This is a genomic window from Candidatus Eisenbacteria bacterium, assembly GCA_016930695.1.
GTDB lineage: Bacteria > Orphanbacterota > Orphanbacteria > Orphanbacterales > Orphanbacteraceae > JAFGGD01.
This window is the reverse complement of sequence record JAFGGD010000026.1, coordinates 57,672-115,342: the sequence shown is the minus strand read 5'-3', so window position 1 is coordinate 115,342 and position 57,671 is coordinate 57,672. Positions and strand designations below refer to the sequence as shown.

Here is a 57,671-nt window from a genome sequence, read left to right as displayed (position 1 = left end):
GAGGAGCGCGTCGAGGCGCGCTTCCTCCACTCCGCGTTCGAGCATGCGCGCTTTGTACGCGGCGAGAACCTTCGCATCCTCGGCATGCGACCGCTCACCCAGAGGATCGGCGGCCAGGACGAAATCGCCGTATCGCATCGCGGGAGACGTTCCCGCCACGGCCGGATACCACAGATGGATCCGCACGGGCCGCGAGCGGAGATCCGGATGTACGGCGCCGCCAACCTCGGCGCGGGCGCCGAAGCTCCGGCCGGCGTCGTAGGTGAGCGCCGTCCGGTAGCCTACCGGCCAGGGACCATGCTCCACGGGGAAGGCGGGCGCTTCGAGCGTTGAATCCGTGCCGGCGTTCGCGAAGCCGATCAAGGCTCCGATGCAAAACACGCCGGCCGGGAAAAAGACGCGGACAAACCGTAGAACACACTTCATGGTTCGTGATCCCTCCAGTCCTTATCGGGAGAACGGCCTAACCTTCAGACGAATCCGGTTTCCGGAGGTATTAACAAGAATGAGGACGGGGGCGCCGGGCTCCCTTTCGCGGCCCGGCGCGAAGGACAACCGTCCGGCGGCGCCCCGGGCGAACATGGGCGGCGGAGCATGCGGAAGGAGGACGCGGAAAACCATCCGAACCGCGCCTCGGAAGGAGGGGCGGGGGTGGAGAGGGAAAGGCGGTTCGATTGCGATCCCGATCCCGATGGCGACCCCGATTTCGGGAACGATCGGGGGGACATCTGCGGATTGCAAAGGTTTGGGATACCTTACGACGCCCCGATATCAAGCCAATCCATTGCAGCCATTAACAATAAAAAAAACGAGCGGAATCGCAGCCCGAAAACCGTAAGAGAACGGTAGCCCGCTCGGGAGGCATCGAATGGCGGGGGCGGGGTATATTGGGGGCGCAGTCGGATGAGAGGAGCGTACGGGACGCCCGACGCTCCGGGACCGGAACGGCGGAGGGGCGCCGGAGGTCCGGGAGGCCGAACGGCCGAAACGGCGATCCGATCATTCCGGCGGGCGACTTTCGTGAAGGCGGACGAGAGCCTCTTTCCTTTTGGTGGGCAAAGGGTGAGGCCGGATTTCCGCCTTCACGTATTTTTTCCCCCCTTTTCGCCTTGCCATTCCTCTCCCGATCCTCTCTATTGGTTTCCGGACAACCGACAGGAGGTGGACATGAACCGATTCGCGAGAATCGCGGCCATCGCCACAGTCCTCCTTGTTCTGGCGCCGGCCGGCCGGCCGGGCGCCGGGAGCGCGTTCGCCAATGGGTTCCCGATCTGTCCCGGGGGTCTCTACACCTACCGGGTCTATTGGGACGGGAAGGCGATCGACGGGATTCTGTCGATCAGCGGTCTTCGGCGAACGACGGAGGTGGTGACCGCCCGCAAGGGGGGCGATCCGAGCGCCGTCCGGCGGGCGCCGGGCGTGACCGCCTACGAGCCGATCGTCCTCGAGCGCTGCCGCGGCGCGGATGCGGAGTTCGAGCGGTGGGCGAACAAGGTGTGGAACTTCGGGGCGGGCCTCGGCGCCGAAGTCTCTCTGGGGGACTTCCGAAAGGACATACGCATCGAACTGCTCGACGACGACGGCCGCGCCGTGATCGCGTACCGGGTGTACCGCTGCTGGCCCTCCGACTATGCCGCGGTAACGGCGATGGAGGGAAACGGCTTGGAGCCCGCGAAAGAGCGGCTCGTGCTTCAGCACGAAGGATGGGAGAGAGACGCCGACATCGTGGCGCCGGAACCGGTCCGGCAACGGTGACCGCCCCAAGGGAGGAGTGCGCGACATGTTCCGAAAGATCCTGATTTGCGGAATCCTGGCCGGTATCGTCCTCACGCTCGCCCCGGCGGACCGGAGCGACGCGACCGAGTTCGCGGTGAACGCCTACCGGCAGGATCCATACAAACAGTTCAAGTTTCGCGTGAAATGGGACGGCAAGTACGTGCCCGGCGTCCTTTTCGTGAGTGGTCTTACCCGCACCACCGAGGTGACCACCAACCGGAAGGGGGGCGATCCGAGCACCTTCCACCGCTCACCGGGGCAAACCGTCTATGAGCCGATCGTCCTGGAGCGCGGGCGAACCCACGACACCGCCTTCGAGACATGGGCGAACAAGGTGTGGAATTACGGATCCGGGCTGGGGAGCGAGGCCTCTCTCGGCGATTTTCGCAAGGACGTCGTGATCGAGCTGTACAACGAAGCGGGGCAGATGGCGATGGCTTTCAAGATCTATCGCTGCTGGCCTTCCGACTACAGCGCCCTCACCGGTCTCGACGCGAACAGCCCCGAGATCGCCATCGAGAGGATCGTGCTCCAGCACGAGGGGTGGGAACGGGACTACGCGATCGCCGAACCGACGGAGCCGACCTTCACCGAACCGTAGGGGAGCCGTCTTTTTCGGGGACACAATGCGAATGGAACGCTCTTTCGTGTTGTGTCCCCGATTCCTTTCGCGCCCCTTCCCCCCTCCTCATCCGCGCCCGTCCGTGGTATAATTAGGACAATCAAGACCCACCCCGGCCCCCGTCGCGGCTCCCGTTCCCACAGTACAGCGCGCCGGCCGGATCGTCCGTCTTCCGCTCCCCGGAAACGCCATGCCATCGACGGAGGAGAACATGCATCGCCGAATCGCCGCCGGCCTCCCTCTTCTTCCGCTTATCGCCCTTTTGCTTCTGGCGCCGGTCCTCGCCGGCGCGACGACCGTTCCGCCGCCCGAGCCCCGATTCGAGGTGCTCCGCGCCGGCCCGGAGGGGATGACCCTTCTGATCGAAATCCCTCCTCTCCGAATCGAGACGCTCAGGGACGGCGATCGCGAGACGAGTGTCGCCTCTTTCGCGGGCGCCTCTTTCGAGGGAGGACCGGGAGCCCCGGCCGTTCCGGCGCTCCGGCGCCTGATCGCCCTCCCCGTTGGCGCGTCGGCGACGGTCCGCGCCGAGCGCATGGACGAGGAGACGATCGAGAACGTCACACTCGCCGCGATCCCCGAGGAGGAGGGAGATCGGATCGTCGAGTTGCGAAAGAGCGGATGGGGCTCGCCCGGCGCGAACGCCGTTTTGGGCGGCGCCGCCTCCATCCACGGCTTTCCGGTCGCCCCCCTTCTTCTCCGCCCCGTCCTCTACGACGGGGAGGCGCGCACGCTCCGGATCGCCCGGCGGATGCGCGTGGAGATCGACTTCGCCCCCTCCGCAGCGGCGAAAACAACGTCTCCGGCGCCCCCCGTCCCCCCCTCCATCGATCGCCTCCTCCGGAGCGTGGTCCTCGGATACGGCACCGCCGCCGCCGAGCGCGAGGTCCGGGCCGGCGCCCATCTGGTGATCGCCCCCGACGACCCGGCGGTGCTGGATTCCCTGCAACCCTGGCTCGACTGGCGGGCGCGTAAGGGGGCCGGAGTGATCCTTTCCGTCGTCGGCGCCGGCGCGACCGCCGCGGCGGTGAAAGAGACGATCCAATCGGTCTACGACGATCCCTCCTCGACGCTCGAATACGTCACACTCGTCGGCGACGCCGGATACAGCGACTACGTGATCCCCACCTGGTACGAAAACCTGAGCGGGTATCACGGCGAAGGGGACCATCCCTACACGCAACTCGACGGCGACGACGTCCTGCCGGACGTGCACATCGGCCGCCTCTCCTTCGTGTCGATGAACGACCTCTCCATCATCGTGAACAAGATCCTCGACTACGAAACCGCGCCGTGGATCGACGATCCGGAGTGGTTCTCCCACGGGCTGGTCGTGGGCGACCCCACGTACTCCGGTTGGAGCGTGGTCGACGTGGGTCGCTGGCTCACCCGACACCTGGTGGAGATCGGCTACACGGAGATCGACACGGTCTGGTCGGGGAATTTCGTGAGTCAAATACGCAACTCGATCAACGGGGGCGCATCGGTCTTCGGCTACCGCGGCTTCGGCGGCATGAGCGGCTGGAGCAACGGCGTCACCTACACGCTCTCCAACGGCTGGAAGATGCCCTTCGTGGTCGCCCTCACCTGCCAGACCGGGTCCTTCGCCGACGGAACCTCCATCTCGGAAGGTTTCCTCCGCTTCGGAACGGCGAGCCCCTTCACGCCCCGCGGGGGGATCGGCGCGATCGGCACCGCCACGCCGGGGACGCACACGCGCTACAACAACTGCATGTTCACAGGGATCTGGCGCGGCTTCACCCGCGACGGCCAGCACACCATGGGCGCCTCTCTCTCCCGCGGTAAGCTGGAGCTGTTCCTGAACTACGATCCCGCGGAGCCGAACATTCCCGTCATCTGGTCGCACTGGAACAACCTGATGGGGGACCCCTCCGTGGACGTTTGGACCGCGCGCCCCGAATCGCTTTCCGTTGATGCGCCCGCCCGCGCCGGCGTCGGCGCGAACGCGGTGGCCGTAGTCGTCACCCGCGGCGGCGGCGGTCCCGTCGAGGGGGCGCAGGTGTGCGTTTGGAAGGGCGAGGAAACCCACGCCGTCGCGTGGACCGACGCGGAAGGTCGCGCGGAGCTTCCCGTCGCGTTCGCGACCACGGGCGAGGCGCTTCTCACCGTGAGCGGGCACAATCTCCTTCCGTCGCTCGGTTCGATCGCCGTGATCGACACCCTTCACATAGCAAGTGTTGAAGCGGTCGTGGGCGACGCAGGCGGAGACGCCGACAGCCGGCTCGATCCGGGCGAGACCCCCTCGCTCCTCGTTCGCCTCCACAATTACGGCGCCGCGTCCGCCGGCGGCGTGACCGCCATCCTCTCCACGGAGGATCCTTTCCTCTCCATCGACGACGCCGAGCGCGCCTACGGCGACATCCCCGGCGGCGGCGACGCCTGGGGCGCGGGGGGTTTCGACCTCTCCGTCGATCCGGGCTGTCCGAGCGGCCGCACGTTCCGTTTCGCCCTCGACGTGACTTCCGACGGCGGAGGCCCCTGGCGCTCGCTCTTCGAGCTGACGGTCGACGGGGCCGAGTTCATCGCCCAGTCGCACGCCTTCGACGACGGCGCCGACGGACGCCTCGACCCCGGGGAAACGGCGGAAATGATCGTCACCCTCCACAACCCGGGCGAGGAGGGGGCGACCGGCGTGAGCGCCTCTCTCCGCTCGCTCGCCGCGGGGATCTCCGTGATCGACGGCGATGCGCTATTCGGCGACATCCCTTCGGAAGGCGGCGGCGACAACGACGAGGACCGATTTTCGATCCACGCCGACCCGTCGCTCCACAACGGCGCGTCGGCGATGCTCGCCCTCGACCTCCTCTTCTCGGGCGGGCTCAGAGACACGGTCTTCTTCCCCGTGACCGTGGGAGAGAGGAACACGTCGGATCCGGTCGGACCGGACGGCTACGGCTATCTCGCCTATGACGACACGGACACCGGATACCCCGACGCGCCGATCGCCGGCTGGATCGAGATCGACCCCAGCTACGGCGGCGACGGCGAGCAGCTCTACATCAACGATTTCGACGACTATCAGGACGCCGTCAAGCTGGTCGACCTCCCCTTCACCTTCCGCTATTACGGCGAGGAGTACGACCAGGTCTCGGTCTGCTCGAACGGTTGGCTCAGCATGGGCTACACGCCGCAGTGGACCTACCGCAACTGGACCATCCCTTCCGCCATGGGGCCGGACGCGATGCTCGCCGTCTTCTGGGACGACCTGTACCGCTTCGTCGACTCCGGCATCTTCGTGAAACACGACGAGGCGAACCACCGGTGGATCGTGGAGTGGAGCCGGATGCGGAAAGACTACGGCGCCAGCCTGGAGACTTTCGAGGCGGTCCTTTACGACCCGGCCTGGCACGCCACCGAAACGGGCGACGGGCCGATCGAGTTCCGCTACCAGACGATCACCAACTACGATCCCATCGACAACCACGCCACCGTGGGGATCGAGAACCGGGATCAGACCGACGGCGTGCTGATCACCTACGCGAGGTGGTACCGGGAGGGGGCGGCGACGGTGACCGGAGGCCGGGCGATCCGCTTCGTGCCCAAGGACGCCGGAGCAATCTCCACAGGAGTGACCGGCGGGGCGCCCTCCTCGGCCGGCTTCGGCATCGCCGCCTGCCGGCCCAACCCCTTCAACCCGCGAACGGCCATCTCTTGGAGCATGGAAGCCGCGGGCCCGGCGGCCCTCGACGTCTATGACGTGAGCGGGCGCCTGGTGCGCACCCTCTTCCGGGGGGAAGCCGCCGAGGGAACATACGAGAGCGTCTGGGATGGACGGACCGGGACCGGCGCCGAGGCCGGCTCGGGGATCTACTTCCTCCGTCTCCGGGCGGGAGATCGAATCGACCGCGCCAGGATCACGCTCGTCCGTTAGACCGAGAGGCTCTTACCGGAAACACGTTACCGCACGGCCCCGGCACCGTCCGGGGCCGCTTTTCTTCCATCGAGCCCCTCTTTTCATGGAGGGGAAGAGAGCCCAACCCAAACCAACCACATCAATAACATGGCGTTATAGGATTTTTCCCCGGTCCCGATTTTTCTAATTGACCTTGTTATAATACTTGTCGTACTATTCCAATTATGATCATTGCGGGTTGGAGTGGACCAATCTGGAACAACTAAGGAGAGAGGCGCGTGAAGGTGCCCGGAAGAAACGAAATGGCCGCCCTAGGCTTGGTCGGCAGGGAACCGATGCACGGCTATCGGATCAATCAGATCGTCCAGCAGATGGGACTGGAGCATTGGGCGAACCTCTCCCCCTCGTCGATCTACAACACCCTCGGCCGCCTCGCCAAGAAGGGCGCCGTATCGGTCACCACCGAGCGGGAGGGAAAAGCCCCCGAGAGGACCGTGTATCACATCACCGACAGGGGACGCGACTTGCTCCAGGAGCACCTCCGCGCGAGCCTCGTCTATGTCGGCCCCGAGGACCGGCTCTTCTATGTCGCGGTCAGCTTCATGGAGAGCCTCCCCGAGGAAGAGATCGCCGCGCTCCTGGAGGAGAGAATCCGGCGGATAGAGACCCTGATCGAGGATGAGCAGAAGTGCACTTCGGATCCTGGTATGCCCCCCCACATCGTCTTGATGTGTGAAGCAGGCATGTTCCACTTTCGGGTGGAAATCGATGTGTGCCGCCGGCTGATCGATCTGATGCGCGGGAGACCCCGTTATTTCGAAGAGACGGGAGGACGTTCCGATGAATCGAGATAAGGGGAAAGGGCGGCGGGCCGTCCTCGTGATCCTCCTCGCCGCCGCCGCGGTCGCGGCCCTCCCCGCCGCGGCGCGCGCGGACGAAATCACCTTGGAGGAGGCGGTGAACGGGGCGCTCGCCCGGAACCACGCCCTCGCCGCCAAGGGGTACGCCCACCGAGCCGCGGTCTGGGCGCACCGCCAGGCGAAGGCGCAGCTCCTCCCCTCCCTTTCGGTCCGTTCCTCCTACACGAGGTTGGACGACGAAACGGTGAGAAGGGCGAACGCGATCGGCCGGGAGATCACCATGTTCTTCCCGGACAGCACGGGACAACTTCAGCCCTTTACGATCGAGATCCCGCAGACCGTCTTCCGCCACGGCTACGAAAGCTCGGTGGACGGCCAACTTCTCCTTTTCCAGCCGGCGGTCTGGAACGGCGTTTCCCTCGCCGGCGCGTCGAAGGACGCCGCCTATTGGGACCGGGAAGCGGCGCGCCTGGAAACCGTGCACGCCACGGTGACCGCCTATCTGGACCTTCTCCGGACCGACGCGCTTCTGGATCTCCGGGAACGCAATCTTCTGCAGGCACGCGAGAACCTCGCCCTCGCGGAGCGCCTCTTCCGGGTCGGCCGCTACGCCGAGGCGGATGTGCTTCGCTGGCGAGTCGAGGAGGCGCGCCAGAGCGGCCTCTTGGCGGAACAGCGAAGCGGCCGTCGCGTCGCGGCCCTCGCCCTCGAGGTCCGGCTCGGCGCGGATCCCATGGGAGCCGTCGACCCGGACACCACTCTGCCCGCGCTCCTCGCGGAGCGGATCGGGAGCTTCCGCGGCATGACCACGGAGGAATGGGAGCGTTTTCTCTCGCGCCCTCTCGCGGAGGTGATCGCGGGCGATCCGCGGCTCCGAATGCTGGAGCAGAGCCGCAGGCTCGCCGACATCCGGCACCGGCAGAGCGTGACCAACTTCCTCCCCAGCGTCACCGTGTCCGGCTCCTACGGCTGGCAGAACAACGAATCGCCTGAGCTGGACGGGGAGAAGGCCTGGTACGCAACGGCGGCGCTCAATCTGCCGATCTTCACCGGTTTCTCGAACCTCTCCGAGCACCGGATGACGAGAGCCCAAGCGCGGCAGGCCCGAGAGGAAACGGAGGAATCGAAGAGGGCTCTCCTCCTCTCCGCCGAGACGGCCCGAACATCGATTCGGAGCGCCGCGGAGAGACTCCGGGCGGCGGAGGCGGCTCTGGCGAGCGCCCGGAGGAACCGAGAAATCCAGCGGAACAGCTTCGCGCTGGGCCGCCTGACCAATCTGGAATGGATCGACGCCAACCTGGCCCTCCAGGAGGCGGAGGGGTCTTACACCACCGCCTACTACGACCTGGTTTCGGCCGTCGCGGACTACCACCACGCCGCGGGAGACCTCCTCGGTCTCCTGAACTCGTGAACCGCCCGTCCCTCCCATCGGGAGGTGGAGCGAAGAATACGATCCGTCCCGCGCCGGAGCCGGGTGCCCGGCGGCGGGCGAGCGAGGAGAACGGAATGAAGCGGTTTCTTCGAACCTCGGGGCGCGCGTTGCGCCTGCTGTTGCCGGTGGCGTTTCTCTTCGCCGGCTGTGAAAAGGGGAAGCAGGCGGAGGAGCCCGTCGCCGCGGTGCCGGTGGAGGTGCTTGCGGTCCGGTCCGACTCGCTGAGCGAAACGTCGGTCCTGACCGGCGTGCTCGAGGCGATCCGCGCCGTCGACGTGATCGGCGAGATGGGCGGCGAACTGATGACCCTCCGTAGGGACGTGGGGGACCGCGTCGCGCGCGACGAGATTCTCGCATCGGTGGACAAGGAGGTGGCCCGGGAGAACCTCCGCCACGCGGAAGCGGCGCTCCTCGCGACGGAAGCCCGCCACGAGATCGCCGCGAACGATTTCGAGCGGGACTCGACGCTCCTCGCCGGCGGCGACATCTCGCGGGCGGCCTTCGAGTCGAGCCGCATGGCGCGCACGACCGCGAGGGCGGACCGGATGGCGGCGCGGGCGACGCGGGAACTGGCGGCGCGGGATCTGCGCAAGACGGACGTGCACGCTCCCATCGCCGGCGAGATCTCCCGGCGCTACGCCGACACGGGCGCCTACGTCTCTCCGGGAACCCCTCTCTTCCGGATCGTCGACATCGATTCCCTCCGGCTTCGGCTCGGCGTCTCCCAGACCGACGTGGCCCGGCTCCGTCCCGACGCCGCGGTCCGCGTCACCGCCGAGGCGATGGGGATGCGCTCCTTCTCGGGACGAATCCGCTCCATCGCCCCCGAGGCGGACGAGGCGACGCGCACCTTCTCCGTGGAAGTGATTCTTCCCAACCCGCCGGACCGCCCGCTCCGCGACGGGGTGGTGGTTCGCGCCGAGCTGACCCTCGACCGCCGGGAGAGCGTGATCGCCGTCCCGCGGGAGACGGTCTTCCGCCGCTCCGGCGGCGCGTATCTTTTCGTCGAAAAAGACGGGGTCGCGCACGGGCGGGAAGTGCGCGCCGGTCCGATGATCGACGGGATGATCGTGATCGACGAGGGCCTCGCGCCGGGTGAACGGGTCATCGTCGTGGGGATGCAAAACCTCCGCGACGGCATGCCGGTCAGGATCGAGGCGGAACACGACGGGCGGATCATCCGCGAGGAGAGCGGGTCATGAAAGGCCTCCCCCGTTTCTCCGTCGGCCAACCGGTGCTGGTCAACCTGCTGATGATCGGCATCGTGGTGGGCGGGCTCTTCGCGCTTTTCGGCATGCCCCAAGAGCTGAACCCGAACATCAGCTTCAACTGGGTCTTCGTCACCATCCCCTACCCCGGCGCGTCGCCGCAGGAGGTGGAGGACCTGGTGCTGATCCCGGTCGAGAAAGAGTTGGACAAGATCGACAAGGTCTCGGAGATCCAGTCCTCCGCCGGCGAGGGGTGGGGCTTCTGCCTGGTCAAGTTCGACGACATGTCCGACGCGGAGTTCACCACCAAGATGCAGGAGGTGCGCCTGCAGGTGGACAACGCCGAGATCCCCGACGAAACGGAAGACGCGGTGATCGAGGACTTCGGTTCCGACGACTTCGTTCCCGTCGTCTCCGTGGGGGTCACCTCCGACGGAGACCCGGAGGTGGCGGCGCGCATCGCCGACGAACTCACCGACGAAATCGAACGCCTGAGCAGCGTGGCGAAGATCCAGGTTTCCGGCTTGGAAGAGCGCGAGATCTGGGTCGAAGTGGACCCGGTCCGCCTGAACGCGCGGAACCTGACGCTCGGGCGGGTCGTCACCACCCTGGCGCGCCGGAACATCAACTTCCCCGGCGGCAACGTCACCATCGGGCGGTCCGAGTTTCAGGTGCGGACGCTCAGCCGGTTCCTCACGCCGGAAGAGATCGAGAACGTGGTGCTCCGGACCGGGCCGGACGGGAGCGTGGTGCGTCTCTCCGACGTGGCCCGCGTGCGGGAGACACGCGCGGAGGCCACCGTCCTTTCACGGCTGAACGGCAAACCGGCGATCACCCTTTCCATCTCCAAGGAAGCGGGCGGCTCCACTTTCGGCGTCGTGGAGGACGTGAAAAGCCTGGTGGAGCGCCACCGCGCCCGCAGTCCCGAGGGGGTCGACTTCACCATCACCATCGACAGCACGGAATATATCGGCCGGATCCTGGGCGTGCTCCGCAACAACGCGCTCATCGGTATCGTGTTCATCTTCGCCATCCTCTTCCTCTTCCTGGGCGCGTCGAACGCGGGGCTGGCCGCGCTCGGCATCCCCCTCTCCTTCATGATCACCTTCATCCTGATGCACATGACCGGCAACACGATCAACGGATCGAGCGTCTTCGCGCTGATCGTGGTGCTCGGAATCATCGTCGACGACGCCATCATCGTTCTCGAGAACGTCCACTCCCACCGGCAGAAGGACAAGTCGCTCCGGGAGGCGGTGATCGACGGCACTTCGGAGGTCGTCGCGCCGGTCACCACGGGAATCCTGACCACGGTGGCCGCCTTTCTTCCCCTCATGCTCCTTCCGGGGATCATGGGAAAGTTCATGCGCGTCGTTCCCCTCGTGGTGAGCCTCGCCCTTCTCGCATCCCTCTTCGAGGCGCTGGTGATTCTCCCCTCCCACATCCACGACTGGACGGGCGGGTCGACGCGCCATCGCAAGAAGGAGTTCGGTTTCTATCTGTGGATGCGCGAGCACTACAGCCGCGCGCTGGAGCGCTTGCTCCGCCGGCGGTACCTCGTGGTCGTCGCCATGGTCGCGCTTCTCGTCCTGTCGGCGGCGCTCGTTCCTCTCGTGGGCGTGGAGATGTTCGGCAGCGAAAACCTCGGCCATTTCACGGTGTTGATGAAGATGCCCGAGGGGACGTCGCTGGACGAGACGGACCGGATCGTTCGCAAAGTGGAGGCGGCCGCCCTTCGCCTGCCGGCGCACGAAATCCGCTACGTGGAGGCGAGCAGCGGCCTCTACCAGGGGAACGATGAGTGGGTGGTCCGGAAGAACGTGGGACAGGTGGTGGTCAGCCTGGTCCGGGACGAAGACGAGCGGCGCGACATCGACGTGATCATTGACGTGCTCAGGGATTCCGTCGCCGGGATCAGCGGCATCACCTCGCTGGAGTTTCAGAAGCCCTCCAGCGGCCCGCCGGCGTCGAAGCCGATCAGCATTCGCGTGAGCGGTAAATATCTGCGGGAGCTACAGGCCGCCGTGGAGGACATGAAGGCGGTGCTCGCCGGCATCGAGGGGGTGCACGACATCCAGGACGACTTCCCCCGCGGGAAACAGGAGATCCGCATCCGGATCGACGAGGAGCGGGCCGCCCTCTACGGCTTCTCGCCGCAGGAGATCGCGCTGGAGCTGAACACGGCGATCGCCGGGCTGACCGCCACCACCTTCCGCGAGGGAGACGAGGACATCGACGTGGTGGTGAAGCTGGGCGAGGAGTGGAACAACTCCCTCGAGGAGATCCGTTCCCTCCGGATGAGCACCATGAACGGCGCCACCGTGCCCATCGCCGATCTTGCCGAGATCTCGCTCCACGAAGCGACCACCGAGATCAAGAGGCGCAACCTGGCGCGCACGGTGATCGTCGGCGCCGACATCGACAAGAGCCTCACCACCGTGGACCGCGTGGTGGGTGAGGCGGCGTCTCATTTCGAGGAGATCTCCCGCCGCTACGAGGACGTGGACCTCGAGGTGGGCGGCGAGTTCGAGGAGTTCAGCGAGGCCTTCAGCAACATCCTGCAGCTCTTCGCCGTCGGCGTGGTGCTGATCTATCTGATCCTGGGAACCCAGTTCCGCTCCTACGTCCAGCCTTTGGTGATCCTCTGCACCGTCCCCTTCGCCTTCATCGGCGCCATGGTGGGGCTGATCGTTTCGGGGGACAAGTTCGGAATCGTCACGCTCTTCGGCGTGGTGGCGCTCGCCGGCATCGTGGTGAACGACGCCATCGTTCTTATTTCGTTTATCAATAATTACCGGCGCGCGGGAGGCGACAGGATCCAATCGATCCTCGAGGGAGGGATGCAGCGCCTCCGGCCGATCATCCTCACGTCGGTCACGACCATCGGCGGGCTGCTCCCCACCGTGATCGGCATTGGAGGATCCTCGGCGGTGTGGAGGCCCCTGGCGAACACGATCGTCTGGGGGCTTCTCTTCTCGACGGTGCTCACCCTCTTCGTCATCCCCTGCATCCTCGCCATCTTGGACGACATCAAGCTGAGGATGGGGATGGGGCTTGTCCGGGAGGACTGACGAAAAGCGCGGGCGGGACCGGCGGGCGGCTTTTCACCGCGGGGATGGGCATTGGGCGGAAAAATGGGAATCCCTTCACGACGTTTCGGGCTCCTTCTCGGCGCGATCCTCTTGATCGGCGCGGCGGTTCGCGTCCCCGGCGTCTTCTGGCCCCGCGGCGCCGGGCCGGAGGGGAAGCCCGCGAGCTATCATCCGGACGAGCAACGCTTCATCCGCGCCGCCGCGACGCTGCAATCCACTCCCGCCTGGGGCTACGTCCCCGGAATGAAGTGCCATCTCTTCGTGGTAAAAAAAACGGTTCAGGCGTTGACGGGGCGCACACCGGATCTGATCCTTTCCATACGGATCGTGAGCATCCTCTACGGCCTGCTCACCATCCTCCTCCTGGCGTTTCTCGTCCGGGAGGCCGCCGGCCGCGATCCACCGGCGCTCTTCGCCGCCGCGCTCCTCTCCCTCGCCCCGCTCCACGGAACGTACTCCCACATCGGGACGGCCGATGTCGCCTCTCTGTTCTGGTTCCTTCTCGCTCTATTCCTGGCGCGGCGGTACGCGGCGGACCGTTCCGCCGACACATGGACGCTCCTGGCCGCCGCGACGGGCGCCTGTCTTTCCATCAAGTTCGCCGTCCCGGTCCTCCTTCCCATCGTTTCGCTCCTTCTCACCGACCCCAAACGGGGGCGGCGCGCGCTTCAGGGGGCGTTAGCCGGAGCGGGCGCCTTCGCCCTTCTCACCCTCTTCATCTACCGCCCGCATGATTTCCTTCGCTTCCTGAACATGCTCGCCGTCGACAACGTGAACGTCCAGGAAGCGAAGTCGGCGTGGACACACCTGGCGCGCTATGGGAACACGATCTTTCCCGCCCTGGGCGTTCCCGGAGCGCTTCTCGCCCTCGGCGGGACTGCGCTCCTCCTGTTCGAAACGCCGGGACGGGCCCGCGCGCGGCTGCGGGGAACGGACTTCCCGGGAGCGGCGCGGGCGATTCTCGTCGATCCGAACGTACTCTGGCTCGCCCCCTTCTTGCTCCACCTCCTCCTCGCGCTCCGGATCGGCGTTCATGCCCCGCGGCATATCCTTCCCCTGCTCGTTCCTCTCTGCGCGGCGGGAGGCGTCGCCGCGGATCGTCTGACGAGACGGGAAGGCGCGCGGCGGCGGATCGCCTCGGTGTTCCTCGCGATCGCCGGCGTTTATCTCGCCGGAAACGCCGTCGCCTGGGAAGTCTGGTATCTCGAGGATATTCGCGCCGACGCGGCGCGCTGGCTGGAGGAGAACCGCCGGCCCGGCGAGACCGCCACCGCCTTCGTCGGCTTCTCACGGTTACGGGGCGCGGTTTCGGTCGCGGGAGGCGAGGAGACCACTTCCCGTCCCTCCTCGGATTGGTTCGTCACCTGCGACCTGGAATACGATCGCTACTTCCGCTACGACGACGCGTCCCGGATCTTTCACGCCTGGGGCGGACAGTCGCGTCTCGACTTCTACAGGGAGCTTTTCGACGGGCGAACGGAGTATCGCGAGGCGAAAGAGTTCCACGCGCGGAATTGGTCGCCGGAGCAGGCGCTCGTGTCGCGCGGCATCTTCGAGCACCTCGGTAAAACCGTGCCGCGCCGGTGCGTGATCTATAGGCGGGAGGACCCCGCAGGCGGTTGAGAAGTCAAGATCTCTCCGTTCACTCCCAACACCCGACCGGCTCGAGGCCGATCCATCCACACCCCGGGCGGTTCGCGCAGGGGGAGTTCTCGTGGAGGTGGACGTCCCCGCCGGCGTGGTCGCAGAAGAGGGGATCCTCCGAGAAATTGCCGTCCGTCGCCGCCTGCGCGGCGATAACGCCCACCCAGTCGCCGCCCGCGTTTCCGTACACGTCACAGCAGGAGAGAGAGGGCGCGGTCGTCGCTTCGGCGGTGACGGGATCACCGGCGCCGTTGAAGGCGAGGATCGTGTTGGCGATCGACGGGGCAGCGCTTCCGGAAAGATGGATCGCGGTTCCGGAGGGCGCGGTGTTATCGGTGAAGGTGCTTCGCGTGACCGCGAGCGAGTCTTCGGCGGAGATCCCGCCGCCGCGATCGTCCGCGTCATTGAAATAGAAGACGCAGGAATCGACCCGGGCGATTCCCGAGGCATGGTGGATCCCGGCGCCGGTTTCGGCTTCATTCCCGGTGAAATAGGTTTCCACCAGATGCACGTTCGCGTCTTCGACGCACATCCCGGCCCCACGCTCCGCGGCGGCGTTCCATTGGAAGAGGCCGTGGTCGATTCGGGCCGGAGTGAGTCGAATCGTCATCCCCGCGCCGTTCGCGCCCGCCTCGTTGGCGACGAACACGTTGCCGTACATCGCGAGGGTATCGCAATCATCTACGTAGAGTCCGCCGCCGGTTCCGGCGCGGTTCCCCTGAAAGGTGCAGTCCGTCAACCGCTGCCGTCCTCCGGTCATGTAAAGCCCGCCCCCTTCCAGGACGAGCGGGTTCTCCGTCTGGTTGTCGGTGAAGGCGCAGCGCTCAAGGAGAGCCGCGGCTCGGTCGATGAGCACGCCGCCTCCTCGGTGCGCCTCGTTCCGTTCGAACCGGCAGTTCACGAAATGTAGGCTCTCTCCATCGGCATAAACCGCGCCCCCCATGAAGGCCCGGTTATCGGAAAGGGTGCAGTTAAGAAACACGGGGAAGGCGTCCCGGGAGAAGACGGCGCCGCCCCAGCCGGGGGTGTCGTTGCACCGGAGCACGCACTCCTCGAACCGCGGCGCCGCGCCGTTCCGTAGGCCGAGGGCGCCGCCGTTGCCCGAGGCGCAGCTCTCGATCACGCAGTGCCGGAAGAAAGGAGAGGCTCCGTCGCAGACGATCGCGCCGCCCTCCTCGCCCGGCATGTTCCCGTTGCGCACGGTGATCGCCTCCACGACCGAGGTGGTCTCCTCGCCCGAGTGAAAGAGGAACGCCCGGCGCGGTTCGGTGGACGATCCTTGGCAATCGATCACGCACGCCGATGCGCTCCCGTCCTGCGAACGAAGGAGAAGCGCCTTTCCCCCGAAATCGATGTCCCGATTGCCGCCGCCGGTGAATATTCCCGCGGCGAGGAGGATCGTATCCCCCTCGGCGGAGGAGTCGATCGCCGCCTGAATGGTCGGGAAGCCGCCGAGACCGTCCGGGCGGACCTCGTGCACACGCGGCTCCCCCTCGTCGAAGACCGCCGAGTTGGAAACGCCGGACCAGTTCCCCGTCTCGTCGGCGGCGCGCAGGGCGAAGTGGATCGTCGCGGCGCCGTACAGGCCGACCACGGCGAGCGTCTCCGGCGAGAAAGCGGGCTTCGGCGACGGCTCGCCGGCGATCTGCGTGCGCGTCGACCACGCCTCCTCGAGAATACGGACCGTCGAGCGGCGGAGATCGTAGGTCGACGCCGTCCCCTCCCAGCCGTCGTCGCCCGGCGCGGTCCAGGCGAGCACGGCGCTGCTCTCGGTGACACTCACCACGGAGAGATCGGTCACGTCGGCGGGGGGCGTGGTGTCTTGGGAGTGAACGCCGCCGCCGTCATCGCCGCAACCGGCGAAACAGAGAACGAGGAAAAGAACGGCCCAAGCACCGATGAGAAAGAAAGAGGGGACATATCGCATGGATAAACTCCCCGCAGACCGGACGTCCGCGTTGCCTGTCGCGCCTTCCACCGAGTCGTCCCCTCCACTTTACACCGGCCGCGCGTCCCTCGCCAGCGATCCCCCCCACAGGAAGAGAAAAGGCCCGAGGAAAACTCCCCGGGCCCATGAATCCATCGTGTCGCGCGATTCCCTAACGGAGAAGGGTCATCTTTCGCACGGCGGTGAAATCACCGGAACGCATCCGCACGAAGTAAACCCCCGAGGAGACGGGCCGTCCGGAGCCGTCCTCTCCGTTCCAGACAACGGAGAAGGACCCGGCGGGGCGTCGCCCCGACGCGAGCGTGGAGACGCGACGGCCGCTCACGTCGTAGACCGCGAGATCGACGGCGCCCGGAGCGGGGAGATCGAAGCGGATCTCTGTGGCGGGATTGAACGGATTGGGCGCGTTGGCGTGAAGCCGGAAGACGGCGGGTGCGCCCTCGCGATCCGCCACATCGGTGATGACGTCGCAGCCGTGACCGAGCCCGCCGATCCGCTCGCCGCATGGGCTCGCCGTCTCGAGGCACGGGGAGAGACCGTCCAGTAAATAGACGCCGGAGGTGGTCGGCGCCGACTGGCAGGAGGCGGCTCCACAGAACCAGGGGTCGGCGTCGAAGGTATTCATGTCGTAAGAGGCGGAGCCACCCCCCTCCACGCCAGCCATGGCGAGATCGACGCAGACGAAATCCGCCGACGCGCCCGTGTCGAGGGACGCCTCGGCGCCGAAGGGGGCGCAGTCGTCCCACAGGATGGTCCTCTCGAAGAGGGCGTCCGAGGCCGGGTTCAGTGAAACCGCGCCGCCGGCGTTCCCCGCCGCGTTTCCGGAGAAGGTGACTCGAAGGAACGTCGCGCTCCCGTTTTCGATCCGGATCGCGCCGCCGAGATCATCCGCGCGGTTGCCGGTGATCACGCAATTGTCGAACTCCGCCGATGTGTTCGCGCCGATAAAGGCCGCGCCGCCGCCGCCGTCCGATTCGTTCCCCCGGATCGAGGCGCTGATGAAGGAGGGAGCGCCACCCATCACGTAGATCGCGCCGCCCCTGCCGGCGCCGCCGCCGACCGCTTCGTTCCCGTCGAGACGGCAGTTCCAGATCGTCGGGCTCGCCCCTTCGACGAGCACCGCTCCGCCGAGGCTGTCGCTCCCGCCGGTGACGGTGAAGCCGTAGACGAGCGCGTCCGGCGATTCGCCGCCGTGGAAATGGAAACCTCGGCCGCTCCCCTCGCAATCGATCACGGTGTGAATCGCGCCGTTTTCGGATACGAGGGTGATGTCCTTGCCGCCGAAGTCGAGGTCTTTGTTCCCCGCGCCGGTGTAGTCACCGTCGGCGACGAGGACCGTGTCGCCCGGAAGCGCCGCATCGATCGCCGCCTGGATGGTGCCGTAGGGAACGGGCACGCCGAGCACCGCGCCGGAGGCCGTCCGCAGAGGCTCGGAGGAGACGAGCGAGTAGGCCTGCGCCGAGTCGAGCGTCCCCTTGTGGCTCACCGTTACCTCGTAGGTTCCGGCGACCGGCGCGTTCACGTAGACCTGCTCCGCGTTGTCCCGGTCGTTGTCGCCGGTCGTCGCCGCGGACGAGGGGGAGGACGGATCGAGCGTCCAGGGGTAGTGGGTCGATCCGCCGAGGCGGCGCACCCGAAGATCCAAATCGTTCACGAGCATGGGATCGGTCGGATCGAGGGCGTCGGCGACCGGCTCGGCCGCCGGATCGGTCCATACGAGAGTGAGCCGGAGGGGCGTCGTCCCGTCGGCCGTGAGGTAGTAGACGTCGCTCTCGGCGTCCGCGAGGGCGTCCTCCAGAATACGCCCCGGATCGGTCGAATCGGCGCGGATCGCCTCGACCGCCCCTTCCGTGTTCAGAAGTCCCCAGCCGAACATGTAGTCCGGACCGGGCGCCGGGCCGGCTTCATTCGCGGTCTGAAACACCAAGGCCTTGACCGTCGAGGCGAGGGGGGTCGCGCCGAGGCACGACTCGTGGTATCGGAAAATCAGGTTGATCGAGCCGGAGGCGTTCGGCGTGGCCATGCTGGTGCCGCTGTAGGAGGCGTAACTGGAGTTGCTCGCGTCGGTGCAGGAGTAGAGTCCGACCCCGTTGGCGCAGATGTCCGGTTTGATCCGGCCGTCGTCGGTGGGGCCCCAGCCGCTGAACGAGGACATCACCACGTCGCTCGTGTCGGTCCAGCCGCCTGGAATATCCTCCACGGCGCCCACGGTCATTATGTTCTTGGCGTTCCCCATCCAGCTCACGCAGTCGTAGCCGGTGGATCCGCCGTCCCAGTCGCGGTCCTCGTTGCTCCAGATCCAGTCGTCCGTGTCCGGGTCCCAGACGTAATGGCCCCCGCCGGAGCCGGGGCCGTAGTCGTTCCGATCGTTGCCGGCGGACTTGCAGATCAGATAGCGGGGAGCGGCGAAGGCGATCTCGTCCCATGCCTGCGCGACCTCGCCGTAGAAACCGAAGCGGTAATCCTCGGTGGAGTCGATCGTGACGTCGCCGTACCAGTACCAGTCGCCGCTACCGGAGCTGTAGTACCAGCCGGTGATGTAACCGTAGGAGTGATTGGAGACGTTCAAGCCCGAAGCCGCGGCGGTCGCCATCTCGCCCCCGTCGTCGTTCCAGTCGTAGGCGGAGAGATTCGCCTGATAGGACATTCCCTTCGCGTCTGAAACGACGCCGGCGGCGATCATGGTCCCCGCCACGTGGGTGGAGTGGTAACTGGTCGACGAGGCGCCGTCCGCTTGGGTCGCCCGCCCGCCGAACTCTTGATGGGAGGTCCGCACGGCGCCGCCGTCCCAGACCGCCAGGTCCGCCGCCGCCGTGCCCGAGCCGGTGAGAGACAGGCCGGCGCCGCCACCGGGGTGCACCTCGTCGGTGTTCACCGTCTCCGCCGCGTCCACGTTGTGGGTCTGAAGGTAGGCGGGGTGGCCGCGATCGTCGAGAAAGTAGAGGGCGATGTTCGGTTCCGCGTTCAGCGCGGCCTGGGCTCCGGCGGACGCGGTCAGCATTTCGACGTATCGGACGGGCCGGTGCGACGCGAGGAAATCGCGATAATCGCCGGCGATCCTCGCCAGGGCGGCCGGATCCATCTCGGGGATCGGGTCCGCCGCGCGGGAGGCGAGGGGCGCGAGCGCCAAGGCACCGAGCAGAAGGGCCGCGATCGCGAAAAGAGTGTGCGGTCTGTCGTTCATCGAATCGGCTCCTTGTGGGTGCGGCCGCGCCGTGGAGGAGAATTCGCTCGGGGGCTTCGAGTCCCCGTTTCCGCGACAGGGGAGAATACGCGCGGTCCCCGTTCCGCCCGCGGGAGGTTCGGGGTCTTCCTCTTCGGCAACGCCCTTTGATTTCTTTCTAGGGTATGTTGAATTATAACCCGGCCACCGAAAGATTTCAACCACTTATTTCACAACAGCTTACAAGTTCCCCGCCCGTCACGGCTTGGACCGCCGGGGACCGGGCCTTCTTTCCTTCAACAGGCGACGCCTCCGGCCCGTCTATGGTCTTGTGGGGCGAGAGGCGAGCCACTCGCCGAGTGATGGATCGATTCCCACCTGATCCGATCCCGTGATGCGCCCCTCCCGCGGCGACCCGACGACCACACATACGCAGGGAAGGGAGAGAACCATGCGTAAATCGGCGATGATTGTTCTCCTTTTAACGGCGGCGATCGCGGTTTCGACGATCCCCGCCTCCGCCGGGGCGATCCACGACGCCGTTCGCGGCGGAGACGCGGCGCGCGTCGGCGAACTGCTCCGGGCCGATCCGAGCCTCGCCGGCGCCCTCGACGAATCGGATCGTTTTCAGGCCCGGCCCCTCCATATCGCCGCGCGGGCGGGAAACGTGGAGATCGCCCGCATGCTCCTGGACGCCGGGGCGGCGGTCGACGCCTTCGACTCCGACGAATCGACCCCTCTCGACGAGGCGGGCTTGCACCGACACATGGAGATGGTGGATCTGCTTCTCGCACGGGGGGCGGAGGTGAACCGCCGGGACAAGAACGGCGGGGACCCTCTCAGCTTCGCCGCGAGCGGCGGCGACCCGGCGATCGTCGCCCGGCTCATCGACGCGGGCGCCGATCTCTTCCACCGCGATAGGGGCGGGATCACTCTGTTGCATTACGCCGCCGCCCGCGGTTTGCACGATCTCGTGGATCTGCTGATGGAGAGAGGCGAAGACCCCGACGTCGCGGGGGACATCGGGCAGACGCCCCTTCATTGGACCGCTTTCGGCCGGGACACGACCATGGTGGAGCGCCTGGTCGCGGCCGGCGCGGATCCGAACGCCTCCACGTCGGAAGACAACACCCCTCTTCTCGACGCGGTCATGCGTGACAACGCCCCCATCGTCCGCGCCCTCCTCCGGAACGGCGCGGACCCGAACATGGCGAACAGCTGGGGGGGCACGCCGCTCCACGGCGCGGCGCGGAACGGCCGCCCCGAGCTGGTCGAAGTACTGCTGGCGAACGGGGCCGATCCCGATCATCGGACCGGCCGGGGCGACACCCCTCTCTCCGCCGCGTCGAATGAAGGCCACATCGAGATCGTCGCCACCCTCCTCGAAGCGGGCGCGAACACCGAAACGGCCGACACGACCTACGGATACACTCCGCTCCACCTCGCGGCGCTGTACGGGTACGGCGACATAGCCGAGGCGCTTCTCTCCGCGGGCGCTCCGGTGAACCCGGAGGACCGGGAAGGGCGCACGCCGCTTCTTCTCGCCTCCGCACGAGGCAACGCCGGGGCGGCGGAGATTCTCCGGAAGGCGGGGGGACGGCCGCGCGACGCCGAGACGGAGCGGCACAGTCTCGCCTCCTGCCCCGATCTGGGGAAGAAGGAAGCGATGATCTGGCACCTCGGCCACAGCGGTTGGGTGATCAAGACCGAGAACAACCTGCTCGTCTTCGATTACTGGCCCATGGGCCGAATCGCGGACGATCCCGGCCTCTGCAACGGCCACATCGATCCGGACGAAATCGCCGGCGAGCGTGTCACCGTCTTCGCGAGCCACGAGCACCGCGACCACTACGACCCGATGATCTTCGATTGGCGCGAGCGTGTGCCGAACATCACCTACGTTCTCGGCTGCCGGCCGGACAGCGTCCCCCCCTGCGTCTTCATGGACGGCCGGGAGACACGGACCGTGAACGGCATGAAGGTGACCACCATCACCTCCAACGACACGGGAGTCGGGTTCTGGATTGAAGTGGACGGCCTCACCATCCTCCACCCCGGCGATCACGCCAACCGGCTGCGCGATTTCTCCGGCCCCTATAAGGCGGAGATCGACTGGCTCGCCGAAAAGGGCGTGCGGCCGGATATCTGTTTCGCCCCGATCCGCGGCTGCGGTTTCGGCGACCAGGTGGCGGTAAAGATGGGCGTGCACTATCTGCTGGAAACCCTCGAACCGGTCGTCTTCCTGCCGATGCACGGCGGAACCGCCTTCCGGGAATACGAATCGTTCATCGAGGAGTGCCGAAGCGATTTTCCCAAGACCAAGATGGAATACCCCACAGGCCGAGGGGATCGCTTCCACTACAAGAAGGGGAGTATCAGTTAGCATTGAAACGAATCGAACCGCGTGCGGGCCGGGCTCCCCTCGGGTCCGGCCCCTTTCGTAATCTCCGAAGAGGCCTCTCGATTGTGCGGCGGATCCATACGGGCGCGCGACGAGCCGAAAGCGGCTGACACCGCTTCCTCCTTCTGGTATAATGAATTACGTCATCGACACGAAGGGAGCAGAGCTCGGGGAGCGTCGGAACGCCCCCCTTTCCCGCAGCGTCGATCGGCCGAAAAACTCCCCAGAACGCGAACGGAAGCCCGAAGCGGGCCCGAGGATCGTCGTCCGGCGCGGCGCTTTTTCGGCGTCGGGGGACGGACCGCCGAACGGAGTCTTTCATGCCACGATTCCTCTCGTTCCCTCGAACGGCGGCGATTCTCCTCCCGCTCGTCCTCCTCTTCGATCCCGCCTCCGCCCGCGACTGGATCGTCCTCCCGGACGGATCCGGGGACGCGCCGACCATCCAGGCCGCCGTCGATTCCACCGCCGCCGGGGACACCGTTTCCCTGAGCGCCGGCGTCTTCACCGGCGCGGGAAATCGCGACGTGTTCATCATGGGACCGAGCGTGACGATCCGTTCAAGCGGGGGCGACCCCTCCGCCTGCGTGATCGACTGCGGCGGCGAGGGTCGCGCGTTCCGCATCGAATCGTACAACGGAACCTTCCGGATCGAGGGATTGACGGTCCGAAACGGCGTCGCGGCACACGGCGGCGCAATCCGTTTGGGCGCGTGGCCCTATCCGGAGAAGAACGGGGCGAACGAGCACCCGTCGCTCCTCATCCGCGACTGCCTTTTCTCGGGAAATACGACTTACGGCATGGGGGGCGCGATTTACGTCGGGGATGAATCCGTATTGGACGTGGAGGATTCGGAGTTCCACGACAACGGATCCTACGACAGCGGCCCGTACAGCGCCGGCGGAGCGATCTGTTTCCGCGTCCTCGGCCCATCGAGCACCGTCACCCTGAGGCGCTGCGTTCTCGCCGACAATTTCTGCGACGGCCCCGGCGGATCCCTTTATATCGTAAACGCCCATGTGCTCCTCGAGGAGTGCGACATCCTCGACAATCGGAGCGGACTGAGCGCGGTGACGCAGTGGCCCGCGGGCGCCGGCGTCATGGTGAGACGCTATACCGAGGAGAGCCCGGACATGGAGGTCCGCGTCGAGAACTGCGACATCTTGCGAAACAAAGCCGCCATGTACCCCCCCGACTACGCTTCCGACGGCGGCGGCTTGATGGTCAAGGGGCACGACGCCGAACACTTGGTCGACCTCCGCGTGACGGACACCCGTTTCGAGGAGAACTTCAGCGCCCAAGGGGCCGGACTCTACGTGGGACGCTATTGCAACGGTCTCGTCGAACGCTGCCGCTTTCGGGACAACCTCGCCTACATGAACGGCGGCGGCTCGTACAAAGGAGGCGCCTTGGCGGATTGCCTCGGCGAATCGGTCCGCTTCGAGTTCTGCGAATTCGTGGGCAACGGCGCCGGTTTTCATGATACGGGAGTGCCGAACCGCTGGGTCGGAAACGGCGGCGCGTTCATGACGCGCCTCCTGCCGCGCGGGGAGTTCGTGAACTGCTCCTTCTCCGGAAACCGCACGAACGACAACGGCGGCTTCGGCAACGCGATCTACCACTGGGCGGAAACGGGGAGCTTCACCGACTCCAGCCAGCGCTGCCTCCTGATGAACTGCGTTTTCTACGGCGAGGAACCCGGCGACGTGCAAGTCCGCGCCGACTCCGACGGCTTCACCACCGTCGCCGGTTGCGCCTGGGAACCGGGCGAATTCAGCTGCCAAGGAGTCGTGCCGGTCGACACGGTCCTCCTCTCCGGATCGCCCTTCCTCTCGGCGGACAGCCTCAGGCTCCACGATGAATCCCCCTGCATCGACCGGGGGATCTACCTCGGAATCACGGAAGACATCGAAGGCGCGTACGTTCCCCAAGGCACCTCCACGGAGGTCGGCGCCTACGAACATCCCGATTCGACGTTCACCGGCATGGCGGGCGACACCGCCGCCCCCCCGCCGCCGGAGTCGCGACTGCTCATCCGCCCCAATCCCTTCAACCCATCCACTTCGATCGCCTTCGACCTCGCCGAGCCGGGACCGGCGCGCCTCACGGTCCACGACATCGCCGGCCGGACCGTGGCGGTCCTCGCCGACCGCGTGCTTCCCGCGGGACCGCGGGAGATCGCTTGGGACGGCCGCGCCTCCTCCGGCCGCCCCCTTCCGTCCGGGATCTACCTCATCCTCCTCGAGAGCGGAGAAGAGACAGCCGTTCGAAAAGCGCTCCTTCTCCGCTGAGCGCGGGGAATCGCTCCCGCGTCAAGCAGCGGCCCCGGCGCGCCGATCTTATAAGGAAGGGCGCGCCCGCTGGACTTCGCGCGCCGTGGGGGATACAATTCGAAAGACGCCCCCGCCGCGGAGATTCCGTTCGGCGGCGGCGCGCTCGCTCTTCCCGGAAGAGGCGGCCGGCGGACCCGGTGTCCGCGCCGTCCGCTCGGACCCGGCCGCCCCCTGCACGGCCGCCGGCGCCCGCCCCGGGAGATCCCCCCGGGAGAACGGTATGGGACGCGTCACCCTGTGGGTCTCCCTCCTCTGGGGCCTCGCCTTCGGGGTCTGGGAGACGAACTACTTCACCCGCACGAACCAGCTCTTCCCCGTCGGCGCCGGTCACGCGGCGGTCGCGATTCTCATCGGAATCGGATACGCCCTTCTGGCGCTCTCCGTCTCCGGAGTCGCCTGCCTGGCCTACCGCCGTTGGAAGAAGCGCTTGCCGGCCCTCCCCTACCTACCCGGCGTCTGGGCTCTTCTTCTCGTTCTCGCCCTCTCCCAATACCGGGAGAGAATGGACACGCGCACCGACAACCTGCAAAGGGACGGCGTCACTCTCCTGATCGCCGCGGCGGTTCTCGCGCTCTTTTTCGTTTTTCGCAGCGTCCTCTCGAAACGGCCGCGATTCGCCCTCTCTCTATTCGCCGGAGTCGCCCTCCTCGGCATCGTCGCCGGAGGGGCGCGGCTCGGCGTCGCGGCTCCCCCGCGCACCGCCCCCCCGCCGGAGGGAACCGGCGGCGTGGAACAGGCGGGGGGGATCGACGAAACGGGCCTCCGCGTGCTCATCGTCGGCCTGGACGGTGGAACCTGGGAGATCCTCGACCCCATGATCGAGCGTGGCGAACTGCCGGCCCTCGCCGCTCTCTGTGACCGCGGCGTCTCGGCGAACTTGAAGGTAGTGCTCCCCTCCTTCTCGCCGCCGCTCTGGACGAGCATCGCCACGGGAAAATCGGCGGACAAGCACGGCGTTCACGACCACTACCGCACCGCCCTCCCCCTCGGTCTGCCGCCGGTCCCCCATCAGATCCGCCGCTGTCCCACATGGACGAAACCGGTCCGTATGGCCGTCGCTTTTTATGAAAAGCGCATCGGCTTTCCCACCGTCTTGAACCAGACGGGCGACGTGCTCGTCCGCCCCGTTTGGGACATTCTCGACCAGTACGGATTCCCGACCATCATGCTCGACTGGTACGTCACCTATCCGGTTCCGCCGTCCGACGGAATCCACGTCTCCGACCAACTCCACAAGCACAAGCTCACCCGCTCGCCGGTCCCCGGTCTCGCGTGGCCGGAGGAGATCGTTCCCTCGTTGCTCGAGAAAGTAATCGCCCCGGACGAACTCGACGAGAACCTCCTCTTCGACATGCTGGACGCGAAAGACCTCGACGCGGAAGGCCGCGCGAAGCTGCGCGAGGACTTCCCCAAGTGGTTCCGCGTCGCGCGGTCGGAGATGGCCCGCGATCTGAGCAACGTGGAGGTGGCCCGCGCCGTCTTTCCCATGCGGCCGGACTGGAGGCTCGGCGCCGTCTTCTTCCGCGCCATGGACAACTCCCACCACCTCGCCTGGCGAATGAAGGATCTCCCCGCCGGAGATCTGGACCGGTACCCGGAGCGCCGATTCCGGACCGTGGTGGAGAACAACTACCGGCACTGCGACCGACTCCTCCAATCGGTGCTGGACATCGCGCGGCCCGATTCGAACACGGTGGTGATCGTCCTCAGCGACCACGGCTGGGAAAACGCCCAGTACGGCCACTCGCGCGCGCCGGACGGATTCCTCGTCATGGCGGGCGGTCCGACGGCGCCCACGCCGGAACGCCGGTCGATCCACGTGTATGAAATCGCGCCGACCGTGCTCGCCCTCCTCGGCATGCCCGTCGGCGCCGACATGGACGGCGGCGTGGCCCGGGAGTTCGTGGAGGACTCTTTCTGGGCGCGCCATCCGATCCGCGAAATCCCCACCTACGAGACGGGACGGAAACGGGCCGACGGCTCGCCCAACCGCGAGCTGGACGACGAGAGCATGGAGCTCCTGCGCGCCCTCGGCTACGTGAACTGATCCCGGCCGGGCGTGTCGCGCGCCGCGCCTTCTATTTTATTCCTGAATATTCAGATGCGGAGCGGACGGTTTCGGCGGAGCTTCTCATCGAAGAAGAACGGCTTTGCCGGTCCGGACCCCGGTTTCGGTCTCCACGCGAAGAAAGTAGACCCCCGGCGCGAGTTCGCGGCCCGCCTCGGTTCGGGGGCTCCACTCGATCCGGCGCGGGCCGGGGGCGAGGCGCTCGTCGAGGACTTCCGCCGCCAGCCTGCCGGCGGCGTCGTAGAGCCTAATGCGGACGTTGGAGGCGCGATCCAACTCGAAGAGGATCGTCGATCCGGCGGAAGCGCGTACCGGATGGGGGCTGAGTCGGATCGTCCGGACGGGCGCGGTCGACGCGCCGGGAACGGTCGCCGGCGCGCCGTTCGGGCCGCCCGGCGTGGCGGCGGCGAGCGGCGCCCAGAGTCCCTCATCCCCCGATCGTCCCCAGGCGGCGCCCGGCTCCATCGACTCGTAGACGACCGAATCGATCGTCACGCCGCCCTCCTCGATCGACGCCGACAAACGCACCTTCCCTCCCGAGGCGGACAGAAGGAAAGGGGCGCTCCAATCGTTCGCCTCGGCCGCGGCCGCGCGCCTTTCGCATCGGACCACCAGATAGCCGCCCGGCTCGAGGGACGCTTCCGGGAGGACCAGCACATCGGCCGTGTCCGGTTCGGCGGAGATTCGGAGACCGCCCAGACGGGCCGGGGCGGCGCCGTCGTTCCGGATCTCGATCCAGCCGCCCGCGGGTTCGTCCGAGGCCCCCGTTCCCTCCGCGCCGCCGGCGGCGATCTCGTTCAGGAAAAGCGGCGGCGGGGCGTATTCGACGACGCACCCGAAACGGGAGGCGGGCGCGCCGGGCGGGTCGACGGAGAGGGCGCCGTCGTCGTCCCACGCCTCCACATGCCAGGCGATCCTTGTTCCCTCCGGCATGCCGTTCAGGAAAAGGCCGTACCGGTCGCCTCCCTCTTTCTCCATCGGAAGGCGAACCGTCTCTCCCCCCGCGCCGACGTGGAGAAAGACGGAATCCACGCGGCCGTCCAGGTCGCGCGCCCTCACGACGATCCGGAACGGTTCGTCGTCCCGCGGAACCGGCGGCTCGCAAAACACGCGATCGAGGAGCGGGGGAATGTTCGCGTCCAAATGATTCGGCGCGCCCGGCGTGGGCGTCGCCGAGTAGCCGGTCCGCTCCACGTGGTCGGGGTCGCGCCCGAAGGAGACGTCCGCGCCCAGCTCGCGGTAGGCGAGCACATCGACCACCGTGTTCCTCTCCTCCTCGCGATGGACGAGCGCGATCGCCGCGCCGGAGGGGTCGAGACGGAAACCGGCGTGCGCCGGCCCCTCCTCCGTTTCCCCGTCGCACCAGAAACGGAGCCTCTCTCCCGCGTCGATCCTTATCCCATCGGGGATCCGCCACTTCTTCGGGACCGCCGGATCGTCGGTCAGATACATGCCGCCGAGATCGATGATCGATACCCACCGGTTTTCGATCTCGATCCAGTCCTCCCTCTCCCCCGCCTCGTCCCGATCCCCGTTCCGATTCTCGGCGAGCGCTTCGTTCACGCGGAGGAAGGGGAGATAGCCGGGCCGGTCCACGTGCCACTCCACCCATCGCGCCCGATCCTCGATGAACGGCTTCACGCCGTAGTCCCGCGTGTCCCGGCTTCCGGCGAAGGAGGAGGGATAGTCGAAGGCGTCGATGAAATCCCCCTTCCCGTATCCCCAGTCCATCCGCCCGTTCCGGTAGGAGCCCTCGAACACGAAAGGAGTGATCGACGTTCGCATCCGTTCGATGAACGGCTCCTGGTCGGAGAGGGAGACGGGGACAATCGCGAAATCGCGCAAATAGCCTCGCAGGCGCTTCTCGAAGGCGGGAACGCGGAGCACGCGGTCGATCAACGGCGGGAGGGATCCGCCCGTGGAGCCGAAGCCGCCGTCCCCCCAGGTCTCCACGGCCCGCGAAGCCCAGTTGATGCCGAAAAAATCGACGCCGAACGTGTTGTCCATGTCGTGGGGGATCCACTCGAAAAGGCCGTTCGCCTCGTTCCGGTAGAGGTAGTAGTTGTTGGCGCCGTACCAATAGTTGTCCCAATTGCCGATCAATAGGTCCACCGCCAGCGCCCGAAGAAAATCGTCCAGGGCGAAGCGGTTCCCCAGCTCCCGGGCGAAGGTCTCGTCGTCGGCATGGTTCACGAAATCGATGAAGGCGGCGAGATCCTCGTAATCCGGCGCGTCCAGATTCTTCTCGCCGTAGGTCTCTCCGCCCCCCAGGGCGCGGTAGGTCCCTCCGTCGCCGGGCGCGACGTAGCGAAGATCGGCGCGATCCTCTTTATACAGACACTTGTAAAGGCTCCCGCTCTTGTTCCCGAACCACGCCTCGGCGAATTCCTCGTCCACCTGCTCGATGAGAACGAACACGCCCTCCACCTCCGACCCGTCGTTGATCTTCAGGCGGACGTGCCGCGCCCGCGGCGCGGGAACGCCGACGGCGCGGTAGAGCGCGAAGGCGAGTGAGGAACGGACCAGGCTCGGGTCGTTCCGGTCGCCGTTCAGGTTCATCTTCTCCATGCCGTGGAAATGACGACCGGAGACGAAGGTGTTGAAGCTCAGCTTCCACGACTTCTTGGTCGCCGCCCGGGAGGTGTTCCCCCGAACGCGGATCCCCACGTCGCGCACCGTTTCGTCGGTCAGGGAATTCACGAACCGGACCGTGCAGCGCCGGTACTCCTCCTGCCAAGGATCATCGAGGAAAGAGTCGAAATCCTCCGGATCGAGGGTCACCTCGATGAGCGGAAGGTCGGCGGGACCGAAGACGAAGCGCTCCGCCTCCTCGTAGTCCGGGTCTCCCTCCGGCGCGAGCGTGTAGGCGGCGAGGGGAAGAGGCGCGCAGAGCGCCCAGACGGCGAGAAGGGGGGCCGCGAAACGAAGCGGGAGGCGCGCAGGCCCCTCAAAAAGCCGGGCGGCCGCCGGTTTCGTGTGTTTCGGCATCCCCGTCCTTCTCCTTCCCCTTCTATTCTTCCTCATTTCCGGGCGGTCCACAAGCCGCCGGTCGGGCGGGGTCGTGTATAATCAGTCGTCGATCGTGCCCGCCGGTCCCGCGGGACCGCTCTCCGCATCCGATGAAAGGAGGCCGCGCCATGCGCCGTCCGTTCTTCCTTCTTCTCTCCTCGATCGCTTTCGCCCTCCTCCTCCTCCCGGCCGCATGTTCCGTCGAGCCGGGGGATGACGGCCCGCCTCGGGCGCCGGTCCACACCGTGACGGACACCTATTGGGGCGTGGACGTGCGCGACGACTATCGTTACATGGAAAACGCCGCCGATCCGGAGGCGCTCTCCTGGGCGGAGGCGCAGAACGCCTACACCCGCGCCTGGCTGGACGCCTGCCCGCATCGGGAGCCGCTCGCGCGTCGCGTCGCCGAACTCCTCGGCTCCGACTCGCCGGACGTCGTCTCCATCAAACGCGGCGGGAACCGCGTCTTCGCCGCCGTGCACCGGCCGCCGGCGCAGCAGCCCTTCCTGGTGGAGATGCTCTCCTTCGACAAACCCGACGACTATCGGATCGTCTTCGACCCGAACGCGCTCGACTCGAGCGGCGGGACGACCATGGACTGGTACGTCCCCTCCCACGACGGCGCGATGATCGCCGTTTCTCTTTCGCGGCACGGCACCGAGGACGGAACGCTTTACGTTTATGACACCGACTCCGGAGAGAGACTGGCCGACGAAATCCCGCGCGTGCAGGGGGGAACCGCCGGAGGCGACGCCGCCTGGTCCGCCGACAACGGGGGTCTCTACTACACCCGCTACCCCTATCCGGGCGAGCGGCCGGACGAGGATCTCGCTTTTTACCAGCAGGTTTGGTTTCACCGTCTCGGCGACCCGATCGAGAACGATCGCTACGTGATCGGCGAGGAGTTCCCGCGCATCGCCGAGATCGGCCTCGAGGCGGACGAAAAGGGGAGCGTGATCGCCTCGGTCAGCTACGGCGACGGAGGTGAATACGCCTACTGGCTCCTCCGGCCGGGAGCGAACTGGACCCGTTTCGCCGATTTCGCCGACGGCGTGCAGGCCGCCCGTTTCGGCGGCGACGGGAACATCTACCTTCTCTCCCGCAAGGACGCGCCGAACAAAAAGATCCTCCGCCTCTCTCCGCGGAAGCCGGACATCGCCCGCGCGGAGACGATCGTCCCGGAACCGAAGGACCACGCGATCTCCTGGTTCGTCGCCGGTGAGAAGCGGCTCTACCTGGTCGAGATGGTCGGCGGCCCCTCGCGCCTGCAACCGGTCGATCTCTCCGGGCGCCCGCTCGACCCGGTCCGACTCGGGGAAATCAGCAGCGTCTCCCGCGTCACCCACCTGGGCGGCGACCGCGTGCTCGTCCGGCGGGAGACCCACACGGAGCCGCCGGCGTGGTACGAGTACCGGCCCGGTCTGCAAGAGGCGCGCCGGACCGCCCTCGCCCTCACCTCTCCCGCCGACTTCAGCGGGGTCGAAGTCACACGCGTCTTCGCGGTCGCCGACGACGGCGTCGAGATCCCGATCTTCATCATGAAAAAGAAAGAAACGCCCTTGGACGGCACGGCGCCCCTCCTTCTCACCAGCTATGGGTGCTACGGCTTCAGCCAGCGCCCCCGTTTCCGGGAGAACCGCCTCGTCTGGCTCGAGCAGGGGGGAATTCACGCCGAGGCGGGGATCCGCGGCGGCGGCGAGTACGGCGACGCCTGGCATCAGGCGGCGAGGCTGGAGAGAAAGAAGCGCTCCATCGACGACATGGCCGCCTGCGCGCGCCACCTCGCCGGTGCGGGTTACGCGTCGCCGGACCGGATCGCCGTCGAAGGGGGGAGCGCCGGCGGGCTGCTCGTCTACGGCGTCATGGTCCACCATCCGGAAACGATCGGCGCCGTGGTGAGCCACGTCGGCTTCGGCGACATGATCCGGAGCGAGTTCTCGCCCAACGGCCGCTTCAACGTCACCGAGTTCGGCACCGTCGAAGACTCGGTTCAGTTCGCGGGGATGTACGGCTATTCCCCCTACCACCACATACGGGACGGCGTGGACTACCCGCCCCTTCTCTCGCTCACCGGGATGAACGACCCGCGCGTCGAGCCGTGGCACGTCTTCAAGATGAACGCGCGGTTCCTGGCGGCGGACCCGCGCGGTCCGGTGCTGCTCCGGATCGAGCAAAAGGGGGGGCACACGGGGAGTTCGCTCGCCCAGAGAGAGGCGAGCGTCGTCGACGTCTACAGCTTCCTCTTCCGCGTCTTCGGCGTGGAGTACCGGCCGGCCGGCCGGGAGGCCGGTTCGGAGGGGGCATAGAAAAACCCTCCCGGGGACGCGCCTGAGACCCCTGAGGGCGATCCCGCGGGAGGGTGGTCGGACGGAAACACCGCCGGCATGGCCCGTTTCCCACCAGTCGGACCGATCCGTTTCGGCGCCGGCGCCGCTTCGCCTTTCCAATCGATAGACGGCCGGCGGCGGCGGAACGTTCAAAGGAAAAAGACGGGCGGCGCGGGCTCTTCGGTCCCCGTCGCCTTAAAAAACGGGGCGACCCGGCGGCCGCCCCGTTCTCTTTCACTCTCTTTTCCGCCCCCCGACCGCCGGGGCCGCGCCTACGCCTCCACCCGGTGCGCCGTCTTCCGTGTCGCCACGTAGAAGAGGATCATACCGATGGTGCCGGCGAGCCCGAAGGCGCCCAGATAGAACCAGACCTTCCACGGATGATAGACGTCCCAGAGAAGCCGCGTCGCCTCGGGGATGGGCGCCCCGGCGCCCCCGTTCATCTTCGCGGCCAACGCCTGCATCACCTCGGAGTTGGGAAGCGCCTCCGCCGCCTCGCGGCTCACGCCGAAGTGCCCGGTCATGTACTCGCGGGCGAGATCGAACTTGCTCGACCACTTCTCGTACCAGCGGCCGCCGATCCCGTTGCCGAGCGCCCAGCCGATGGCGAAGGGGATGTTCGAGTAGCCCATGTAGAGCGCCTTTTTGTCTGGCGGGGCGATCAGCCCCACGTAGGCGCTGAAGGTGGGACTGCAGGTCATCTCGCCGATGGAGAAGAGGAGCAGCATAAGGCAGACGAACCAGCCGATCATGGTGGCGCCGCAGGCGGTGAAACCGACGAGGGAGATCAGCATGCCGATCACCATCGCCGCCACTTTGTTGATTCGCCCCACCAGCCAGGAGATGGGGATCACCAGCAGGATGATCGACCAGGGATTGATGTTGATGATCATCTCCGGCTTCACCTGGCCGCTCTCCAGGAGCCAGCTCCCGCTGAAGAAGCCGAAGTAGCCCGCCACGCCGGAGGTGTCGACCCACTCCTCGATGAAGTTGGGGAGCAGGTCCCAGAGCTGCATGAACATCAGCCAGAAGCAGGAGAAGATCGCCAGGAAGACCACCAGGCGGACGTCCTTGAAGACCGTGGCGATGGACGTGACGAAAACGCCGACCGGCCCTTTCTCCACCTCGCCCTCCTTGGGCGGCGTCTTCTCCGGCTCTTTGTAGAGAAGGAAGGCGGGGACGAAGTTGAAGGCGGTCACGAACATGGCGCCGTAGAAGACCAGGTGCCAGTTGATCTCGCCGCGGAGCGGAGCGGCGCACATGGGGGCGAGGGCGCCGCCGATGTTGACCACCCAGTAGAACATCCCCCACCCCATCGACGAGGTTTCCTCGGTCGTCGACTTGGCGATGGTGCCGTGCACCGCCGGCTTGAAGACGGCGGTTCCGAAGGCGACCAGGCTCGCGGAGAAGAGGAAGACCCAGAAACCGGCCCCCTCCCATCCGTTGGCGGCGAGGGATTCGGTGATCGACAGGGAGCGCGCCATGCCGAGATAGCCGGCCATGTTGAAGAGAAAGGCGACGACCAGGCTTTTTCGATAGCCGTAGCGCTCGGTGTATCCGCCGGAGACCATCGGGATCAGGCACTGGATCAGCGCCCAGATCATGTAGATGTCCCCCTTCTCCTGGAAGCTGAGGCCGAGCCCGTTCCTCTCCGCGGACGCGACCAGATAGAGGGGAGCCACGGCCCGCACGCCGAAGAAGGCGAGTCGCTCGAAGATCTCCATCAAGTTGGCGAACCAGAAATTGGGCGGTAGGCCGCGGATCTGTTGCAAGAAGGATTGCTTTTTCACTGTCGTCCCGGCGGTTTCCATCGATCGCTCCCGGTTGTGGGTTTCTCGAGGCGCGCCACTGCGTGCGTGACGAGTTCCGAGAAATTGTAGCATCGCCTTCCGAAGGAACGGAGGCTTTTCCGGGGCGGGAGCGGAGGGGGTGGACGGCCCCGGCGCCCCCCGTCCTTGCGCCGCCGAATCCATTGCCATACAATCGATTGCGACGGAAGCTCGGTCGTCGAAAACACCGCCGGGACCGCTTCCGGACGACGCCTCTTTTCCGCAAGAACCGTCAAGCGGCGTACCCGCTCTTCCGTCTATCCTCGGTTCGGGAGGTCGAGAGAACGTGAAACCGGACACCCTCGATGACTACCGCCGGAGGATGCTCCGCGTACTGGTTCACATTCAAAGAAACCTGGACCGGGATCTGTCGCTGGAGGAACTGGCGCGCATCGCCTGCTTCTCGCCCTATCATTTCCACCGCATCTTCCGCGGCATGACGGGAGAGACTCTCGCCGTCCACATCCGGAGGATCCGTCTGGAGAGGGCCGCCCTTCGGCTCGCGACGACCCGCCGCGCGATCCTCGATATCGCGCTCGAGGCGGGATACGAAAGCCACGAGGCGTTCACCCGCGCTTTCGGCGCCATGACCGGTCTCTCCCCCTCCCGGTTCCGCGAGCGGCGCCGCCTCGTATCGGAGAACGGAACGGCACGGGTACGTTTCGATCCCGAAGGGGGCGCCGAGGATTTTCAACCGATCGACACGGGAGGATCGAACATGGACGCCAGGATGGAAACGATCGGACCGCTCCGGGTCGCCTTCGTGCGGCACACCGGTCCCTACGACGAATGCGGGAAGGCGTGGGGGACGCTCTGCGCGGTGCTCGGTCCGAAGGGGCTGCTCGGCCCGGACACGCGTTTTTTGGGACTCTGCCACGACGACCCGGAGGTGACGCCGCCGGAAAAGATCCGATACGACGCCTGCGCCGTGGTGGACGAGCGCTTTCAGCCCGAGGGAGAGGTGGGCGCTCAGGTCCTACCCGAGGGGGAGTACGCGATGGCTCTTCACCGAGGCCCCTACTCCGGCCTCGCGGCGGCCTACGCCGAGCTGTGCGGGCAGTGGGTGGCGCGCCAAGGACGGGAGGTCGCCTCCGCTCCGAGCCTCGAGTTCTACCGGAATGACCCCAACACCACCGCCCCGGAGGACCTCCTCACCGAAATTTGCGTCCCCCTCGAACCGGCGGAGTGATCTTTCTCCCTCGGACGACGGGAAACAGGAGGGTACGGAGAGTTTCTTCCATTCCGGAAACGGTCTTCGTTTTCTTGTCCGGTGATCGGACGCAAACCGATCACCGGTCTTCTTTTGACACATACGCCTCGTTGCGGTATAGTTTCCGCTGAAACGAGGTGAGCAATGACTCCACTCGGTTTCGCTTCCCCGAATACACATCTCGATCCACTCCTCAAGCACTGCTCGCCACGCGCCCTAACGATCGATCGAAGGAGCGAGGTTCCCCACGGGGGGCGCATCGTCCGCGGATGATCCATCGCCCCCACGCGGTTTCGCCGACCCGTTCATCATCAACCGTGGAACGGGAACCACCACGGCGTTGGCCGAGGAGGGCAGTCCGATGAACCGCATGCGAACCACCGCGATTCTCGCCGCTTTCTTCCCGCTTTCGTTGCTCTTCGTAGCGCCCGCCGAAGGGACGGTCCGCGCCACGCCGCGCGGAATCGATCCGAACCGCGATCCGCGAGGGGAATCGGTTTCCTCCGCCGGCGATCTCGTATCGACAAAACAGGCCGCGCCCGGGGACACGGTCTGGATTCGGGTTCACGACGACGGGAGCTGCGATCCGACCGGTGATCCGGCGGATGGCGGCCAGGGGACCGGACTCGCCCCCGGCGGGGCGACCTGGTGCTGGGAAGGCGGGCTTGTCGCGCCCGGCGTCCACGACTCCTGCTCCTCCACCTCCTACTACGGCTACGGTCTCCCCGGGTGCTTCCGGCATTACGACGTCACCGCCGCGATCCCCAACTTCTGGCACCTGGACACGCTGATGGCCTTTAACCCCATGATCGAGGAATCCACCGCCTGGTGCGGACAAAGGGCTGATTCGCCCAACTGGGCGAATCCGTCGGGGTACGGTCCCGATTATGACTGCAACCTGATCCTGAATCTCGGGCGGGCGGGCGAGACGTTCAACGCGGCGGACGGCTTCACCGTCGGCGGCGTGCACATGTACGACTGCGAAGTCGGATACGACTGGTGCTATCTCGATTACTCTCTTTCGAACGACCCGCCGACCGCCGCATGGCTCCCCCTCGCCGTCTTCACGGGAACGAGCAACCCGGAACCGGGATGCCCCGACAGCAGCGATTACGGATGCGCCCAGTACGATCCCTTCTCGGCGATCGGTCCCTCCCTCGACAACTCCACCGAGGACCTCTTGGTTCGTTGGCGCTTCCTGTCCGACAAATGCTGGGACGACCAAGACGGTGCGGGAGGCGCCCATACCGACGGCGCCTGGCGGGTGGACCACGTCTCCGTCAAGGGGCGGCTCTCTCCGAGCAGCTTCTACCCCTTCAACGACCCCGGATCGCGCGACACCTACGAAGATTTCGAAGAGGGCATGCCGCCCGAGTGGGCTATTCCCCACTATCCGCACGCGCAGATCGGCGGATACTGGAACGGAGGGCGTTGGGTCGACGGCGTCCCGACGACCTGCGATTGGTGGCACATGGAAGTCGATCCCGGATACGCCAACCAGGGCGGGACCTGCACCTACTCGAACAACTGGATGTGGGCCGCAGACGACGAGGCGTTCACCCAGAACAATGAAGACCTCTACCACTACCGTCTCGTCTCGCCGGCCTTCGCCTGCGGCGAGGACAATCCCTACTACGATCCGGACGGGATGGGCCCGGGCCCGGACAATCAATGGACGGGCGTCGTCGTCGAATCCGACGAATACATCTGCATCAAGGACGAGGTCGGAGACGTGACGGACACGAAGACGCGCGTCTTCGACTCGGCGAAAGGATGCTGGAGTCTCTGGCGGGGAGACAACTACGTTTCCGTCGGCGGCTGCATGTTTTGGAACGTCGACCGCGCTCGGAACTGGTCCGAATTTCTCGGCCCCGGCATCGACTCCATCCAGTTCGCCTGGGATTTCTTCGATCGCTGCGATTACCGAGCCTCCATGGAACTGCCCTGCATGGGCCGGCACACGGGGGCGACCTATCTCGTCGACAACGTCAGCGTCGGGGTGTTCGATTCTCACGGGACCCGTTGGAAACAGGGCGCGAGCCAGCGCTTCGCCGACACGTTTGACCGCTCTCTGTCGATGCACTCCCTTTACCGGGAAAACCCGGACCTGACCCCCACCGTTCCCTGGGAGACGGAGGATTCCCTCACGATCTTCGTGAGCGATCCGGACAAGCTTTATAGCGGCCCTCCCCCGCTCAACTCGGACGTTCATCTTCACTGGCGCATTTCCACCGACTGCGGCGCGACATGGGACAAGGAACCGTCCCGACCGCGCGGTTCCACCGCGTTCCCCACGGTGCCGTGGAACGAGAAAACCATGAACTATTCGCGCGCCCTATCCGGTCCCCATGTGGAAATGGACGCCGAGGTGCTTGTCGGTCTCGGGCCGGAGGAAGGAACGGACGAAACGGACGGCGTCGAACGGTGGAATCGCGTCCACGAGAACGCCGGCGTGTACGCGTCCATCATCACGCGCGGCGACAATACGTGCTACCTGAACGGCGCCGAACTCTGGCCCGAGGGAACGGAGATCGAGTACTTCATGACCGCGAGGGACAGCCTGGACGACCGCGATACCTTCCCGAACCGAAACGCGATCAACCGGAACGCGGAGGAGCTGGTGGAGACCGCGGCCGGCCGGGAACACGACCGGCGGGAAGGATGGCCGTTCATCGTGCGCGTTCTTCCCTGCCCGACATCGGTGCGGCCCCTCCCTTCCGGCCAAAACCACGCGGTTCTTCTGGTCGATTCCTACGGCCGGCGAGACTACGACATCAGCGCGGACCGGGACGACGAAAAGCGCGGCGTCCGCTGCTTCCCCCTTGTCTCTCAGATCTATCGGGAAACCCTGGACCGGCTCGGCGTCCAATACGATTTCTACCGCGCCGGGTACGGCGCGCGGCGCGAATCGGGCCGGGGGCTCGATTCCCAGCCCTGGGCGTGCCAAAGATACGGGGGCGTGCTCAACCACCGGTACGGCATGACGCGGCGGTACCACACGGTCATCTGGTTCTTCGGCGAGTACAACTCCGAGACGGTGCATCCCAGCTCGCAACTCGAGATCCGGGACTATATCGATCGGAACGGTTTGACCTTCCCCGATTCCGCCAATCTCTGGTTGATCGGCGATGATCTCTGCGAGGACGAGATGCTGACCGACCCGGCCTGGACCGATCCCTACGGCGAATATGAGACCGACGGCGCGTACCTCTGGACCACACTCGCGGGATTGAACGGCGTCTCCGGCGGCTGCGACGACGACGACGGCATCTCGCCCCCTTACGGAATGGGGCTCGTGGGACAGGTGGGAACGGTGCTCGCGGGCATCACGGCGGCGCAGGGATACTGGGACTGCCCGATCCGCCACAACCCGGACAAGGGGGCGACGGTCCAAACCGCCACGTCGATTCTGAAGTACGCCACGGACCAAGGACCGTCCAAGTTTTGCACCTCGCTGCAACGCCACCCGACCGGCTCGAAGGTCGTCGTCTCCCTGGTCGGTCTCGAGCTTCTCTGTTCCGAAAGGGAGAGGGACTGCATCGCCCAATGCATTTTAGGACCCGATTGTTTCGGCGCGGGCATTCCCGATCCGATCTCCGACTGCTCCATCGAAGTCGGCACCGGCTCCGGACATGACGCGCCGGAGCGCCTCGCCATCCGCGCCAACCGTCCCAACCCCTTCAATCCGACGACGACGATCGGTTTCGACCTGCCGTGGGAGGACAACGTAACGGTTCGGATTTTCGACGCGGCGGGACGAAGGGTCCGCGAGCTCATGAGCGGAAAGGTCGAAGCGGGCGCGGACCGGCGGGTCGTCTGGGACGGACGGAACGATCAGGGCGAACCGGCGGCGAGCGGGGTCTACTTCTGCCGTATCGAAGCCCGCGGCGAAACGGCGATCCGCAAGATGGTGCTTCTGCGTTAGCGCCGTCAAGACGCGCGGTTTTTCATTCCACGGAGAAGAGGACTTCGCGCGCGTCTTCTTCTCCCGCCCGTTCTCGCTCGGGGCCATCCCCGCGCGAGCGCCCTGGTTTCGAATCGGTTACGACGACTGCGGGTCGCGGGACCGGGAAGGGATCGTCCCCCCGTCCCGATCCCGCGCTCGCCGTTCCCGGATGGCGAGCCGGGATCACGCCCCTTCGCGCGCCGCCTTCACCGCCAGGCCGATCGCGTCGACCATTTTGGGTCTGTAATATCGGGAGCGCTTCACCGTGACCACGTTCGCGTCCGTCACCGGCCAAGCATCCTCTCCCTCGTAGATCGCGCCGGCCGCCTCGAGGAGTTCACGCATCGCCTCCGGACCGGCGACGCGGCGTCCGCGAAGGACGCCCGCGGCGGCGAGCACCTTCACGCCGCGGCACCACCCGCCGATCACGAGCCCCTCCCGTGCGGCCCGACGCACGAGTTCCATCGCCTCCGGACTCGCGAGGAGCCCGGTGTGATCGAGGCCGGGCATGACGACGAGCGCGTCGTAGGCGGAGAGGTCGTCGATCGCGGAAACGAGGCGGTCCACCCGCATGCTGTCGGAGGGGCAGTAATCGACCAGCGAGGAGCACGCCGCCACCGTCGGCTTCACGCCGGCGAAGTCGACCTCCCAGCCGCGCCGCTCCATCAGCGTCAGGATGTTGTGGTTCACGCGGCCGAGGAGCGGGTGGACGTAATCGAGGGCGAGATTGGCGCCGTAGCCGTCGTCGACGAGGGCGAGCACGCGCACGTCCCGAGGCGTGGGAGACGGGCGGTTCTCGTAGAGGCGGATCCGGTCGATGGTGGTGACGGCCAGATCGAGGTCGGTGGAACGCACGAAGGCTACGGAAAGGGTCGCGCCGGGTCGCGGCGCCTCGGCGAGGGAGAGCCAACCCTCGAGCGGATCGGAGCACCAGCGGGTGCGCGGCAGCGCGCGGCCGTCGACGGCGACTCCGCGGATCTCGTGAATCGCCTTCTCGCCGAGGTCGAAGAAGGATCGGCGGCCGTCGCCGGTGAAGACGCGCTTCTCCGGGACGAGGCCGTTCTCGTCGAAGTCGCACCAGGCCACCTGCTGGACCCATCCCGGTTCGTGGCGCCAGACGTATTCGCGCGTGAGCACGCCGTTCCGGTTCTCGAAAACCCCCGCGTGTATCGCCCAACCGCCGCCGGCCAAGTCGAGGTCGCCGTCGCCGTCCGCGTCCCCCCAGGCGAGCGCCGAGGCTTCCGGATAGCGGTCGCTCCGCCAAGAGGGCGTCTTCTCCAACTCGCCCCCCCGGTTCCGGAAAAGGACGAAGCACCCCTCGCCGCGGCCGTACTCACCCACCTCGCATACCGCGAGGTCCGCGTAGCCGTCGTCCTCCACGTCCCCGAAGGCCATCTGCCGTCCGCCGAGGATCGCGGATGTCGTCCAGGAAGGCGTGGTCTCCAGGCGGCCGTCCCGGTTCATGAAGATTCGAATCCCCATGCCGCGTCCGGTGATCGCCAGGTCCTGCCAGCCGTCGGCGTTCACGTCGCCGAAGGCGATATCCACGGTGACGTAGGAGGAATCGGATTCCCAGCCCGGTTCGCCGGCGAAGCCTTTCCCCTCGTTGAAGTAGACCACCACCTTTTGGCGTTTGGCGTTGCGCGGGTCCACGGCGCTGAAGCCCTGGCCGAAGGCGACGTCCACGTCTCCGTCGCCGTCCGGATCACCGACGGCCAAGGAGAAGGCGTTCCCCGGCACGGACCGCCAGAAGGGGGCGGCGCCGAAGGATCCTCCGTCGTTCCGATAGGCCGTGTGAGGTTGGGCGGTTTTCCCCTCCGCGGCGAAACCGAGGTTGGCGTTCACCATGTCCGGGTCCCCGTCGCCGTCCAAGTCGACCAGGCAGAGATTGCCCGAGGCGAGGGTGTCCTCCGACACCCATCCCGGCTCCCTCTCGATCGCGCCGTTCCGGTTGAAGTAGACCTCGTTGGGGTGGTTCGCCACGTCGAGCCCGTTGGCGATCACCAGGTCCGGCCACCCATCGCCGTTCACATCCGCCCACCCGGCGCCGGTCGGGTAGCGTGAGGAACCGACGATCCAGGCGGAGGTGAAGCCGATCTCCGCCCCGGCCGGAAACGCCGCAAGAAGCCCGGCCGTCATCAGAAGCGCCGCCACCACCGCGCGGCCCGTCCTTTTTCCTACTCGGATTTCCTTGCCCCTGCGCATCGATCGATCCTCCGATCCTCTTGCGGCGCCGGAAACGCCGGAGCGCCGCGGCGCGCCCCGGGCGGACCGGTCCCCCGTATCATCCGTCGAGTCGTCGGGAGGCGCGCGCGCTCCGCGCGAGATCACCCCTTTCGGGGGGCGCGGGGGCCGCCGGTGGGAGAACGGCCGGAGTCGTGTACGCCCTTCTCCATCATACCCGCCCCGGATCGCTCCCACAAGCGGCCCACGCCGCCGGGAAAGCCCGAAATGAACCGTTCTCCTCGCCGTTCCGTCTAAAGGATCGATCGTGGTATCCTGGTTTCATGCCCGCCCAGAACGCTTCGAAACTCTTTCCTCGCGAGGGATGACCGATGAAACGATGCGCGCTGCTCATGATCCTCGCCGCGTTCCTCCTCGCCGCTCCGGCGGCCGCCCAGGACGTGGCCTACGAAAAGTACGAGCTGGAAAACGGCATGACCGTGATCCTTCACGAAGACCACTCCCTGCCGGCGGTCTGCGTCAACATCTGGTACCACGTGGGCGCCAAGGACGAAAGAGAGGGGCTGTCCGGCTTCGCCCATCTCTTCGAGCACCTGATGTTCATGGGGACCGAACGGGTGCCGGGCGGTGACTTCGACGAGATCATGGAGGCGGGTGGCGGGTGGAACAACGCCTCCACCGGGCACGACCGAACCAACTACTTCTCCTACGGCCCGAGCGGCCTCCTGCCGACCCTCCTCTGGCTCGACGCGGATCGGATGGAGGATCTGGGCCGGAGCATGACCCAGGAGAAGCTGGACAAGCAGCGGGACGTGGTCCGGAACGAGAAGAGGGAAGGGGAGGAGATGCGCCCCTACGGCGTGGCGGAGTTCGAGGTGAATCGCCTCATGTACCCCCGCACCCATCCCTATCACTACGACGTGGTCGGTACCCACGAAGACCTCGCCGCCGCGTCCCTTCAAGACGTGAAGGATTTCTTCGCCCAGTACTACGTGCCCAACAACGCCTCGCTGGTCGTGGCGGGCGACTTCGACCCGGCGGAAGCCAAGCCGTTGATTCAAAAGTACTTCGGCACCATTCCGCGCGGACCGGATCCACTCCGCGCCGCTTCGAAGCCGGCGCGCCTCGCCGAGGCGAAGCGTGTCGTCTACGCCGACGACGTGCAGGCGGCCCGAACCTACTTGGTCTATCACAGCCCGGCCCGGTTCGGCCCCGGCGACGCGGAGATGGACCTCGCCGCCGAGGTGCTGAGCACCGGCGATGCGGGCCGTCTCTACGACCGGCTCGTCCGGGAGGAGCGGCTCGCCACGGACGTGGCTGTCTTTCAGGGATCGCTCGAACTGGGGTCCCTCTTCTATGTGATGATCACCGCCCGGCAGGGAGCGTCGCTCGACCGGATCGAGGAGATCGCCGACGAAGTGATCGAACGTTTCCGCGAGGAAGGCCCGACCGAGGAGGAACTGGAGAGACATAAGGCGACCTACGAGTTCGCCCAGCTGAACGGGCTGCAATCGCTCGTTAGGAAGGCGAACATGCTGAACACCTACGATCGTTACTTCGGGGAGCCCAACTCCTTCCGCCGCGACCTCGACCGCTACAGAAAGGCGTCCGTGGAAGAGGTGCGCCGAGTAGTTCGCGAAACGCTCGATCCGAAGGCGCGCCTCGTGATGCGCGTGGTCCCCGAGTCGGAGGGGGCGTACCTGGCCGCCCGCGACGAGCGTCCCGGCATGGGCGCCGCCAAGATCTTCCGGACCGAGGAGCCGGAGACCTTCACTCTCTCCAACGGAATCCGCGTCAAGCACTGGCGGCGCGCCGAACTCCCCCTGGTCCGCGTCTCGGCCCTCTTCCGCGCCGGCTCGGCGCACGTCGACGGTGACCGGCCGGGTCTCGCCTTCCTGACCGCCGACATGCTCGACGAGGGGGCGGGAGACCGGGACGCGGTCGCCTTCACCGAGGCGTTGGAGCTGTTGGGCGCCTCCATCGACACCGAAACGGACCGTGAATACGCGCTCGTTGATCTTTCGGTCCTCAAGCGCAATTTCCGGAGCGCGCTCGACCTCTACGCCGACGCCCTGCGCCGCCCCCGCTTCGACGAGGAGGAGTGGGAACGCGTGCTCTCGATCCACATCGAGAAGCTGCTGCAGCAGAAGGACAACCCCGGCGCCGTCGCCTGGCGCGTCGGCCAGCGCGCGTTTTTCGGAGGGGACCACCCCTACGGCCCCCCGCTGCAGGGGACGGAGGAGACCGTTTCCTCGCTGACCGTGGACGATCTACGGGAGGCGCACCGGCGTCTCTTCGCGCCGGGAAACGCGGAGTTGTACACCGCCGGCGATCTGACCCGCGAGGAAGCGGAGCGGGAGCTGGAGCGCGCCTTCGGGGCATGGGAAAACCCGGCCGGCTTCCGGCCCGCCGAGGCGATCGAATATACTCCGCCGGCCAACGGCGCGCCGCGCGTTCTCTTCATCCAAAAGGAAGGGGCGCCGCAGACGGTGATCCGCTTCTTCATGCCCGCCCCCCGCTACGCCGATCCGGACCGGGAGAGTTTCCGCCTGCTCGACACGATCCTCGGCGGGAGCTTCACCAGCCGCCTGAACCGGAATCTCCGAGAGGAGCACGGCTACACCTACGGCGCGGGCTCCCGTTTTTTAATGGAGCCCTCCACCGGTTATCTGATCGCCTACTCCACCGTGCAGGCGGACGCCACCGGCGCCGCGATCGGTGAATTCCTGAAGGAGTTCGAAAGGATGCGCGGCGGCGACATCACCGCCGAGGAGGCGCTCAAGGCGCGGGAGACGAACCGCATGGACGCCATCCAGAGTTTCCAGGGACTCGGCGGCCTGATCCGGACCGCGGAGATCCGCGATCTGAACGGACTCCCCTTCTCCTCCGTCGGCGAGGATTTGGACCGGATCGCCCGCGTCGGCGAGGACGAATTGAACGCGCTCGCGCCCCGATCGGTCCCACTCGATCGGGCTCTTCTGGTTCTCGTCGGCGACCGGGAGACCGTGCTCGGCCAACTAAGCGGTCTCGGTTTGCCGGCCCCGGAGGAGACGGACGCCGACGGCGATCCTCTCTAGTACGCGACGGTTCGGGCCCGGCGCGCCGCCGGGCCCGAACCCCCGCTCCGGCGCTCATTTTCGCGCAAGCGGAGAGAGAATTTTTCGCGTATGGTGGTTTCCGAGAGGAGACATCCGCCTTGCTCGATAGTCCGAAAGGTCCGTCTCTCCCGTCCGATCCTCCGACCGCTTTCCGCGTCGGCGAGTGGACGGTTCGCCCCCGCCTGAACCGCGTGGAGCGCGGCGGAAAGACCAAGCGCCTCGAACCGCGGCTGATGCATCTTCTCCTCCTCCTCGCCGACCGTGCGGGAGAGGCGGTCGGCCGGGGCGAACTGATCGAGGCGATCTGGGGGGACGTGGTGGTGAACGAGGAATCGCTCACCCAGGCCGTCTCCAAGCTCCGCCGCGTGTTCGGCGACGAATCGCGTTCCCCGCTTTACATCGAAACCATCCCCAAAACGGGCTACCGTCTCGTCGCTTCCGTGGACCTTCACGCGGACGACGCCCCGAGCGACGCGACTCCGAGGCGCGGGCGAACCGCGTGGAGGTTGGCCGTCGCCTTCCTGGTTCCTACGGCGGTCCTCGCCGCGGCGCTCCTCCTTCTGCTCCCGGACGGACGGGAAAGCGCGTCCGCCTCTTCCTTTCTCCTCGACGCCGTCCCCTTCACCAGCTATCCGGGACGGGAAATCACGCCGGCGGTCTCGCCGGACGGGCGCGCCGTCGCCTTCGCCTGGGACGCCGGGGAGGAAGAGCGCTACGACCTCTACCTCAAACAGGTGAACACCGAAACCCCACTCCGTTTGACGGACCTGCCCGGCGACGAGTACTACCCCGCCTGGTCTCCGGACGGGACGACCATCGCCTTCTTCGTCGCCGGACCGGAGAAGGACGGCATCTACACCGTTCCCGCCATCGGCGGCCCGTCGCGTCTTCTGGTCCGCCTCGAGGCGGAGGCGTACGGCCTCGACTGGTCGCCCGACGGCGGCCTGCTCGTCTTCTCGGCGTGGGACGCGGAGATCGCCCTCCGCCGTCTGTATTATTACTCTTTCGAGGACCGCGCGATCTCCCCCGCCACCGAACCGCCGGACCTTTCGACCGGGGACATCACGCCCGCCTTCTCACCGGACGGCGGGAAGATCGCCTTTCTCCGCGGTCCGTCCCGAGGGGAACAGGACCTCTTCGTTCTCGATCGGGAAACCGGTTCGACCACCGCCCTCACCCACATGCGACAATACATCCGCGGCGTGGACTGGACGCCCGGCGGCGAAAGCCTCTTTTTCAGCTCCGGCACGGAGCTCGTCGGCGACTTCTTCCTCGGCGAAGCGTTCCTCTCCGGCGCTCCCCTCCGGCGGTACCTCACCCGGGAGCGCCGCGCCCTCCGCCCGAGTATCGCCCGAAAGACCGGCGTCCTCGTCTTCGAGCAACAGATCCTCGAGTGCAGCGTGAATCGTGCCCCTCTCGGCGGGCCGGGAGAGGGCGAGGAGCCGGTCATCCGTTCGACGAGAAGCGACTACGACAGCCGACTCTCCCCGCAGGGGGACCGGATCGCCTTCCTGTCGACCCGGACGGGGCAACCGGAGTTGTTCGTCTGCGGGCGCAGCGGCGAGGACCCGCGGCGGCTCTCCCGTTTCGAGACGGCCGTCCCCAATGCTCCCATCTGGTCTCCCGACGGATCGCGCGTCGCCCTGCGCACCACCTCGGCGGACCGGTCATCGGTCTGGGTCATCGACGTGGTGGACGGCGCGGCCATCGAGCGCACACTCGCCGGTCCCGATGAATACCTGGCGGGATGGACCGGAGACGGGAATGCCCTCTATCTCGTCACGATGGGGAAAGAGGGGGAGACGCTCCAGCGCGTTCCCGCGGACGGCACGGGAGAAATCGTCCCGGTCAGGAATCTGGACGTGATCCGCGCCGCCGAAAGCGCGGACGGCGAATCTCTGATTTTCACGCGGATCGGATCGGGGGGGATCTGGAAAACGCCCCTCGGCGGCGGCCCGGAGGAGACGCTGGTTGACATCGACCATGACGGGGCGCTCCGCTCCTTCTGGAAGGAGACGAAGCGGGGCCTCTATTTCGTCCGGAGCGGATCGCCCCTGTCGATCGGCTTCCTCGACTACGCCGCCGACTCCGTAAGGAGCTTGGGCGCCCTCCCCGCCGGGGAAGGCGCCCTCTTCGGCCTCGACATCGCCCCCGACGGGCGGTCGATCCTGATCGACCGGATCGACCGATCCGAATCGGACCTCTCCCTCGTCCGCGACCTCCCCTGATCCGGATTCTCACCGAATCAGGACGAGCTTTTTCGACTCGTCGCGCCCCTCCGTTTCCAGCCGCGCCAGATAGACGCCGGACGGGACCGGCCGGCCGCGGGCGTCCTTTCCGTTCCAAGAAAAGGCGTGTTCGCCGGCGGGGAGAACGCGATCCTTCAGCACGGAAACGACACGTCCCATCGGATCGTACACGCGGAGCCGGGCACGCTCCTCCCGGGAAAGAAAAAAGACGAGGGTCGTCGACGGATTGAACGGGTTCGGCCGCGCCTCGAGAAAGAGATCGGCCGCGGGGGGCGCCCCCGATCCGACCGCCGTGGCGTCCATGGAGAAGAGAAGGTCGCGCAGAATGGGGGAGTGGTCCGGGTCGACCGTCTCCATAATCACTTTATACTGGAAATAGCGGGCGGCCGGCGAAGGGAGGTCCCCCGGCGCGGTGATCTCCGCGGACCAATCCCCCAAGTCGAGGGGATCGGCGGAGGAGCGAACCCGGAACCGGAGCGACGTTCCGGCGGGCGCGTCCGCCGTCCAATCGACGCCGGTGACGGCTCCGTCGCCGCCGGTGTCCAGCACGGATCCATCCAGCTCCCCGGAGGTGACGAAATCGCTGACTTCGTACCAGACGAACACGCCGGTGTTCCAGGCGCTCCCCAGAATCTCCATCGATCCGTCGCCGTCGAGATCGGCGGCGTGCGCCTTGACCGCCCCGCCGAGGTTGCGGTCCACGTGCCACTTGGTCCACTGGATCGGGTCGCCGCCGCCGTTCTCCCACCACTTGATGTCGTTCAGAACGAACGCGGCCGACACCACGTCCAGGAGGCCGTCTCCGTTCATGTCCGCCGCGTCGACATGGTGCCCCCCCTGCCAGATCGAGTCGATGATCTCCTCGGTCCAGACGATCGGGTCGCCCCCGTCGTTCCGCCAGAGGCTGAGCGTCTGCTGCCAGCAGGTGCCGATCAGGTCCTGGTCGCCGTCGTTGTCGAAATCGCCCGGGCAGACCGAACGGGCTCCCTCGTAGTTTTCCCGGATGACGAACTTGCTCCATTGGAAGGGGGAGCCTCCGTCGTTCCGATACCAGACGATCTGATCCGCCTCCGCCGCGGCGGCGGCGAGATCCTCGTCCCCGTCGCCGTCGAAATCGGCGACCCGCACCGAGTGGACGCCGGCGAGCAGGCTGTCCACGCATTGCTTGGTCCAGGAGAGGGGCGTTCCCCCCTCGTTCCGCCACCAGGCCACCTCGGCGTCGTTCATGGAGCCGCTGATCACGTCGAGCCGTCCGTCCCGATCCACGTCATGGACGCACACCTCGTAGGCGGTCGACCAGTAGGGCTCGATGAGGCGGCGGGTCCAGACGACCGGATTCCCCCCGTCGTTTTCCCAGTAGACGATCCGGTTCAGCGTTCCCGTCGCGTTCCCGACGATGTCCACGTCCCCGTCCCCGTCCAGGTCGGCGGGCCAGACGTCCTGGCAGTGGGCGAAATCGTCGTCCACGGTCTGTTCGGTCCAGGTGGGCGGATCGGTCCCCTGATTGAGCCAGACGAGCACCAGGCCGGAGAAATCCGCGGCGCCGATCACGTCCATGTCCCCGTCGCCGTCGACGTCCGCCGCGTGAACACCGAAGCTCCCCATGTACGCGTCGGTGATGAGCGTCTCCACCGGCACCCGGCGAACCGACCGGAGGGCGATCTGTCCGGGAAGGGCGAGCCAGGAGACGCTGTCGGCGGAATCGAAAACATTCCCCCAGTCGGAAACCGGCCCGACCGTCCCCGGTCCTCCCGACCAGTCGGTCTGGGCCGGATCGTCCGCGGACGCCGACGAAAACGCCAACACAAATAATAACAACAAGATGGGTGATGCGCGCATCAGATGCCTCCTTTCCTGGATTCCCTCGTGCCGGGATGGGGCCGGGCCCCCCGGCGTGTTTCGACGTTCACTCGAACCGTATCGAGGGAGGAGGTTTTTTACCTGGGGGAGTTCTGCAGAATAGGTGAAGATACAGCCCCGAACCCCCGGAACATGTTGGGAAACGTGAAGATCGACTTTGGGAGGCCGCTCGGCGAACAAAAGGCGCCGGGGAAGAGGTTCGAGGGGGATGGAAAGAGGGCGACACCGCCCGCGGCACCGCCCTCCATCCTTACATCCGGTGGATCGATCCTCTCTTCTCTACTCTTCCTGCTCCCGGAACTCGCCGGCCACCTTCTGGAAAATCACGAGCGCCAAGATCCCCACGACCACGTGGACGGCGAGGGTGTACCAGATGTGCTCCGGGTGCCCCCGGTCGATGAAGACGCCGGAGAGGTTGGTGTAGATCACACCGCTCGTCAGCCCGCCGATCCCGACGGAGAGGAAGTTGGAGCCCATGTAGAGCCCCGCCTTCTCCTTGGGCGCGATCCAAGTGATGTACTCCTGGATCCGCGGCGACGAGATCATCTCGCCGACGGCGAAGAGGAAGATCCCGAGGAAGACGAGGGGGGCCGGGCCGGTGCTGGCGAGGCCCAAGGCGACGAAGCCCGTGGCGGCGATGAAGAGCCCCACCAGGAAGGAGGGGATCGGTTTGAACTTCTCGAAAACACGCGAAATGAAGATCTGCACGATCATAATGATATAGCCGGTGTGGGAGATCGTCTCGCCCAGAATCCGCGGCGTTCCGTCCACCTCGTGGGAGAAGAAGTTGGCGAAACCGGTCCCGAAGACGCTCCGCACGGCGCGGTAGAGGCTGGCGGTGTCCACGTTCCGGTCGACATAGACCGCGCACAGGTTGAAGAACGCCCAAAAGGGGAGCCAGAAGAAGAGCCCGAGGAGGACGAGGAACACGGCGAACTTGACGTCCGAAAGGGCGGTGCCGATGTCCTTGAACTTTTGGCCCAGGGTCGCCCCTTCCAGTTCCCTCTTGGGCTCCTTGTAGAAGAAGAGGGTCACGAGGAACATGACGCCTATGGTGATCGCCGCGGCGATGAAGGCGTAGTGCCAGGAAATCGCCCGGAGCTTGCCGGCCACGATGGGGCCGAAGCTGCCGCCTACGTTCACCATGGCGTAAAAGATACCGAAGCCGAGGGTTTTATTGGTGCCGTCCGTCACCGCTCGGACCGTCCCGGAGATGAGGGGCTTGAAAATCCCCGCGGCGAACCCGATGCTGAGCATGGTGAGGGCGATCCCCGAGAAGGACTCGGTGAAGATCAGAAGGAGGATCGACGGCAGATAGGCGACGTACGAAACGATCAGCACTTTCTTGAAGCCGTAGCGATCCGCGAATGTCCCGGAGATCACCGGAATGAAGTAGGAGATCGCCAGAAAGATGCTCTGGATGATCCCCAGCTGTCCCCTCGAGTAACCGAGGTGCTCCATGTAGATCCCGAAGCCGAAATAGATGCCGTAGTAGGCGAATCGCTCCAGGACCTCGATCATGTTGGCGACCCAGAATACCGGCGGATAGGGCGTTCGTTTGCTCATCGGCTACTCCCTGGGAATAGTGAACGTCGATGTTCGAAGCGCCCGAATTGTAGCCCAGCCTACGCCCCCGCCGCCAGATGGATCTTCCCCCACGCGTCGAGAGTCTTTTCGGAGGCCGATCCTCCCCGGTCGCCGCTCGGAGGACCGCCGCGCATGCCGCCCCCGGAGGGACCGCCGCCGCGACCGCCCCGCCCGCCTCCCGGAGGACCACCGCCGCGACCGCCCATACCGCCGCCGCCGCGAGCGGACCGTCCGCCGTTGGGCGCTTCCATCCCGGGCGTCTCCAACCCGACCCCGATCGAAGCGCCCGGCTCCGTACCGATGCCGTAGGGATGATCCGCGTCGCACGGGAGGGGAATCCGCAACTCATAGACGAGCGCCCCCTTCTCCACGGCGAGCGCGACCTCCAGTTTTCCGCCGTTCGCCGCCGCGATGGCGTGCCGTTCGTTCTTGCCGGGGCCGATCACTTCGATCTCGGGCCACTTCTTCCGCAGCTCCTCCCAGGTTCGATCCCCGAGAGAACCGCCGGAAGACGCCCCTCCTTTCCCGGCGCCGGTTTGCAGGGAATCCCCGCCCGGAACGCCCGGCTCCTCCGCGCCGCCCCTCTCGGGAGGCGCGCCTCCGGAACGGCCGCTCCCCGGCGGATAGTGGACGCCGAACTGTTTCTCCTTGCCGCCCGATGCGTCGATCCAGAGCGTGAATCCCCGTCCGAGCATCCGCCTTCTCAGGTCCGTTCCGTCGACGATCAAACAGAGGTAAAGATTCTCCGCGTCGTTGTAGGCGCCCACGCAGGCGCCCGCGTCTTCCAAGTAAACGATCGCGTCCGCCCACTCCTCGTTCCGGCCGTCGACGACCACTCCGCCGTCGCGCCAGAGGGAATCCATCTTCATCCCGCCGCATCCGGCCGCGCCGAATCCCGTGAGAATCGCCGCCGTCGCAAACGCACCGATCGCCCTCGCGCGCCGGTTCATCGATTTTTCATCCATCCTTTTCTCCTTTCCGTGCCGCCGTGAAGGAGCGTCGAATCCCGTCCGCGGAAAAAGAGTACACTCCGGATGTGGCAGAAGTTTGGCGCGGGCGTGGAGAATGGTGGCGGCGGAGACCGCGTGGAGAGCGGCGCGCCGGCCGCCGGCCCGAAACCGTCCCGGCGGGCGACTCGTAGGAATGACCAAACCGCCGAGACCGAATCGACGACGAGAGAGGGGAGGAAGGAAGGATGAAACGCATACTCGCGTTTTTGATCGGCGCTCTTGTTCTTTCCGCCGCGACCGCGTCCGCCGGAGATCCGGTCCGGGACGATCGGGCGGCGCGGATCGACGGCTGGCTCTCCGCCCACGCCGGCATGGACGCCTTCCATGGCGTCGCCCTCATCGCCGACGACGAAGGAGTGCTTCTCGAAAGAGGATACGGTTTCGCGAACCGGGAGTGGGAGATCCCGAACGCCCCGGACGCGCGATACCGGATCGGCTCGGTGACCAAGCAGTTCACCGCCGCTCTGGTGATGCGCCTCGTCGGCGAGGGACGGCTCTCGTTGGACGCGCACCTCTCCGACCTGCTTCCCTGGTACCGAGCCGACACGGGAGCGCGCGTCACACTCCGCCAACTGTTGAACCACACCTCCGGCATCGACCGGAGCGGTGTTCCCCGTCTCATCGCGGAGCGCGCCTGCTCTCCCATGCCCCTTCGCGAGGAGGTGGAGACCTACTGCAGCGGCGATCTGGAATGGGAACCGGGGGAGCGCTTCGGCTACAACAACGCGGCCTACCTGATCCTCGGCGCCGTGATCGAGGAGGTGGCCGGCCGACCCTACGAGCAAGTCCTCGCCGAACTCATCCTGGAGCCGGCCGGTCTCCTTCACACCGGAATGGATCACCCCGAAGTGATTTTGCCGATGCGTGCCGAGGGATACGAGCGAAGCACGGACGGGATCCGCAAGGCTCCCTTCGTTCACGCCACGCTCGCCGCCTCCGCCGGCGGCCTCCGCTCGACGGTGCGGGATCTCTATCGTTGGGACCGCTCCCTCTACACCGACATCGTCCTCTCCGATGAAGCCCGGGAAGAGATGTTCACGCCCGGCTTGGGGAATTACGGCTTCGGGTGGTTCGTGTTGCGCGCTCCGCTCGGCCCGGGAGGCGCCGAAAGAACGCTCATCCGCCACCCCGGCCAGGGGGACGGTTTCTACACCGTCTTCTGGCGCATCCCGGAAGACCGGATCGCGGTCGTGCTGATCGCCAATTTGTATGAAAACGCCCTCCCCTCCATGGCGCAGGGAATCGTCGATATTTTATACGAAAGGGAACCGCGGATGTCCGTCGCCCTCGCGGTCCGGCATGCCTTCGAGGCGGAGGGGATCGACGCGGCGGTCGCGCGATACCGGGAGCTGCGCGTGAGCGAGCCGGAGCGTTACGACTTCGGCGAGAACGAACTGAACGGCCTCGGCTACGCCTTGTTCGGGGACGGCCGCACCGACGAGGCGATCGCCCTCTTCGCACTGAACGCGGAGATGTTCCCCGAATCGGCGAACGCCTACGATTCGCTCGCCGAAGCGCTCGCTGCGCGCGGCGAGATCGAGCGGGCGGTCGAAATGTACGGGCGGGCGCTCGCCGTCGACCCCGGCTTCGAGCACGCCGCGGAGATGCTGAAGCGGCTGGAAGAGCGGTAGGAAAAACGGCGCACGGCGGGACGACCTATTTCCGGCGGAGCCTCGGGAAGAGCATCGGCACGTCGCGCATGTAGCGGGCGTATTCCTCGCCGAAACGTTTCAGGAGGAGGCGCTCCTCGTGGCGACAGAGGAAAACGAGGAAGAGCGTCGCCGCGATCCAGACCGCCGTCGCCGCGAGCGAGAGGCTGAGGAGAAGGAGTCCGAGGTACAGGAGTATCTCGCTCAGGTAGATCGGGTGTCGCACCACGCCGAAAACCCCCTTTCGGATCACCTCCGGCTTCTCCCTCTTTTCGCCGAAGACGATCCGGAGGCCCGTGCGGGCCATCCATCCGGAGATGATCAGGACGGCGACGCCGATCGGCGCGCGGACCACGAAGGGGACGACGCCGTTCCCGCCGGTGGTGGCGCGCAGAAAGAACGCGTCGGCGACCCAAACCGCCGCGAAGAGAACCGCGAAGATCGCCTGCCCGGCGTCGCCGAGGCGGTGCTCCCCGGTCAGCGTCTCGTCATGAGCGCGCGCCCCCCGGCGTCCTTCCGGCATGAATCGTTTCCCCGCTTTACTCTTTTGCTCGTAAACGCACGCGCGCCCTTACACGATGTGTCGGCCCGTGCGCGTACGAAGGATCCGTGCTTCCCACATTACCGCAAGAGCACCATCTTCCGCGTCTCGCGGTGACCATCCGCCTCGAAGAGGGCGAAGTAGATCCCCGACGCGACCGCTCGTCCGCTCGAATCCAGTCCGGTCCAGCGCGCCTCGAAGGAGCCCGCCTCGTACCGCCCCTCGGCGAGCACCGCCACCCTCCGCCCCCGCACATCGTAGATCGCGAGCCGCACGGCACCCGCCCGGGGAATGTCGAAGCGGATCGCCGTCGTCGGGTTGAACGGATTGGGACGGTTCGCGTGGAGCCGGAAGGCCATCGGCGGCGGTGCGTTCCCTCCCTCGCCGACGGCGACCACCGTGCACGCCGCCGGACGCGCGCCGATCCGCCCGCAAGAGGGCTGCTCCGCCTCGGCGCAGGGGGACTTGGCGTCGATACCGTAGGGGTCGTTCGCGTTCCCATCGACCGTGCAGAAGAACGGATCGGCGGAGAAGTTGCCGTCGACGCCGAGCTGGTCGGCGATCCTCCCCGTCCAGTCGCCCCCCGAGTTCCCGTAGATATCGCAGCAGAAGAGGTAGGGATCTCCCGTGCCGATGACCCGGAACGCCGACCCTCCTTCGTGGAACGCCACGATGCTGTTTTCGTAGACCTGGGTGCTGTTCTCGAGGCCGATCCCGCTCCCGTCGGCCGAATCATAAGAGACGTTCCCCACGATCGTGCACCGGGAGAAGGTCGCCAGGGAGTGGTTGCCGAATATGCCGCTCACGAGATCCGCCGAGTTCTCCGCGACCACGCACTGATCGAATGTGGTCGTGTCGCGGACACAGTAGATCCCCCCCCCGATCCCCGTGCTTCCGCTTACCGCGTGATTATCCTCGAAGAGACACTCGGTCACCGTCGGGGAGCAGTAGGCGATATACAGGCCTCCCGCGCGGTAACCCGAACTGTTGCCGACGAATCGGCAGTTGTGAATGGTCATGTCCGTCTGATAGACACGAAGCCCGACTCCGAGCAGGTCGGGAGAGTACCCTCCGGTGATCGTGATTGCTTCGAGGCGGGGTGGGTCGCTCAGTTGGGAGGCGCGAAAGACCCGCCCGAGCGAGTCCGCATCGACGATCACGTCCGCCGGGTCGCCCGTCCCGCCGCGCAGGACCACACCCGCCTTCAGTTCGATGTCGTGTTCGTAGTACGTGCCCGCGGCGATCTCCACCGTGTCCTTCTCCCAGGCGGAGTCGAGCCCCGCTTCGATGGTCGGCGCGGCGACCGGCACCGTCCAAACCCGCGGCGCCCGTCCCACCACCACCTCGACCAAAGCGGAATCGATCCCGCCGAGACAGTCCGTAACCAGATACCGGATCGAATCGGTTCCGGCGAAGGAGGGACTCGGTGTGTAGGTGATCGTCGTGTCTCCCGGATCGACGGAGGCGTCTCCGACCGTCGCGTCAAGAGAAACGGCGACGATCCGGAGAGGGTCCATGTCCGGGTCGGAATCGTTGGCGAGCACGTCGATCACGATCGGCGTCACCGCGTCGGTGCTCTCCGCGTCCGCCGCCGCCGACGGGTCCTGGTTCGCGGCCGTGCTGTCCACGGCGACCAGGGCGAAGGCGTCCGACTCAATCTTCGGCCGGAGATAGCTCGATTCGGAGCCGAGACCGGAATAGCAGTCGAATCCGTCCCGCGTCGCGCGCCCGCCGAAGACCACCACCGCGAAGCTATCCCCTTCCAGCGGTTCGAAGCCGTTCCAATAGGTGACGTGCATCCCGCCGCCGAGGGTCGCGTCGCCGGAGATCGCCAGGCGGTCGTACTCGGTCCCCGCCGCCGTGCCCCCCAGCTCCACGCGGATCTCGCTCGTCGCCCCGGAAACGAAATCGCCGAGGAAGGTGAGGATCCCGGGCGATCCACCGGGTGCGAAGATCCCGTCTCCGGTGAAGGTCCCGACGGTGTTGTCGAAGGTTCCCGTTCCGGAGAGGACCGCGTTCTCCTCGTGCAGGAAGGTCCCCTCATTCACGATGGACGAGCCCGGGCCGTCCAGCTCCGTTGTTCCTTCGTTGGTAAAGGTTCCAGATGGGTTGATCCGGGTCTCGCCGCGGACGATCCACTCTCCGGACGGCTCGTTCGTCACGTCGCCGTCTACCACCAGCTCGCCATCCTCCTTTATGGTGATGGAGCCGTCGTTCGCCGCCGTGGAGGCGCTGTCCAGATCGATCGCGGCGCCGCTGTCGACGCGCACCTCCCCCCCGTTATCGAACGTCCCCTCGATATCGAGCGCCCCCGCCTCGGCCAGGATCGCCCCGTCGCCGGGATCCTCGAAAAGGTTCGCGAAGGAACAGCCGATCCGGCTCGTCGCGCGCGACTTCGCCGGCGGATCGATCTTGCGGACCGTCCCGCGGTTTCGGAAGGTGCCGGTCCCGTCCAGGTCGCCGCCGGAGAGGATCACCTCGCCGCCGACGCGGTTGACGAAAATCGTCCCCTCCCCCTGCACACGGAGGGTCGCCCCTTCCTCGACTTCGATCACGCCCTCGTTGTTCTGGCCGCCGTTCTGGTTCGGACCGTCCCCCGGATCGAGGAGCATCTCCGTCGTGTTCCGCACGAAGCAGGAGCCGGCGTTGGCGAACTCCCCTTCGATCTCGAGCGTCCCGTCGTTCACGACGATCGCCCCGTCGCCGGGATCCTCGAAGAGGGTCTCGAATCCGCACGCGATGGAGCCGGTCGAGCGGCCGCCGCGGGGCGTCTCGTCCTTCATGAGCGTTCCCCGGTTCCGGAAGAGGCCCGGTCCGGTGATGTCGCCCCCTTCGAGCACGAAGACGCCTCCGACCTCGTTCAGGAAGATCGTCTGCTCGGGACGGATGTCGAATGTCGCGCCGTCTTCGACGACGCAGACCCCCGAATTGGTGATCCCTTCCGCCTGCACCGCGCCGTCGCCCGGATCGAGCATCATCGTCGCGGTGGTGCGCACCATGAGCGACCCGGCGTTCGCCAGCTCGTCCTCGATCGCCAGGGTTCCGCCCGCCACCACGATCGCCCCGTCGCCCGGATCGTCGAACACGTTCAGGAAGGAGATGGCGATCGTTCCGATGGCGCGGCTTTTCCCGCCGTCGTCCTCGTTCCGCACCTCGCCGCCGTTGATGAATGTCCCCTCGCCGATGATCGATCCGCCGACGAGACGGATCAGCCCGGTCGCCTCGTTGGTGAAAACCGCCGAGGGATCGAGGCCGATCTCGATCGCCGCCTCGGAACGGATCTCGATCTCGCCGAAGTTGCCGCCGCCCGCGAGGAGGGTGAGCGTGTCCGACTCGATCACCAGCTTGTTCTCCGCCCGGCCGCCGCCGACGGTGAGGGAGTAGACGGTGGTATCCATCGCGACGACGACCACCGTGCTCTCCGCCGAGACGATCCGGACCGCGTCGGAACTCGTCGGCACCCTCGCCGGATCCCAGTTGGCCGGGTCGCTCCAGGAGACGCCGTCTCCGCCGCCGCTCCAGTTCACCACCGAGCCGCCGCAGCCCGCAGGACGGGCGCCGATCACGCCGCGGGGCGATTGGAGCGCGCAGGTGTCGATCGCGCAGGGGGAATCGTCGCGGAGCGCCAGCGAGTCCTCCGGGCTTTCGGAGCCGCAGAACATCGGGTCGGCGTGGAAGTTGCCGTCCACGCTGTCCAGCGCGGCGAGGCTGTCGATCCAGTCGCCGCCGTCGTTTCCGTAGATGTCGGTGCAGGTGATGGAGACGGGCGCGGTGAAGTCGCAGGAGAACGCCTCACCGGTTTTGTTGAAAGCGATGATGCAGCGGTCGAGAGAGGGGTAACCGGACGCGCTCAGGATACCCGCTCCGAACGGCGCGTCGTTGAACGCGATGGTGCAGTTCGAAAAGCCGACCGTCGCCCCGCCAAGCTGGACGCCCCCGCCGTAGTTGAGCCCCTCGTTCCCGACAATGACGCAACCGGTCATGCTCCCCTGATCGGCGAAGGAAACACCGCCGCAGTAATTGGCGGTATTGCCGGAGATCTCCGTTTCCACGACCGTCGCCCGGCTCAAAGAGGCGAAACTCGCGCCCCCTCCGGCCGTGCCGCCTCCCACTCCTTGGTTCCCGCTCACCAGGCAGCTTTCGACCCGGACCGCGCCGTCCGTGGCAAAGATCGCGCCCCCATGGTTCGTCACGGTGTTCCCCTGGAAGACGCAGTTCCGCAGGATCACGCTGTCCTGGCTCGTGTAGATTCCGCCTCCGTTCTCGCTCGTATTATTCGTGAAGATACAATTCTCGAATAAATGATAGCCTATGGTCCTGGCTCCCCCGCCTTGGTCGACCGACTCGTTATCGGTGAAGACGCAGTTCCGGAAGGTGACGGAGTCGCCAAAATCGCAGAAGTACCCGCCCCCGAGGCCGTCCAAACCGCTCCCGGAGGCGTTCCCGCCCGTCAGGGTCAGGTCTTCCACGAGAATCCCTTCGTCTTCGGTCAAAAACACACGGCCCAGATCCTGGGCGTCCACGATCACGTCCGCCGGGTCGCCCGTCGCGCCGCGCACCGTCCGCCGCGAGGGAATGTCGAGATCATGTTCGTGGTAGGTGCCCGCGGCGATCTCCACCGTATCCCCCGCCGCCGACGTGTCGAACGCCGCCTGTATCGTCGGGGCTTCGGAGGGGACGTACCACGTCCGCCAGCAGTCGCCGGCGCCGAGAGCGCCGATCCGCCCGCAGCCGGGGGCGGCGAGGCAGGG

28 protein-coding genes (2 of these 28 cut by a window edge) are annotated in these 57,671 nt (G+C 66.5%); 17 read left to right on the top strand and 11 right to left on the bottom strand.

All coding sequences use genetic code 11. The annotated features are described in order from the left end of the window. Window positions 1-426, bottom strand: the start of a protein-coding gene (locus tag JW958_04615; GenBank protein MBN1825528.1) for a hypothetical protein. It extends 1,119 nt beyond the left edge of the window; 426 of the gene's 1,545 nt are visible here — the first part of the coding sequence; its start codon is at window positions 424-426; its stop codon lies beyond the left edge, outside the window. Between the two features lie 741 nt (window positions 427-1,167). Here JW958_04615 and JW958_04610 point away from each other — a divergent pair. The 8 genes from JW958_04610 (at window position 1,168) to JW958_04575 (ending at window position 14,487) form a co-directional block, all read left to right on the top strand. Then, entirely contained in the window at window positions 1,168-1,755 is a 588-nt protein-coding gene (locus JW958_04610; protein MBN1825527.1) for a phage tail protein, read from the top strand. A gap of 25 nt (window positions 1,756-1,780) precedes the next feature. Beyond that, window positions 1,781-2,377 carry a phage tail protein gene (locus JW958_04605; GenBank protein ID MBN1825526.1) on the top strand — a complete coding sequence of 199 codons (597 nt, stop codon included), beginning with the start codon at window positions 1,781-1,783 and terminating at the stop codon, window positions 2,375-2,377. A gap of 232 nt (window positions 2,378-2,609) precedes the next feature. Next, the gene (locus tag JW958_04600; GenBank protein ID MBN1825525.1) at window positions 2,610-6,290 is read left to right on the top strand and encodes a T9SS type A sorting domain-containing protein; all 3,681 of its coding nucleotides are present in this window, start codon (window positions 2,610-2,612) and stop codon (window positions 6,288-6,290) included. A gap of 260 nt (window positions 6,291-6,550) precedes the next feature. Further along, window positions 6,551-7,126: a PadR family transcriptional regulator gene (locus tag JW958_04595; GenBank protein ID MBN1825524.1), complete on the top strand. Its 576-nt coding sequence runs from the start codon at window positions 6,551-6,553 to the stop codon at window positions 7,124-7,126. Beyond that, on the top strand, window positions 7,113-8,543 hold the full coding sequence (locus JW958_04590) for a TolC family protein (GenBank protein ID MBN1825523.1): 1,431 nt from the start codon (window positions 7,113-7,115) through the stop codon (window positions 8,541-8,543). The genes JW958_04595 and JW958_04590 overlap by 14 nt, the downstream gene beginning before the upstream one ends. Window positions 8,544-8,638: 95 nt before the next feature. Continuing rightward, entirely contained in the window at window positions 8,639-9,766 is a 1,128-nt protein-coding gene (locus tag JW958_04585) for an efflux RND transporter periplasmic adaptor subunit (protein ID MBN1825522.1), read from the top strand. Then, entirely contained in the window at window positions 9,763-12,843 is a 3,081-nt protein-coding gene (locus JW958_04580) for an efflux RND transporter permease subunit (protein MBN1825521.1), read from the top strand. Before JW958_04585 ends, JW958_04580 begins: the two co-directional genes overlap by 4 nt. Before the next feature lie 51 nt (window positions 12,844-12,894). Further along, on the top strand, window positions 12,895-14,487 hold the full coding sequence (locus tag JW958_04575; GenBank protein ID MBN1825520.1) for a glycosyltransferase family 39 protein: 1,593 nt from the start codon (window positions 12,895-12,897) through the stop codon (window positions 14,485-14,487). 19 nt (window positions 14,488-14,506) lie between these two features. Here the strand turns inward: JW958_04575 and JW958_04570 are convergent, their stop codons facing one another. Beyond that, on the bottom strand, window positions 14,507-16,435 hold the full coding sequence (locus tag JW958_04570; protein ID MBN1825519.1) for a right-handed parallel beta-helix repeat-containing protein: 1,929 nt from the start codon (window positions 16,433-16,435) through the stop codon (window positions 14,507-14,509). A 172-nt stretch (window positions 16,436-16,607) separates the two neighbouring features. Next, window positions 16,608-19,640, bottom strand: a complete 3,033-nt coding sequence (locus JW958_04565) for a S8 family serine peptidase (protein ID MBN1825518.1) — start codon at window positions 19,638-19,640, stop codon at window positions 16,608-16,610. Between the two features lie 430 nt (window positions 19,641-20,070). Between JW958_04565 and JW958_04560 the strand changes: the two genes are divergently transcribed. From JW958_04560 to JW958_04550, 3 genes are all read left to right on the top strand, one after another. Beyond that, entirely contained in the window at window positions 20,071-22,002 is a 1,932-nt protein-coding gene (locus JW958_04560; GenBank protein ID MBN1825517.1) for an ankyrin repeat domain-containing protein, read from the top strand. 338 nt (window positions 22,003-22,340) lie between these two features. After that, window positions 22,341-24,311: a right-handed parallel beta-helix repeat-containing protein gene (locus JW958_04555; GenBank protein ID MBN1825516.1), complete on the top strand. Its 1,971-nt coding sequence runs from the start codon at window positions 22,341-22,343 to the stop codon at window positions 24,309-24,311. 262 nt (window positions 24,312-24,573) lie between these two features. Then, the gene (locus JW958_04550) at window positions 24,574-26,400 is read left to right on the top strand and encodes an alkaline phosphatase family protein (GenBank protein ID MBN1825515.1); all 1,827 of its coding nucleotides are present in this window, start codon (window positions 24,574-24,576) and stop codon (window positions 26,398-26,400) included. Window positions 26,401-26,484: 84 nt separating this feature from the next. Here the strand turns inward: JW958_04550 and JW958_04545 are convergent, their stop codons facing one another. Then, entirely contained in the window at window positions 26,485-29,409 is a 2,925-nt protein-coding gene (locus JW958_04545) for a CotH kinase family protein (GenBank protein ID MBN1825514.1), read from the bottom strand. Between the two features lie 149 nt (window positions 29,410-29,558). Between JW958_04545 and JW958_04540 the strand changes: the two genes are divergently transcribed. Continuing rightward, on the top strand, window positions 29,559-31,736 hold the full coding sequence (locus JW958_04540) for a S9 family peptidase (protein MBN1825513.1): 2,178 nt from the start codon (window positions 29,559-29,561) through the stop codon (window positions 31,734-31,736). Between the two features lie 293 nt (window positions 31,737-32,029). On the opposite strand, the gene JW958_04535 is transcribed toward JW958_04540, so the two are convergent. Next, on the bottom strand, window positions 32,030-33,568 hold the full coding sequence (locus JW958_04535) for an MFS transporter (GenBank protein MBN1825512.1): 1,539 nt from the start codon (window positions 33,566-33,568) through the stop codon (window positions 32,030-32,032). 340 nt (window positions 33,569-33,908) lie between these two features. Here JW958_04535 and JW958_04530 point away from each other — a divergent pair, with 340 nt between their 5' ends. Continuing rightward, a complete protein-coding gene (locus tag JW958_04530; protein ID MBN1825511.1) occupies window positions 33,909-34,775 on the top strand; it encodes an AraC family transcriptional regulator in 867 nt (288 codons plus the stop codon). A 382-nt stretch (window positions 34,776-35,157) separates the two neighbouring features. After that, complete coding sequence (locus JW958_04525) at window positions 35,158-38,721, top strand: T9SS type A sorting domain-containing protein (GenBank protein ID MBN1825510.1); 3,564 nt, start codon at window positions 35,158-35,160, stop codon at window positions 38,719-38,721. 204 nt (window positions 38,722-38,925) lie between these two features. On the opposite strand, the gene JW958_04520 is transcribed toward JW958_04525, so the two are convergent. After that, the gene (locus JW958_04520; protein ID MBN1825509.1) at window positions 38,926-40,947 is read right to left on the bottom strand and encodes a VCBS repeat-containing protein; all 2,022 of its coding nucleotides are present in this window, start codon (window positions 40,945-40,947) and stop codon (window positions 38,926-38,928) included. A 350-nt stretch (window positions 40,948-41,297) separates the two neighbouring features. Here JW958_04520 and JW958_04515 point away from each other — a divergent pair, with 350 nt between their 5' ends. Both JW958_04515 and JW958_04510 read left to right on the top strand, forming a co-directional pair. Further along, on the top strand, window positions 41,298-44,003 hold the full coding sequence (locus tag JW958_04515; protein ID MBN1825508.1) for an insulinase family protein: 2,706 nt from the start codon (window positions 41,298-41,300) through the stop codon (window positions 44,001-44,003). Between the two features lie 119 nt (window positions 44,004-44,122). Continuing rightward, window positions 44,123-46,252: a PD40 domain-containing protein gene (locus JW958_04510; GenBank protein ID MBN1825507.1), complete on the top strand. Its 2,130-nt coding sequence runs from the start codon at window positions 44,123-44,125 to the stop codon at window positions 46,250-46,252. Between the two features lie 9 nt (window positions 46,253-46,261). Here the strand turns inward: JW958_04510 and JW958_04505 are convergent, their stop codons facing one another. The 3 genes from JW958_04505 to JW958_04495 all read right to left on the bottom strand — a co-directional run bounded on the left by JW958_04505 (window position 46,262) and on the right by JW958_04495 (window position 50,685). Further along, window positions 46,262-48,112: a T9SS type A sorting domain-containing protein gene (locus JW958_04505; protein ID MBN1825506.1), complete on the bottom strand. Its 1,851-nt coding sequence runs from the start codon at window positions 48,110-48,112 to the stop codon at window positions 46,262-46,264. A 300-nt stretch (window positions 48,113-48,412) separates the two neighbouring features. Further along, window positions 48,413-49,699 carry an MFS transporter gene (locus JW958_04500; protein ID MBN1825505.1) on the bottom strand — a complete coding sequence of 429 codons (1,287 nt, stop codon included), beginning with the start codon at window positions 49,697-49,699 and terminating at the stop codon, window positions 48,413-48,415. Between the two features lie 59 nt (window positions 49,700-49,758). Beyond that, entirely contained in the window at window positions 49,759-50,685 is a 927-nt protein-coding gene (locus JW958_04495) for a hypothetical protein (protein MBN1825504.1), read from the bottom strand. A 230-nt stretch (window positions 50,686-50,915) separates the two neighbouring features. Here JW958_04495 and JW958_04490 point away from each other — a divergent pair, with 230 nt between their 5' ends. Beyond that, complete coding sequence (locus tag JW958_04490) at window positions 50,916-52,361, top strand: class A beta-lactamase-related serine hydrolase (protein ID MBN1825503.1); 1,446 nt, start codon at window positions 50,916-50,918, stop codon at window positions 52,359-52,361. A gap of 25 nt (window positions 52,362-52,386) precedes the next feature. On the opposite strand, the gene JW958_04485 is transcribed toward JW958_04490, so the two are convergent. Continuing rightward, on the bottom strand, window positions 52,387-52,902 hold the full coding sequence (locus tag JW958_04485) for an isoprenylcysteine carboxylmethyltransferase family protein (protein MBN1825502.1): 516 nt from the start codon (window positions 52,900-52,902) through the stop codon (window positions 52,387-52,389). 98 nt (window positions 52,903-53,000) lie between these two features. Next, window positions 53,001-57,671: the 3' portion of a cadherin-like domain-containing protein gene (locus JW958_04480; protein MBN1825501.1), read on the bottom strand. It continues 2,139 nt past the right edge of the window; the window shows 4,671 of its 6,810 coding nt (coding positions 2,140-6,810); its start codon lies off the right edge, out of view — the gene reads right to left on this strand; its stop codon occupies window positions 53,001-53,003.

Excerpts from the sequence above, each read along its gene's own strand:
- JW958_04555 (MBN1825516.1), top strand. The coding sequence starts at position 22,341 with ATGCCACGATTCCTCTCGTTCCCTCGAACGGCGGCGATTCTCCTCCCG.
- JW958_04505 (MBN1825506.1), bottom strand. The coding sequence starts at position 48,112 with ATGCGCGCATCACCCATCTTGTTGTTATTATTTGTGTTGGCGTTTTCG.
- JW958_04515 (MBN1825508.1), top strand. The coding sequence starts at position 41,298 with ATGAAACGATGCGCGCTGCTCATGATCCTCGCCGCGTTCCTCCTCGCC.
- JW958_04535 (MBN1825512.1), bottom strand. The coding sequence starts at position 33,568 with ATGGAAACCGCCGGGACGACAGTGAAAAAGCAATCCTTCTTGCAACAG.
- JW958_04590 (MBN1825523.1), top strand. The coding sequence starts at position 7,113 with ATGAATCGAGATAAGGGGAAAGGGCGGCGGGCCGTCCTCGTGATCCTC.
- JW958_04485 (MBN1825502.1), bottom strand. The coding sequence starts at position 52,902 with ATGCCGGAAGGACGCCGGGGGGCGCGCGCTCATGACGAGACGCTGACC.
- JW958_04545 (MBN1825514.1), bottom strand. The coding sequence starts at position 29,409 with ATGCCGAAACACACGAAACCGGCGGCCGCCCGGCTTTTTGAGGGGCCT.
- JW958_04550 (MBN1825515.1), top strand. The coding sequence starts at position 24,574 with ATGGGACGCGTCACCCTGTGGGTCTCCCTCCTCTGGGGCCTCGCCTTC.
- JW958_04565 (MBN1825518.1), bottom strand. The coding sequence starts at position 19,640 with ATGAACGACAGACCGCACACTCTTTTCGCGATCGCGGCCCTTCTGCTC.
- JW958_04600 (MBN1825525.1), top strand. The coding sequence starts at position 2,610 with ATGCATCGCCGAATCGCCGCCGGCCTCCCTCTTCTTCCGCTTATCGCC.
- JW958_04605 (MBN1825526.1), top strand. The coding sequence starts at position 1,781 with ATGTTCCGAAAGATCCTGATTTGCGGAATCCTGGCCGGTATCGTCCTC.
- JW958_04560 (MBN1825517.1), top strand. The coding sequence starts at position 20,071 with ATGCGTAAATCGGCGATGATTGTTCTCCTTTTAACGGCGGCGATCGCG.
- JW958_04520 (MBN1825509.1), bottom strand. The coding sequence starts at position 40,947 with ATGCGCAGGGGCAAGGAAATCCGAGTAGGAAAAAGGACGGGCCGCGCG.
- JW958_04580 (MBN1825521.1), top strand. The coding sequence starts at position 9,763 with ATGAAAGGCCTCCCCCGTTTCTCCGTCGGCCAACCGGTGCTGGTCAAC.
- JW958_04500 (MBN1825505.1), bottom strand. The coding sequence starts at position 49,699 with ATGAGCAAACGAACGCCCTATCCGCCGGTATTCTGGGTCGCCAACATG.
- JW958_04530 (MBN1825511.1), top strand. The coding sequence starts at position 33,909 with ATGCTCCGCGTACTGGTTCACATTCAAAGAAACCTGGACCGGGATCTG.
- JW958_04490 (MBN1825503.1), top strand. The coding sequence starts at position 50,916 with ATGAAACGCATACTCGCGTTTTTGATCGGCGCTCTTGTTCTTTCCGCC.
- JW958_04585 (MBN1825522.1), top strand. The coding sequence starts at position 8,639 with ATGAAGCGGTTTCTTCGAACCTCGGGGCGCGCGTTGCGCCTGCTGTTG.
- JW958_04525 (MBN1825510.1), top strand. The coding sequence starts at position 35,158 with ATGAACCGCATGCGAACCACCGCGATTCTCGCCGCTTTCTTCCCGCTT.
- JW958_04495 (MBN1825504.1), bottom strand. The coding sequence starts at position 50,685 with ATGGATGAAAAATCGATGAACCGGCGCGCGAGGGCGATCGGTGCGTTT.
- JW958_04610 (MBN1825527.1), top strand. The coding sequence starts at position 1,168 with ATGAACCGATTCGCGAGAATCGCGGCCATCGCCACAGTCCTCCTTGTT.
- JW958_04540 (MBN1825513.1), top strand. The coding sequence starts at position 29,559 with ATGCGCCGTCCGTTCTTCCTTCTTCTCTCCTCGATCGCTTTCGCCCTC.
- JW958_04570 (MBN1825519.1), bottom strand. The coding sequence starts at position 16,435 with ATGCGATATGTCCCCTCTTTCTTTCTCATCGGTGCTTGGGCCGTTCTT.